Below are 55,789 nucleotides of genomic sequence, written 5' to 3'. Positions count from 1 at the left end.
CGGCGATCTGGCAGGAGGATCGTCTGCGAAGACGGGCGAGGCATGGCTCGTCGTGCTGGTCGCCTGCGCGGTGTTCCTCACGACGCTTGCGGTCGTCGCGAGCGTGACCCTCGCGGCGGCGGGCGCGGTCGCCCACGATCTCGTCACCAACGTCGTGCGCCGCGGGCGTAGCACCGAGGGCCGGGAGGTGGCCGCGGCCCGAATCGCGTCCGCCCTGGTCGGGGTGCTGAGCATCTGCGGTGCGGTGTGGGTCCAGGGCTGGAACATGGGCTTCCTGTCCACGCTCTCCCTGGCCGTGGCGGCCTCCTGCCTGCTCCCGGCGCTGGTGTATGCGTTGTTCTGGAGCGGCTTCACCCGCCGGGGGCTGCTGTGGACGCTGTACGGCGGCTTGGGCTCCGCGATCGGACTCCAGGTGTGCAGCCCCGTCTTCTCCGGCAACCCGATGGCGCTGGTGCCCGATTGGCACATCGACTGGTTCCCGCTCCAGACAGTCGCCCTGGTGTCGCTGCCTGTCGCGTTCCTGCTCGGCTGGCTCGGCAGCGTGACGGGACAGCGTCATACGGCCCCGGTGGCGGAGGCGCCGGTCAAGCCTGACGTACTGACGTACTGACCCAGGAGAGCGGCGGTTGGCGGAGCGCCCTCACACGCTCCACCGGCCGTCGGCCCCACGACGTCTGCATAATCCGCCCCTCAGACGGTGCGTCAACTCGTCACGGGGTGAGCCGTACGCGGATGCCCAGCGTCCGGTTCGCTCCTCGGAGCCAGCTGTCGAAGATCATGAGGCGGCCGACGATGCCGTACTTGCGGGCGATGAGTGAGCGGTAGCGGGCGCCGGTCGCCGGGTCGGTGATCTCGGCGGTGGCCGGGACCGGGTCGCCCGTGGGTTGCCGCGCAGGTCGCAGGGGCCGACGAGGATGTCGCCGCGGGCCCGGATCCGCTTGACCTTCCAGGAGTCGGCCGGGGTCCGCACGCCCAGAGTGTCTCCGTCGCGTACCACCCACACCGGGGTGGCGACCGGGGTGCCGTTCCTGCGGTAGCTGGTGATCAGCATGAACTTGCCGGCACCGAGCTGCTCCAGCAGCGTGTCGTCCATGGCGCGTTTCTGCTCCCTGCCGCTGAGTTCGAGGTTGCTGGCCATTGGAGTGGCGTACTGCGATGTCAGTTCGCGCATGGGGAGGTCGTCTTCCGAGGAGGGGGTGGGGCGGCAGCACGCGTGAGGTTGCGGGGTGCCGCCGGGGGTCGGGATGGCTCAGCTCAGCGGGACGTCGAGGACGGCCTTGCGGTGGCTGAACGTCTCGATGGAGTAGCGGCCGTGGTAGTTGCCCATGCCGCTTTCCCCGACGCCGCCGAAGGGCAGCGTCGGCACGGCGAGGTGGTGCATCGGCAGGCCGAAGTTGAGGCCGCCGGAGGAGGTCTCGGCAGCGAGGCGGCGCTTGGTGGTGTTGTTCTCGGTGAAGGCGTACAGGGCGAGCGGCTTGTCGCGGTCGTTGATGAACGCGATGGCCTCGTCCAGGTCCGCGACGGGAAGGATCGGGAGGATGGGGCCGAAGATCTCCTCCTGCATCACGGGCTCGTCGGGCCGGACGTCGGCCAGTACGGTCGGTGCGATGTAGGTGTCCGCGCGGTCGGTGTGTCCGCCGGTGACCGTGCGGCCGGAGCCCAGCAGCGGGGACAGTCGGTCGAAGTGCCGCTCGTTGATGATCCGTCCGTAGGCGTTGGAGGTCTGCGGGTCCTCACCGAACAGCCCCTTGATCGCGACGACCAGGGCGGCCTGCAGTTCGGTCGCGGTATCCGGGTCGGTCAGGACGTAGTCGGGGGCGACGCAGGTTTGACCGGCGTTGGCGAACTTCGTCTGCGCCAGGCGCTGCGCGACCGTGGCGATGTCGGCGTCCCGGTCCACGAACACCGGTGACTTGCCGCCGAGTTCGAGGGTGACGGGGGTGAGGTTCTTGGCGGCGGCGGTCATCACGATGCGGCCGACCGTGCCGTTGCCGGTGTAGAAGATGTGGTCGAAGTGCTGCTCCAGCAGCGCGGTGGTCTCCGGTGCGCCGCCCTCAACGACCGCGGTGGCGTCGGTGTCGAGATACGCGGGCAGCAGCTCGGTCAGCAGCGCCGAGGTGCGGGCTGCGTATTCGGCGGGCTTGATGACGACCGCGTTTCCGGCGGCCAGTGCGCCCGCGACGGGCACCAGCAGCAGGTTGACCGGGTAGTTCCACGCCGAGATGACCAGGGCGACACCCAGGGGGTCGAACACGGTGCGGGCGGTGCTGCCGGGGAAGCCGGGCACCGTCACGGGGGCGGGCTGCGGGGCGGTCCACTCCTCCAGGTGCTCCAGGTAGTCGTCGATCTCGACGATCGTGGTGCCGATCTCCATGGCGTCGACCTCGGCGCGGTTCTTGCGCAGGTCGGCGTAGAGGGCGTCCGCTATCGCCGCGCGGTTGTCGGTGAGCAGGTCGCGCAGGCGGGTCAGCTGCTGTCGGCGCCAGGCCAGTGGCTTGGTGCGACCGGTGCGGAAGGTGGCGCGCAGTCGGTCGACCAGCGCGGTGGCTTCGGCGGCGCTGAAGGTGTCGTCAAGGGTGAAGGCTGCCTTGGTGTCAGTCACAGTCATGTCCTGTTCGGATCGGTGGGAAAGCCGGTCGGCATCGAAGGGCAGGAATGTCGTGGCCGGGCCGGTGGTGCGGTCAGGCCGTGACAGCCGTGCGTTCGGGCGTGGCCTCGTCTTCGCTCGACGGGGCGAGCGTGAGTTCGCCGTCGCTCGACGCAGCGGGCGTTCCGATGGCGGACGACGGGGAACTGCGGCGGATCGCAAGGCCGACCATGGCCACGCCGATAACCAGCACGAAGGCCATACCGGCGAGGGCGAAGCTCAGCGTGTACTGGCTCTCGGCGGGCAGTGCGGGGACCCCGGCGGGCAGGTTGTCGAGCGTCTTCGAGGCGAGCAGCGAGGTGACGACCGCGCTGCCGATCGCACTGCCGGTGGAGCGGGAGATGGAGTTGATGCCGTTGGCGATGCCGGTCTGGTGGTGGGGAACGCCGGCCACGATCAGGGCGGGCATCGCGGCGTAGCCGAAACTGATGGCGACGCCGACGACCATGCCGGCCAGGATCACCGACGCGGTGGTGTCGTGGGCGAGGGTCAGCCAGGCGAACCCGACGACGCCGAAGACGGCACCGACGGCCAGGGTGAGACGCGCACCGATGCGGCGCACCAGCACGCCTCCGAACTGCGCGGCGACCAGCGAGATGAGAGCAGAGGGCAGCAGGTATACGACGGAGGCGCGCAGGACGGAGGCGCCGAAGCCGTAGCCGGCGATCTCAGAAGGCGTCTGGACGAGGTAGGAGACGCCAATGAACTGCGCGAACATGGCGAATCCGACGAGCAGTCCGGCGACGTTGGTGAACAGCACCGGCCGGTGGACGAACATCTTCATGTCGACCAGGGGGTCGCGGACCCTGCGTTCGACGACGACCCACAGGGCCGCCGTGACGACGGCGCCGGCGAACAGGGCGAGCGTGCGGGTCGAGGTCCAGCCCCAGGTGTGCCCCTGCGAAATGGGCAGCAGGATCAGCACGAGCAGCACGGCGAGGCCTGCGGCGCCGAGCCAGTCGGTGCGCCCGCCCGTCCGGGTGCGCGGCGCGGGGACGACGACCGCAACCGCGATCAGGGCGGCGATGGCGAGCGCGGCGGCCAGCCAGAAGACCTGGTGATAGTCGGGGTTGGCACCGGTGGTCAGCAGGCCGGCGCTTACCAGGGCGAGGCCGCTGCCGAAGCCGAGCGTCCCGCTGACCAGGGCCATGGCGCCGGGCAGCCGCGCGGGTGCGACCTCCTGGCGCAGCACGGACAGCGCGAGCGGGAAGATCGCGGTGGCGGCGCCCTGCATCACACGGGCCACTATGAGCCACAGCATCGAACTCGTGGTCGCGGCGAGCACGGATCCGGCGACCATCACCACCAGCACGCCGAGCAGCGTCGGCTTCGTCCCGCGCTGGTCGCCCAGGCGGCCCAGCAGCGGCGTGAAGACTGCGGCCGACAGCAGCGTGGCGGTGGTGACCCAGCTGACCTGGGCCGTGGTGGCGTCGAGGTCGTTCTGGATGATGCCGAGGATCGGGATGACCAGGGTCTGCATCATCGACACGACCATGGCAGCGAGGCCCAGCACGAGGACGAGCCTGAGGCTGCCGGTACGGCGATCCGGCGCGGCGGCAAGGGAGGACTTCACGGTCTTCTTTCCGGTGGAAGGCTGTGGTGCCCGAAGGGCGGAAGGCGGAAGCATCGATGGTCGAGGAGTCAAACCATTGAGGTACTCGATGCTTGAGGACATCAAACAATAGGACGCCGGTAGATGTCAAAGGTTGAGGTGTTCAAGCTTTTCGCGGTACTCTCGACGCATGCCACCCATCCCGTCCAAGGCCCAGCTCATGGAGCTGCTCGCCCATTCGGTCAGTACGCACTACGCCGACTTCACGGCCGCGGCCGCCGACATGGGCCTGACCTCCAGCCAGGCAAAGACCCTCACAGTGCTGCGACGCGCGCCCGCCTCGATGCGCTCGCTCGCGACCACCCTCGCCTGTGACGCGTCGAACATGACCGGGATCATCGACCGGCTCGAAAAGCGTGACCTGGTCCACCGCGAGGTCAGCGCCACCGACCGCCGTGTGAAGAACGTCGCCCTCACCGAGACGGGTCAGAAGGCGATCGACACGATCCGTGAGCGGATGGAGCAGACGCAGACCGGCCTGGACAAACTGTCCGACGAAGAGCGCGCCGAGCTCTTCCGCCTGCTGACGGTCGTATTCCCGCGCTGATGTGCGCGTGCGCCGTCCCGTCGAAGAGCCGGGCGGTGGCTGAACAGTCGAGACCTGTGCGCCGGATGGCTCGCGTTCGTGGGGTGGCGGAGGCGATGACGGTTCTTATCCGGCGTCTGAAGCGTCACTGCGGTTATCGGCGGGTCGGCCTCGACGTCGCTGATCGGCGAAGAAAAGGTGATGGCGGCGCGGCGGTGGTGGCGCCGGCCGCGTCGGCGGACCGATAGCGGTGGAATCGCGTTGCCGGCATGTTCTGACTGATCGCCGTGCTGGCCGTCGTCCGGTGTCCCTGGCGAAGGTCGTCTGGCATGTCGTTGGGGGCCCGTCTTCCGGGTTCTGCTGCGCCGACTGCCTGTGCCTCCCTTCATGATCCGTGGCCGGGCAGGTGCGCCGGGAGAGCGTGGGAGGGTCCGGGATGCAGCAGCTGGAGCGGATCGCGGCTCGCCGGATATGAACTGGACACGCTCGCGGCGGAGTTGGCCAAGCGGCTGCAGGAGGTGCAGGGCGAGCGGGACCGGGCCGCGGCGGAGGACGTCTCGGCCGTCGCCCCGACGACCGGCCGGGAGGGGCTGATCCGGAAGAAGCGAGCACGCAGGCTTGGGCTCTTCCGGGCGGACGTTGAGGTGGATTCCGTCGACCCGCGCATAGGCGCAGTCGACCTCCGCGAGTTCGCGGTCAAGCACGGGCCATGGTCGGCCTGCCGCTGCCGGGTCAGCCGGGTGACCGTGGGTGAAGGCGGCCCGGCTGGACTGTCAAGAGGCTGCTTCAGCAGTGGATGTGCAGTTGCGTCGGTGGACGGGTGAGGGATGCCTCAATCGAGCCGAGTGCTGGCGCGAAGGTGCCGGAGGGGCTAACGTCGAGCAGAAGTAGAGTGACCGGTCATCCTACCTAGTGAAGGGCGGGCGGGTCGCCCGGCGGGAACGCCGCCAGTCGGACGGCTGCCACGGCGATCCCGGTGCACGTCGAACAGGGATGAAAAGCTCCATGAAACCAATCCGCTCCTGGGCTGGGGCCGCCCCCGCCGGTGAGTCCCTCGCCGGCCTGACTCCGTTCGCCAGGGACCAGTTGGCCAGTTCCGAGCCGGTGCGCGACGCCTTGGGCGACCGATCTCGCGCGGCCCCGGTCGGGGTGAGCCTCTTGTGCGCGGCTATCGAGTTGTCCAGGTAGCCGGCTGCCATCGGTCGATTGTCTCCTCAGGAGGGTGCCCGGCCGCCAGGTACGGCCCCTCACAGCAGCGCTGGTAGAAGGTCCCGCGTCTGCCACTGCCGCCCAATGCGGCACCAACGGGACCTCACCGCGCATTGCCCCTACACCGACACGATCGACCATCCGCACTACCCGACAAGGGCATCGACATGACCACCAGCACCGCGCGCCGCACAGCCAGGCAGTGCCGTCTCTGCAGGCCCTCGCAGGAGCCGAACGACTACTCCCTGTTCCTGCGGCAATGGGTGCGCTCACCGGCCCGCATGGGGGCCATCGCGCCCAGCTCGCGGCACCTGGCCGAGGCGGTCTGCGCCCCGGTACCCGAACGCGGTGAGCCCGTTGTGGTGGAACTGGGTGCCGGAACCGGGCCGTTCACCGCCGAGATCCAGCGCCGGCTCGGCGGACGCGGCCGCCACCTGGCCGTCGAGATCGATCCACTCCTCGCCCAGCGCGTGCGCCATCGCCACCCGGGTGCGGAGGTGATCCAGCGCGACGCCGTGCATCTACGCCAGCTGCTGGATGAGCGTGGCATCGAGAGCGCCGACGTGGTGGTCAGCGGCCTGCCGTGGGCCCTCTTTCCGACTCCCACCCAGCACCAGCTCATGGACGCGACAGCCGCGGTGCTCGCCCCGGCGGGGGCTTTCACCGCGTTCACCTACCTCCACGCCGTTCCTCTCAGCCCCGCCCGCCGGTTCCGCGACCTGTTGGCCGACCGCTTCGAGGAAGTCGTCCCCAGCCGCACCATATGGCGCAACACACCCCCGGCTTTCGTCCTTCACGCACGTAGACCCCGCACGTGACCCCCTTGAACAAGGGCGAGCGCGAAGCCACTTGAGATCGCGATGGCGATCTCCCAGTCAGCCTCGGTGAAGGTCTAGCGGCTCATCGCCGGCTCCTCGGCGCCCATTCGGTGGGATGGGTGGTGCCGTCGTTCAGCGTCCAGCGGGCGGATGTAGAGACCACGGATCGTGGAGCGGACGGGACCGCTGAGAGTGAGCAGGTGCGACGCGGCCGGAACCGCAGCAGGTTCGCCATCGCGGCGTTCAGCGGCCGGACACGTAGCCCGGCCGCGGTCGTGAACGATCGAGTTCATGCAAAGCCGGGTGAGGACCGGCTCGGCTGTCGCTGACGCCGAGCACCCGCAGACCACTTTCGCGGTGCCCGTGCACGAGGGCCCGGTCGCTGGTGAGACGGTCGCGACCGGGCTGCTGATCGCCGTGGTCGTCCGCCGCCCGAACCCAGGCCCACCGAACTGAAGCACGACGTCGGCGCACTGCTGCGGACCAACTTGCTCGCCGGCGTCTTCGGGGCCGCGCCGTCCGACCACGCTCCTCGGCCCGCCTTCCGGCGCGCACGACAACCCAGCCTCGTGCTGTCGGGCGCGACGCCGCGTCGGTCCTGGACCTCGGCCACGATGGCTGTTTCTGCCCGGTCGTGGCGGGAGCGCAGAGTGGTCCTGTGCACGGACGCGCGCTTGAAGAGGAGTTCCGCGCGCTTGAGTTCGCCCTTCAGACAGGCGAACTCGCCTCCGGCGCCCCCCGGTTACCGCATCAGCCGGAGGACCCGCCGATAACACCGCCTACCTGGTCCACAACGCCTGGTCCAACCCGACGCATTGTGCCTCCTGCCGGTCTGCCGCCCGGGATCGCTACCTCAGACTGCGGCCGGCACTCGTCTGGACCTGAGTGCGGTGGAGTGCGCCCAGACGATGACGACCGGGAGGGCGAACTCCAGGAGGGCGGAGGCGAGGAAGACTCCCGCCGGGCTGGGCAAGCCATCCCGGGCGAAGGAGACCAGCCGCCCGATGCCACCGAGGAAGATCGGGACGGCCAGGAAGTAGACGAGTACGCCCTGCCAGCGGATCGTTGCCGCCACCCAGGCGAACAGGGGAGCCCAGCCTACGTAGACGCCCGCCAGGAAGCGGTGCGTGTTGTCCGCGTCGGCCGTGTCCGCCGGGCCTTCCTGCGTCAGTTGCTGCAGGCCGTCTCCGAGCGCGATGGCAGCGGCCAGCAGCAGGCAGACACGGACGATGGTGTGGGCTGCTGTCACAGGGGCGCCGGCTGCCATCATGGCTCCTTGCTTGTCTCGGAGTTGGGCTCGGTGTCGGTGTTCAGGCCTGCTCGGTGGGGCGTACGAGCAGTTCGGCGATGGCCATGTGCCGGGGGCGGGCGGCGATGTAGGCGACGGCGTCGGCGATGTCCTCGCTCTGCAGCCGCTCGATGTCGCCGAGGCCGGCGTTGAGCAGTTGCTGGACAACCTCCGAGTTGTGGGTGCGCAGTTCGGTGTCGACGCTGCCCGGCTCGACGACGGACACGCGGACGTGCTGCTTGGCCAGTTCCTGGCGCAGCGCCTCGCTGAAGCCGGTGACGCCGAACTTGGTGGCGGTGTACACGGCCATCATGGCGTAGGCGTTGCGGCCGTTCAGTGAGCTGATGTTGATGATGTCGGCGACCTGGCGCGGCCCGGTGGCGGCGGCCTTGACCAGGTGAGGGACGGCCGCGTGGGTGGTGTGCAGCAGGCCCATGAGGTTGATGTCGACCATGCGCTGCCAGTCGTTCAGGTCGGCGCCGGGGGTGGGTCCGAGCAGCATGAGGCCGGCGTTGTTGACCAGGGTGTCCAGACGGCCCAGGCCCTCGACGGTCCGCTCCACGGCTTCCGCGGCGGCCTGGGATGTGGTGATGTCGGCGGGCACGACGAGGGCCTTACCGCCCGCCTCGGAGATCTCCGCGGCGAGGTCGGTGAGCCGGTCCTCACGCCGGCCGACCACGGCTACCGAAGCGCCCTCGCGGGCAAGCTCAAGGGCGGTGGCGTGGCCGATGCCGCTGGATGCTCCGGTGACCAGGGCGACGGTTCCTTCAAGACGACGAGTCATCATTCAAGCCTTTCGATACGCGGCACGGCCACCTTGCTGCGAGCCGTGCTGGATAAGGGGGGATTCGGGCCCTGCTGATGGGGCCGTAGGGGGTATGGGCCGCTCAAGGCCGGGCCGAGGGCACAATGGGGAAGTGAGCATCACTGGGAAGAAGACCACCGACGCCGGACAACAGGGGACCAAGACCGTGGCAGACCTCCCGCCTCGCGAACGCCTCGTACAGGCCGCGTCGCGGCTCTTTTATTACGAGGGCGTACGCGCGGTCGGAGTGGAACGCCTGATCTCCGAGGCCGGGGTGACGAAGGTGACCTTCTACCGGCACTTCGCCTCCAAGGACGACCTGGTCGTGGCCTATCTGCTGACCAAGGACGTCTACTACAAGGAGGTGGCCGAACCGCTGGCCGCCGGGCACCCGCCCGCGGAGGCGATCGACCTGATCTTCGAGGCGATCGCCGAGCACGCCCGCGAGCGCGGCTTCCGAGGATCGCCGTTCATGAACGCGGCTGCCGAGTACCCGGACGCCGACCATCCGGTCCGCGGCCTGGTGACGTCCCACCGTGAATGGATCCGCACCCTCTTCCAGGACCTGCTCACCCGGCTTGGCCACACCGACCCGGAGTCGGCCGCCGGCGCACTGCTGATGCTGTACGACGGTGCGATGGCAGCTGGCTACCTGGACGACTCGACGGCCGCCCAGAAGACCCTCCTGGACGCGGTACGGCTGATCCGGTCGGGAGGCTGACACCGTCGAGGCCGCGCGAAACACCGGCGCTCTGTTTGACCCCAGGCAAGCCGGGGCGCGGATTGGCTTCATCGGGCTCTTCATCTCTGTTTCGAGGTGCACCGGAACCCACTGGCAGTTGCTTGCCTGGTTGGCAGTCCCGCCCGGAAGGCCGAGGTGCCATCCGAAGTAGGGTTACCGGTCATTCTACCTCTTGACGATAACCCCGCTGGCGTCCGTGCGCCAGCGGGGTGGGCCCGTCTGTGGGATCCCTCACGGACCGCTGCCGCCCCGCAGTGGCGGAGCCCGGTCTGTTCGGGTTCATACGGATTTTCTACCGACACCCTCAGTCGCATGAGCAGGGGAAACGTCATGCATTCCGGACCGACTGTGCCCCGTATCGACTGGTGCATTTCCGCAGGCGGAGCTGGTTTGTGCCCTAAAGGTGGACAACTGCCATACCGGGATCCCCTCGGAGCATGCCCGTTCTCCGGCCCGCGTCCCGGCCGTACGGTCAGTGCGGCAGTCATTGCGGTCAGATTGAGAAGTGGTCGGCGGCCGGGCTGCAGGCCGATGTCGTCCGTCAGTTGGTAGGCGTTCACGCGCAGGTAGTCGCGCGCGGACGGCTCGGTGAGCCGCGGGTCCTCTCCAAGTTGCTGTCGTCGGCGAAGGGAGCGGTCGCGGCTCGTAAGCGGTCTGGTCGTTCTCGGGATCGCCGAAGCCCTGGTTACGCCCCAAGGCTCCAGGACCGTCGAGAACCCGGGAACGCGTCGGCGTCGCTACTCGCCGATTCCCGGCTGACTAGACCACGTTGGCCTTACCCCGCCGGCGCGCTGATCTCCCTCTTCAGGATCTTGCCGCTCGGGCCGGTCGGCAGCGTGTCCACGAGCCACACCTCGCGCGGGTACTTGTACGCCGCCACCCGCTCCTTGACGAACTGCTGGAGCTCGTCGCACGTGGCCTGCGCTTTCGGGCGCAACACCACCGCGGCCGCGATCTCCTCGCCCAGATGCGCGTGGGCCACCCCCACCACCGCAGCCAGCGCGACGGCCGGGTGCTCGTGGAGCACCTCCTCGATCTCGCGCGGGTAGACGTTGTAGCCGCCGCGGATGATCATGTCCTTCTTGCGGTCGACGATGTACAGGTAGCCGTCCTCGTCCTGGCGCGCGAGGTCGCCGCTGCGCAGCCAGCCGTCCGGGATGGTGGCCCCCGTTTCCTCCGGCCGGTTCCAGTACCCCTTCATCACGTTCGGCCCCCGCACGGCCAGTTCACCGATCTCACCGGGAGTCACGTCCTGGCCCTTGTCGTCGAGGAGCCGCACCTCCACGTCCTTGATCGGGGTGCCGATGGAACCGGCCTTGCGCGGCCGGTCGGGGTGGTTGAACGTGACCACCGGACTGGTCTCGGACATGCCGAAGCCCTCCAGCACCACGCAGCCGAAGCGACGCTCGAAGCCGTGCAGGATCTCCACCGGCAGCGAGGCTCCGCCGGAGACGCACATCCGCAGCGTGGACACGTCGGCCTCCGACGGGTGCTGGAGCAGCGCCGCGTACATGGTCGGAACACCCTCGAAGATCGTCGCCCCGTCGCGGGTGATGGCGTCCAGCACGGTCTGCGGGTCGAATCGGGGGATCAGGGTGAGCGAGGCGCCGGCGCGGACGGTGACGCTCATCGTGCAAATCTGACCGAAGATGTGGAACAGCGGCAGACAGCCCACGACCACGTCCTGCGCCGTCACCCGCTGAACCTCGACCGCGTTGACTTCGGTGTTGTGCCGCAGCCCGGCGTGGGTGAGCGTGGCGCCCTTGGGGCGGCCGGTGGTGCCGGAGGTGTACAGCAGCACAGCCACGTCCTCGCCGTCCCGCTTGCTCACCTCCGGCAGCGGCTCGTGACCGGCCAGCAGGCCCGCGAAGGCGGCGGGCTCGACGCTCAGGTGCCGTACTCCGGCGGCGGCCGCGCCCTGCGCTCCCTCGCCCGGCGCCTGGTGCCACTCGAAGAGCATCAGGGCTCCCGAGTCACGCAGGTGATATTCGGTCTCCCGAGTCTTCAGCAGAGGATTCATCGGTACGACGACCGCTCCGGCGCGCAGCACGCCGTAGTACAGGACGACGAACTCGGGAACATTGGGCAGCATCAAAGCGACCCGGTCTCCCGGCCGTATGCCCTCGGCCCGTAGCAGCGCGGCGGCGCGGGCGCTGCGCTCGTTGAGCTCCGCGTAGCTGGTGACCTGGCCCCCCAGCCGCAGCGCGGGCCGTTCCGGCTGCCGCCGTGCCGTCTCCACCAGGAACTCCGCCAGATTGGCCATGACCGCCTCCACGAATGTCACCGTCGAAATCCGCTGTTCACGTTGACGACATCGTGCAGATGTCCGTGGCGACGGCCTATGTGCGGCAGGACAGCGTCTGCCCACCCGGATTGTCCCCATGAACAAAACAGTGGCGTTACGCTGCGGGAATGAACCTCTCAGGGGTGATCGCGGCGCTTCATGCGAGGCTGCCGGAACTCGGTGAGCGGATGGCGCAGCGCATCCGCTCGGATGTCGACGCCTACAAGGACGAGTCGCTGATCCCCTTCGAGTCGCTGCGCCGCTCGTGCACCGCCAACGCGGACCTGCTCCTGGACCAGCTCGTCCGCGCGGGCGCACAGGACCCGGGCCCGGCCCGGGAGACCGGCCGCCTCCGCGCCGAGCAGGGCGTGCCGCTGGCGGACACCCTGCACGCGTACCGGATCGGCTTCGAGCTCCTGTGGACGGACATCCTCGCCGAGGCACGCAACCGTCCCGAGGTCACCGACGCCCAGTTGGTCTCCCAGTCGGCGGAGATCTGGGCTCTGTTCGGCCGCTACGCGGAGGCGGTGGCGGCGGCCTACCGGGAGACGACCGCCGAGCTGACCTCCCGGCGTCAGGCGCGCCGCTCGGCATTGGTGGAAGCGCTGTTCACCGGCGTGATCGCCGATCGCACGCTGTGGGAGGCCGCCCGCGAGCTGGGGCTGCCCGACCGCGGGCCCTACGTGGTCGCCGTGGCGGCGGCCGACGCGCCCGGTGAGGAGCCGCTGGCGGGAACGGAAGCGGCGCTGCGTCAGGCCCAGGTCCCCTTCGCCTGGCGGCTGCTGCCCGACCAGCAGATCGGTCTGGCCGCCCTGCCCACGGCGACGGCGGAGAGCGCCTGTCTGAGCATCCTGCGCCGTGCGGGCGCCCGCGTAGGCGTCAGCCCGTGCTTTCACTCGTTGCGGGACACTCCCCGGGCTCTGCGCTTCGCCCGTCTGGCCCTGGCCGGCCTCCAGGGCACCGGCCCCGGCGTCGCACGGTTCGACGACAACCCGCTCGCCATGGTCGTCGCCGCCGCCCCGGCCGAGGCGGCGCACCTCGTGGAGGTTGTCCTCCAGCCACTGCTCGACCTCCCGGCCGCGGAGCGTGCCCGTCTCCTGGACACCCTGGAGCACTGGTACGCCGCCGCAGGCTCTGCCACGGACGCGGCGCGGAGCCTCTTCGTCCACCCCAACACCGTCCGCTACCGGCTGCGCCGCGTCGAGGAGCTGACGGGACGCTCCCTGTCCGATCCGCGAGCGGCGGCGGACATCGGCGCCGCGCTGCTGGCGGTCCGCCGGGCTGGCGCGTCATTGGGGGACGTCATCCAGTGAGTCATTCAGTAATTCGACTGCGTACTTGCCGGCCGCCATCCCGCCCAGGGCAGCAACTAACGACCTCGTGCACGGATGGCCGTGGCTCGGCGCAGCTCTCGCCGGAAGTGATCGCTGAACTCGTTGCTGAGGTGGGGCCGTTGTGGAACGACCGAGTGTTCCCAGGAAGGTTGCCTCACGTGTGCAGTGTGCACGATTGCATCGACGCGGCAGGCGGTGTCCTGACGGACGACCGTAACGGCCCCGCCCAATCGACCGCTTCGGCGTGGGGCGGGTATGGGCACCGGTTTCATCGACTCGGCCCGGTCTCAGCTCATCCAATCGAGCCGTCGGCATAGGTGACCTCAGGGTTGGGAGGTGCCTTAGAGCCGGTCAGCGCGGCGCAGGTGCGTGCGAGGGTCAGGACCGATGTCTCCTCGGTTGTTACACAGGCCAGCAGCCGGGTGGCCGCCATGCCCGTGGGCGACGAGGCGCTGTCCGCCCAGCGCTTGCTGGTCTCAACCCGTTCTTTGGTCATCGTGACCGTGCAGGTACGTGACCTGGCGCCTTCGTCGCATCCGTACCAGTAGGGAGTTTTGCGTGGCTCGTAATGCGGGTTGTTCTGCTCGGCCAGATCACCCATCGGATTGGGGTTGGGGCCGCTGACGGCGGCTTTTAGGGTGATGCTGTCGCCCTCGCGCATCGTGAACCGGCACTCCCGGTCGGTGGTCGCATTGGTCGTCGCGGCGCAGCGCACCGGCGTGCCCGTCACGTTGACCGCCCAGCCGGTGAAGAGCCCTACAACGAAGGGGTGTTCGGGGCGCGCTGATGTCTCCGGCGCACCGGGGCTGCTGGGCACCGTCACCTTTCGGGCTTCGTGCTCCTTCGGCGGCATCAGCTTTTGGAGCTCGGGGGTGAGTGTGTCGGCTGTGTCCGCAAAGCGTGGCGCGGGCGCGTTCACGGCGGTCGCTAGCCGGCCGAGGTCGGCCCGTTCGCCGGCGGGTACCTTGTAGCCGACGAACCTGAATTCCAGCTCCACCCCGGCGGCCTTTGCCTTGCCATGGGCGTCCTTGAGCAGTGCTCGTTGATCGGACGTGCAGGCGTCCCTGCCGCTGCTCGTGACCACGATGATGCGGTTGCTCTTCTCCCCGCGGAACGGATAGCGACCTTCGAAGTCGTCAATCGCCGCGGCGATTCCGCTGCCCAGCGTCGCCTGTCCGCCGGGCGTCACCCGGCGGACGGAGTCAGCGATCTTGCGTCCCTGGCTGGTTCCGCTCCCGACGACCTGCGACGTGTTCTCAGGCTTGCCGCAGTCACCTCCGAACCTGCGCAGGGACAGGGCGTCGTCTTCCCCCGCGTTCTGGGCCGCCGAGCCGACGGCACGGGCCACGGCGGCGAAGTCGGCCCCACGGCGTGTCGATGCGGCCGGCACGGGGACGGACGCGTCCACGAGGAACGCGGTGCGGTGGTCCGGTACGGAGCGGTACACGTAGAACGCGGCGGCACCCAGGAGCAGTACGATCACTGTGATCAGGGCAGTGATCACCCTGCGCCGCCGGGACCTCCGGGGTGCCGTGGCCGGCTCTGGGGGCGTCCCGACACTGCCGGAAGCGTCTGCATTCCTGGTCCTGTCGGCCGCGTTGTCCTCGGCCGGTTGCTGGCCCGTCATGTGGCAACCGGGGACTCGGCACGCAGCTTGGCGAGTGTCTTGTTCAAGGCTTCGGCCTCCGTGTTGTAGGCGTCGGCGGCCCTGCGGTAGGCCGTCCGCGGTTCAGGGCCGCCGGCGGTTCGGGACCGTTCGGCGTCCAACAGTTCGTCGGCGGCCTCGATGACGCGTCGCTGCCGGTCACGAAGCTGTGTGGCGCGGGCGTTGATGTCGCGTTCGGTCGGGTTCTTGTTGCGGCCCGACAGGTCTTCGAGGACCGCCCTGACCCGGGGGTCCGCCCCGCGTGCCGTGCGCAGGTGGCCCTCGGCGGCTTCGAATCGGCCTTCGTCGATCGCCCGCACGGCCGCGTCGACTTGTTCGACGGCGGGATTGAGCGCGTCGACGACCTTCCGGGCCCCGCGCAGGACCGGCTCGTCGTTGGCATACCAGTCCACGGCGGCCTCCAGCTCGGGAAGCGTGTCGACGAGCAGCGGATCCGGGGCTCCGGCACCCGCGGCGATCCGGCGCAGCCCGTCACGCTCTGCCTTCGGTACCTGATAGCCGACCACCCGGAACTCGAGGCGTAGCCCTGCCGCGCGGATCCGGTCCCGGATCTCGTTCTCCACGAAGGCGATGTCGTCGTCGCAGGCGTCCGCGCCGTGACGGGTGATCACGATGACGCGGTTCATCTGGGTGGCGGAGAGGTCGAACGGCCGGGAGAAGTCCTGCACCGCCTCCACAATGCCGCGTACCAGGGTGGGTTCCCCGGCGGCGCGGATGCCCTCGGTGGCCTGTGCGAGTTCGCGCCGGTCATCAGTCGTGAAGTCGACCAGGCGCCGAGTGTTGTCGCTGGCCCCGCATGCACCGCCGAAGGTGCGCAGGGCGAGCGCGTCACCGTCCCCGGAGTTGCCCACCGTCGTCCGTACGGAGGCGGCGATGTCGGATGTTCCGCGGGGGTCCGTGCCCTTCGCTGTGTCAACGAGGAACTGGGTGCGGTAGGTGGGGGCGATCTGCGGGATGATCCACCGGGAGACGATCCACCCCCCGCCGGCGATGACGGCCAGGCAGAGCAGCAGGAGCAGGAGCACCTTGATGCTGCGCGGCAGCTCGACGAGGTACTTGATGAAGATGTTGCGTTGACGGCCGGAGCCGACCATGACGCCTTGGGCACCTCGCAGATCGAGGGGCCTCTGGTCTTCCGGATCCGGCCTGAGGCTCCGGTCGCCGGTGATCCGGCCGCTCATGGTGCCGTCACCCGGAGAAGTGATTGGTCTGCCGAGCGCGGTCGCCCACCACGAGGCCCTGGGCGTGGCGGGCGTCGACGGCGTAGGTCCGCTGGTCGCTCCGTGTCCCGGGGTGGGTCAGCACGAGAACCGCCCGCGCGGCGTCGGCCAGGTCGGCGTCGCGGTCGGCGTGCGTCGTGGCGAGCGTGCGCACAAGGTCATCATGGTGGCCGACCGGGTCGGTGAGGTATGCGTCCAGCACGCCCACACGGGCCTGCTGCTCCTCCATCTCACCCTGCCCACCCGAGAGTTTCCGGCGCACCGCATCGCAGAGCGCCTGGTAGGAGTCCTGGACGGCGCTGGATGCCGCACCTGAGATGCCCGCGACCCCACCCGCCACGAGTGCGGTGGTGATCAAAGTGACAGGGTCCATGAGCCGGCTCTTCTCCCCCCGTGAAAGTCGAGCACGCAGCATGACGTGCCGGATACTCACGGTAGGGAACGCGGTCCCGTCGTGTGCAGCTTTCGTAAGGTTTGCGGGCATGCCCAACTGCATTGTGTTATAGGCGTGTTGAGAGTTCTCACGCGGGATTTGAGGGAGGCGGGTCATCCTGCTGTCCGCGAATGGCCTCCGGCCCGGGCGCACGGCTCGCAGCCGACGTCGGTGCGATCCGTGTGGTCGCGCACACCGGGGCGAGCGACTGCCCGGAGGCTTACGCGCCCAGGAGCCACTCGCGCGGATCATCGCCGAACTCGACGCCGCCGCGCTGCGACTGCGAGAGGGGGCATCCGCCCCGGCGAATGCCCTTCTCGCCGCGTTCTGCACGCGCCGCGGCTCGGCGACCGAGACAGCCTCTCCAGGCTCGTCCGACCCGCCGGACGTACTCGTCGATGGCCTTCGCCAGGTGGGGCAGGCGGAGCTTGCCAGGCTGAGGGTGCGGGGGTGTGTCCGAGCTTGTGCTGGTCCAGGTGGTGCTGGATGAGTCGCTCGTGGTGGGGTGCCGGGCGGTCTCCGCGCTGATGCTGAGGATCTGCCCGAGTGCCTCCCACGGGATGCGCCGACAGCGAGACCGATGGACAGTTCCTGATTGCGGCCGGGCATGGCGACACCGCCGGAATACGGGTGACCGGACCCGCACCCCGGAGCCCTCCTACATGGCTCCGGCAGTCGTATGGTTCCGGGTGATTTATGGTGACTCAAGGAGTATGCCCCTACCGGAGGTGCAAAGATGCGCGCCGCGGCAGCGATCGTCTCTCTGGCTGTCAGCGTGACGCTCATCGTCGCGACAGCGGCTTGTGACCAGGGCGGGTCGGAGTCGCCGAAGGCTCAGTACGGCGACTGCCCTGTCACAGGAAACTACGGGGAGTTTCACCTCTCACCCGAGACGGCGGGCGCCCTTACGGTCAAAACGACGCTGCCCGCGCCGGGCTGGTGGAACGGCAGCACGCCGGAGTCCGTCAAGAGCGGCTACGAGTACTGCATGGCCGCCAATATTGCCTACCGGTCCGGACTCGACCGCGTGAAGGTGAAGAACGCACCGTTCCCGGAGGTGGTGTCAGGACGGACCAAGGACTTCGACCTGGCCCTGGCGCAGATCACGATCACCCCGGAGCGGAGCGAGGTCGCCGAGTTCTCCCCGCCCTACCTCTCCTCGACCCTGGGCGTGCTGATCAGAGACGGTGAGAAGATCAACGAAGACAACATCAGTGACGTGCGGATCGGAGTGGCCGAGGGCACCACGGGCGAGGAATTCGTCGAGAACCGCCTCAAGCCGACCAAGCCCGTCACCGCTTTCGCCAACGACCCGGAGATGGTCGCGGCGCTGGAGGAGGGCCGGGTCGACGCGGTCGTCCACGACACGACCATTTTGCTGGCGTATCCCCAAAAGCAGGAGAACAGGGTGCGCCTGGTGGGCCAGTACCGGACCGACCAGGGCTACGGCGCTCTGTACCCGGCGGGGTCACCCGACAAGGACGAACTGGACCGGATCATCAGGCAGCTGATCGACGACGGAACGCTCACCAAGCTGTCGGCCGTCTATCTCGGGGGTGCCTTCGGCCAGGACCCGGCCAAGATCCCGTACCTCACGGTCGACGACGGCTCCTGAACCCTCCGGGCGTGCGCACACCCCGAGCGGGCGACGGCCCGGTTTCCGGCCCACTTCACAGATCCGCCGTCAGGAAACCGCCCAGATCCCCGGCGGCCCCGGCATCGAGTGCCTGCTCAGCCCAGATGATTTTCCCTCGGTCGGTGTACCGGGTGCCCCAGCGGCGGGACAGCTGCGCGACGAGGAAGAGACCACGGCCGCCCTCGTCGGTGAAGGCTGCGCGGCGCAGGTGCGGGGAGGTACTGCTGCCGTCGCCGACCTCGCAGATCAGGCTGTCGCGGTCGTGCAGCAGACGCAGGCCGATGGGGCTCTTGCCGTACCGGATGGCGTTCGTCACCAGCTCGCTGAGGATCAGCTCGGTCGTGAAGGCGGCCTCGCCCAGCCCCCAGGCTTCCAGCCTGCGGGTGGCCTCGGCGCGGATCCGCGGTACGGCGGCTGGATTCTCGGGCACCTCCCACTCCGCGACCTGCTCCGGGTCGAGCAGCCGGGTGCGTGCGACGAGCAGAGCGACATCGTCCCTCGACCTGGTGAGCAGCATCGCGTCGAGCACCGCCCGGCAGGTGTCGTCCGGGGTGGCGCCGTCCGTAGCCTCGAGCGCCTCCCTCAGCATGCCGAGCCCGATGTCGATGTCCCGGCCGCGGGCTTCGACCAGGCCGTCGGTGTAGAGGACCAGTCGGCTGTTGGCGGCCAGCTGGAGTTCGGCCGTCTCGACCGGCAGACCTCCTCCCACGCCCAGTGGTGGGGCGACGGGGATGTCGGGGAAGGTCACGGAGCCGTCGGGCGAGACCAGTGCCGGGCCGGGATGACCGGCCCGGCCGAGGACACACTGTCCGGAGACCGGATCGTAGACCGCATACAGGCAGGTGGCGCCGGTGACGGCCACGGTCTTGCCCTGGGCCGCCGCGTCCTCGTCGATCCGGGTGATCAGCTCGTCCAGGCGCACGAGAAGCTCGTCCGGCGCCAGATCCAGGGCGGCGAAATTGTGCACCGCGGTCCTCAGGCGACCCATCGTCGCGGCGGCGTGCAGACCGTGTCCGACAACGTCACCGACCACCAGAGCCACCCGGGCCCCCGGCAGCGGGATGACGTCGTACCAATCGCCGCCCACCCCCGCCTGCGCGGGCAGGTACCGGTGACCGACCTCCAAGGCGGACAGCTCGGGAAGTGAGCCGGGCAGCAGGCTGCGCTGGAGGGTGACGGCCGTGGTGTGCTCCCGGGTGTAGCGGCGCGCGTTGTCGATGCACACGGCCGCCCGGGCGGCGAGTTCCTCGGCGGGGGACAGGTCGTCCGACTCGAAGGCGTCCTGCTCCGAACGCCAGAACTCCACGACGCCGAGCAATTGGCCTCGGGCCTGGAGCGGGACCGAAATCATGGAGTGGATTCCGTAGGTGATGGCCGTCTGGGCCCGCTCCGGGTCCTGGGCCCGCCATCCTTCGGCCACGGTGAGGTGCGCCACGAGGATCGGCCGGCCTGTCGTCATACTGATGGCCACGGGGTTCTCGGGTACGTAGCGCATAAGCGTCCCGACGGGGTCAAAGGGCGCCTCCTCCCGGATGGCCGAGGCCGCGATGCGGCGCATTTCCAACGGTGCCCCCGCCGGCTCATCCCCGAGCAGCACGGCTTCCACCAGCTCGACGGTGGCGAAGTCGGCGAAGCGAGGGACCGCCACCTCGGTCAGCTCCTCGGCGGTGCGCTTGATGTCGAGGGTGGTCCCGATTCGGGTGCTGGCCTCGTAGAGCAGCTGCAGGCGCCCGCCGGCCACGTCCGCCCGGCCCGCGAGGGCGCGCAGTTCCGTGGTGTCCCGCAGGGTGGCCACGCTGCCCCCGTTCGGGCCCACCGGCCGCACGTTGACCGCGAGGAGGATGTCTCCGGCAAGGAAGACCCTGTCCGTGGCCATCCGGCCCGACCGCAGCAGTTCGGCCAGGGCCGGGGTCAGTCCGAGTCCGGTGACCGGGCTGCCCTCGGCTTCCGGCGGCAGTGTGAGCAGACGGCGTGCCTCGTCGTTGACCAGCAGCAGCGTTCCATCACGGTCCAGGATGATCACGCCCTCACGGACCGCATGCAGCACCGCCTCGTGGTGCTCGTACATGCGGGTCATCTCCTCCGGCCCCAGGCCGCGAGTCTGGCGCCGCAAACGCCCGCTGACCAGGGCAGAACCACCTGCGGCCAGCAGCAGGGCGACACCGCCGGCGGCGAAGATCACCGGCAGTTGGTGCTGCACCACACTGGTCACCGTGTTCACCGTGACCCCAACAGTGACGAGGCCGACCGCGGTCCCCTCCTCGTCGAAGACGGCCACCGTCGAGTCGACCGCCTTCCCCAGGCTGCTGTCGAACGTGGTCTGGTGGGGCTCACCTTCCAGCGCCTCGCCGTAGGAGGTGGAGACGTGCTTGCCGATCTGGTCCGGGTCCGGGTGGGTCCATCGGAAGCCGTACGGGCTGAGCGCTACGACGTAGTCGACGCCGGTTTTCTTGCGTACGGTCTTGGCACGTGGCTGAAGTGCCGCCGTCGGGTCATCGCTCTGCATCGCCTCCGCTGTGCCCGGGGCGTTCGCGAACGACTCGGCCGCCACCAGTGACCGATCGGCGGCCTCCTGGATCGCGCGGTTACGGTCCTGGATCACGAGCGCCACCACGGCCGTGGCGATGAGCAGCAGGACGACCACCAGCTGCAGCAGGAAGACCTGACCGGCGAAGCTGCGCGGCTTCAGCAACGACAGCCCGCGTCGGCCGGCCGAATCGTGACGGGCCTCCGGGCCGGATTCAGGCGGCCCGGCCTTCGGCGGCATTCGTTCGCCCCGTCGGCCCGCTGGGGCGTATTGCCCACGTTTGCCCATTTCATCAGTATCGGTGACCGTCCGGACGGGCGCGGCTCAGGACGGCCTCGCCGGGCTGGTGCCGCGGCAGGCGGAAAGCGGCCCGTACCTGGACATGCGGCGGACTCTGCACGACACCCGGTCCCGCACCCGGCGGCTCACCTGATTCGAACCGAACCGGCGCACGTATTCAAGCTCCCCGTCGCGGCCAGTGCTGCCCCTTCGGCAGGGTTGTATCTGTCCTGGGCTGCATTGCGTTCGAGCCGGTCAGTTCCGGAGCCCCCGCCCTCGCTGGACCTTCTTACTGATCAGCTGGCGGTGGTTGTCCGACGGCAATGGGAGGTCGAGGCCGGCGTGCGGGGACTGCACGATCCCCGTCCGCTCAAAGTGATATGGACACCGGCGCCCGAGCACCTGGTCGGGGAGTGGGCCCTTCGGACGCAGGTGGCGGAAGAACAACCCGCCGGGACGATTTCCGATCCAGCAGGGTGGGCAGCTGAGCGGCAGAGCTCGCGGGCAGCGGTGGTCAGATCATCCCGGTCCGCCGTCATCCTCACCTCACCACCGGCCCCCGCCGCACCGGCTAACGGCACGTACCGCATCAAGGCCGACAACGGTCAGTGCCTGGCCCGTGTCGGCGGACCGCCCCTCCTCATGGAATGCGGCCGGGCTGTTACTCCCGGAGTGCGGGACTCGGCCAGGCCCAGTAGCAGCCGTACGAGCACGGCATGGAACATACTCTGGCCTGCCCAAACGAAGCCCTCTGCCAGGCCTTTAGAGCGTGCATCGAAAGTGCCGGGTGAGGATGACTGAGAGCCCATTTGTGATCCAGAATGCTTGGATGGTCACGCTGGAGACTCCCCGTTTGATCCTGCGTCGCTGGCGCGAGGAAGACGTTGCGCCCATGGCTGCCGTCAATGCCGACCCCGAGGTCATGCGTTGGATCCGTGACGGCAGAGTCCGCGACGAACAGCAGACCCGCGGCGGGATCCAGGCATGGGAGAGCGAGTGGGAGTCACAGGGCTTCGGCCTATTCGCCGTGGAGATCCGGTCCACTGGCGAGCTTGCCGGGTTCACCGGCCTTTCGGTGCCCGACTTCTTGCCGGAGGTACTGCCGGCGGTTGAGGTCGGCTGGCGGCTGGGACGTTCCCACTGGGGGCAGGGCTTGGCCACCGAGGCCGCTGCGGCCGCTGTACGGTTCGGATTCGAAGAGCGAGGGCTGGAGCGAATCGTCAGCATCACTCAAGTGGGCAACGACGCCTCCGAAAGGATCATGACCAAACTGGGAATGCATCCGGTCCGTGAGACCGTCAATCCCACCTGCGGTCGGCGAGTACGGGTGTTCGAGTTGTCGTCCGACCAGGACGTCACAACCACTCATTGACGGCAGCAACGAGGACGGTAGCCCCGTAGCGGACCGCGAGTTTGTCGTACTGGTGGCCACGGCTCGATGCCTCTTGAGACGACTGATGTCGCACTCGATCGCGTGGCGGGCCTTGTAGTCCTCTGGGTCGAACTTCTGTGGCCGGCCACCGCTGGACCCGCGCTTCTTGCGGTTGGGGACCTGGTCGGCCTTGTTCGGAATGGTGCAGCGGACACCGCGACGCCGCAGTTAGGCGCGGTTCTTGCGGGACGCGTCCGCCGGCACCCGTCGCGGGCGCACGCGGGTCTGTCGCCCCATTCGGGGCACCCGGAAGAAGTTGTCGGCGTACGGTCTAGGCTCCCCAATCGCGTACAGGTGAACGTCCTCAGGTGTCGGTACGTGTTCATGAGCGGACCTCGTGAGGTCACAAGATCGGCCCTATGGGTAGCCGGGTTGGCTCAGGAATCCGACTCATCACTGCCCGACTCGCCGCACGCCCCCCACGTACTCCCGTCCGTGACGAACCCTGCCGCGCGGGCCAGCTCCGGCGCTCGGAACCCGGTGGTCCACACAACGGCGTCAGCGGCGAACGACGTGCCCTCGCGGGTGTCCAAGCCGTCCTTTCGCACCGCCGCAACGACGGTCTGCGGATGCACCGAGACGCGCAGCCGGTCGCGGGCGCGCCGCAGGTGGGTCCGGACTCGCGGCGCGAGCCCGGACCCAACGTCATCGGCACCGGTGAACAGCCGGGCTCGCAGCTCGGGGTAACTCTCGGCCAGTTCCGAGGCGGTCTCCAGCCCGGTCAGCCATCCGCCGATCACCGAAGCAGTGCCGCCGGAGGCAATCGCGGCAACCCGGTGCCGCAACCGCGTCGCCTGTTGAGGTTCGGCGACAGCGTCGGCGTGCTCGACTGCCCCGGGAACCTCGTCGAGCCGCGCCCGGCTGCCCACCGCGTACACCAGGGTGTCGTAGCCGATCGCTCGGGGCGTGACGTCAGTACACGGTCCGGCGAGTGGTATCGATCGCGGTTACGCGTCCGACGATCAGTTGGACCGGTGTACCGCTGAGCTGTTGATGCAACGGCAGCTCCGCCAATCGCTGCCCGGCGGCAAGCTGATGGAGCCGGAGCCGTTCCACGAACCGGTCTGAGGCATTGACCAGCGTGACGGTGACATCGCTGCGGCGCAGCTTGCGGGCGAGGAGCTTGGGCGCCAGCAGACCGGCGTAACCGGCACCTACGACAACGAGGCGATGACTCATGGCGTGACTTCCCCTGTGACTACGGGCGGCGTACGGCCCCTTCGGATCGGCCGCCGCGCATCGGAGTCAGGCCGCGGACCTGGCTACGGCAACCGCCCAGGCGATGTACAGGACGTTCACCGCCAGCCGAGCCACCGCCCCGACCGGCCGCTCCAGCAGCCGGGGCCGGTCCGGCCGCGCGCTTCGCAGCGCGTCCACGTGGGACACCTGGTAACAGGTGATCAGGACAGCGGCGATCCAGCCTCCGGCCGGTCTGCTGCACGGAACCAGTACCAGCGCACCCACCACGACCTCCGCCGTCCCACTGATGGCTACGAGGAGACGCTCCCGGCGGAGCCATGCGGGTACCAGCGTGCGGAAGTAGCCGGGGGCCAGAAAGTGCATCAGCCCCGTGACGGCCAGGAACACCGCCAATCCGACGGCAGCGATAGTGTGCATGACCAGATGATCCGTTCACCTCGCGCCTGGGCGCTTGAACAAAACGATCGCCGCATCGTCTTCGCCTCCGGCACCGAGTTGACGATGTTTGCCGAGTCCTGCCCGTTCCGCGTCGCCCAACACCGGCTGCCTGCGTGGAAAGCTGTGCTGCCGAGCGGCGGCCACGCTGAACTCCTCCAGCCGGGAAAGCCCATGGTGGCGGCGCCGGGGCTGATCGTTCCGCCCCAGCTGGCCCACACCTGTGCGGCGACGTCGCCCTACATCGCCCTGTTCATTGACTCCTGGCTGCTGCCTTCCTGCCCGGGGCCGATACGGCTCGATGCAGGCGAGGTCCGCCGTTTACTCGCCGCGCTCGGCACCGCCGATTCCAACGGCCCCGGCACCTGCGTGGACCTGGCCGCCGGATACGCCGAGCTGCAGGCACTCGCCGGGTGCCCGACCCCGCTCGATCCGAGAGTCGCCCACGCTGTCCACCTGTGTACGGTGCGCGATACGGACATGCCCATCACCTCCATCGCCATCGAGGTCGGCCTGTCGGCAGCGCGGTTGCGCGCCCTGGTCCGGCAGGACGTGGGCATCGCGCTTACCCGCTTGCGCCGATGGGGCCGGCTCCGTACCGCGATCGCCGATCTGGCGGGTTCCAGTGCAGCCCTGGCCGCAGCCACCGCAGGCTTCGCAGACCAGGCCCACCTCACGCGTACTGCGCGGGACTTCCTCGGGCGTACGCCCGTCTCTCTGCGACGCGCTAAAGGGTAGGTCGCCCTTGATGTCCCGTCACGCTCCCTACTCTGAGGACTCCGACGGCCCCGGTGTCTCAGCGGAAGAAGTCGGCGTTCTCCGCAGCCCATTGCTGGAACGGTCTGGCCGGGGAGCCGGTGACCCGTGAAACCGTGTCGCGTACCATCAGCAGCTCGTCATTGGCGTCTCCGCCCGTGACGTCGAGCACCGCATCCGCGGTCTCGTCTCCGAAGACTGCGGCCATCTGAGCGCGAGCCTCCTGCCGGCTGATCTCCGTGAAGGGCACATCCCGCCCGAGTGCTGCCGCGAGGGCCGCGACCTGCTGCCGGGCGGTCACCGGCTCTGGACCGGTCAAGGCATACGTCCGCCCCCGGTGGCCGGGCTCGGTCAGAGCTACCCGCGCCACCGACGCGATGTCCGCGGGGTGGATCGTGGGCAGCCCGGTGTCCGCGTACGGCGCACGGACCGTCTCACGGTCGCGGATCGAGGCCGCCCACATCAGAGCGTTCGAGGCGAACTGCGTCGGCCGCAGGATCGTCCAGGCCAAGCCGCTGTCCTGGAGCAGCCGCTCGACCGCCAGGTTCTCGCCGGCGGGGCCCAGATGCGGATGGGTCTGGACCGTGATGGACGACACCAGCACCACGTGCTCCACATTCGCCAGCCGGGCGGCCTCGAGGATGTCGGCGTCCGAACCCAGACGCGACACGAGAAACAGCGAGCGCACCCCCTCCAGTGCAGGCTTCAATGACTCCGTCTCCATGAAATCACCCTCAACGGCCTCGACCCCTTCGGGGAACGTGGCCCGTGCGGCGTCGCGTGTGAATCCTCTCAGCGGCCCCGCACCGCATCGGTGTAACTGCCTCAGCAGTGCACTTCCTATGTTTCCGGTGGCTCCGGTCACGAGGATCACGAGCGTGTTCTCCTGTCGTCACATGATCAGCTTGAGGACACGCTAGAAACTCAATCGCACTTCAGGTCAAGGAGACCCCTGGCTCTTCCTGCCGTCAGGAGCGAGCACGGACACCCCGGCGCTTCGTGCAGTGATTGCTCTCCAACTGCCACTGCCACTGCCTTTGCCGTCCGCCCGAGCGGCATCGGAACTCACCGACATTCAGAAGCGCGCAGACCCTTCAACGGCGTCCTTAGGCGGTGTCCTACATGGCAATTGGTCGATGGGCTGTCCATGGGGCGGGGTACGCGGAGTTGGATTGTTCCGGATGGCTTGTGGGAGATCGCCAGGCCGTTGATTGCAGGGTGGCGGGAAGCAGAACACCCCTGATGAGACGCTGTTCTCGGCGATCATCTACGTGCTGGCCCTGGCAGGCTGCTGGTCCCGGACCCGCCAAGGACGCAGGGGCTGCCGACCACCTCCGTCCCTCTTCGCCGAGCAGGCGGCCCATCATCCGTATGCTCCCGATCATGAGATTCTTCCGGTCGCGCGGCCGAAGCGGCGCCCAACGAATGACGGGAACGCCTGTGGCTGAGGCCAAAGCCCTTTACGAATCCGGGCGCTACGCCGAGGCGGAAGCCGAAGCCCGCGCCGTAGCCCGATCGCGGCCACGAGACGACGAGTACGCAGCCGTGGCGCTGAACATCGCCGCGATCGCGACGGGCGCCCAAGGCCGCCACGCCGAAGCACTCGCCACCTACGACGAAGCGCTGCCCGCCTTCAGGAGGATATTTGGAACCGATCACTGGCTGACCCTGAAGCTGCGCTCGGACCGCGCCCAGCAGATGACCTCGCTCGGTCAGCACACCGAGTGCGAGGCAGAATGTGCGGCCGTCGTCGAGGCCGCGGGCCGCGGTACCGGCCCGGAAATGTCACTCCTGGCAGCGGCCGCCCGCAATGGGCTGGTCTTCGCCCTCAATGCGCAGGGGCGCCACCACGAGGCCGAGGCACTCGCCCGCGAGGCCCTGGCCGCCTATCGCGAACGTGACCGGACGTCCCTCGTCCTGCGACTCGGCCTGGCTCGCAGCCTCAACGGCCAAGCCCGCCACGAAGATGCCCTCACCGAGGCGAAGGGCGCCGACAAGCTGTACCGTGCTCTGCCCGAATATCAGCGCCATCCTGATACGGGCGCCGTCGAACTGGCCTTTGCCAATGCTCTGTTGGGGTTGCGCCGCGCTCCCGATGCCCGTCGCCAGGCTGCCGCCGCTCACCATGCCTGCCTGGCCTCCTTCGGCCCGGACCACCGCCGCGCCGTCGAAGCCCGAACACTGCTCGAACATATCGACGGCAGTCGACCGTAAGCACAGCACACCCTCTCGGGGCGAGTCGCAGGCCGCTCCCTGGGGCGTCTCATCCAGCTGTCGCAACGCGCCGGAACAAGAGGTCATCTCACTCGGTGACGAGGCCACGCACACGATCGCGGCAGGCACCTCCAGGTCACCGTGCCGCCGGTGCTCCGATTCGTCGTGCTGTCTTCTCCGTCGCCCGGGGGTGCCCCTATGTCCTTGGCCAAGGGAAACGGGGGTGCGTTGGGTCGGCGGTTCGGGCAGCATGGCGGGGTGAGCGCCCTGCTGTGGGATGACGTGAAGTGCTTCTTCGACCTGGACTTGATGGGGTCGCTGCCCGACGTGCGTGTCCCGAATGCCTCGATGGAGGACTGGCAAGCGGTTCTCGATCTTGTCGCGGAGAAGGGCTGGAAGTGCCAGTACTCCGAGGGAGAGACGGTGCTTCCAGTGCCTCGGGCGGAGGCCGTGCTGTCCCGCCCGGCGGATGCCGAGTGCCCGGACCTGCGGGTCTGGCCGACCGCCGAGGTGTTGGCGATCTTCCGTTTCCACGCCGACGACGAAGTCGACTTCGACGTGGACCTGAGGGAGTTGCAGGGCCAGGTCCGACTTGATGTGCTCTGCGACTTCCTTCGGGAGATCGGGCGGCGTTTGGGTAAACCGGTGCTGATGGACCCGGAAGGCGAATACGGCCATCCAGTGCTCGGCTTCGACGTCGAGGCTGATCGAGTCGTTCTCCTCGCAGACCCTCAGGTCAGGTGACTGAGGCCGACGGCTGCGGTTCGTAGGAGGTCCCGTCGCGGAGCATCGCGAACAGCACGTCGGCCCGGCGCCTGGCGAGGCAGAGCAGGGCCTGGGTGCGGTGCTTGGCCTGGGCGGTCTTCTTGTCGTAGCAGGCCCGGGACGCGGGGTCGCCCAGGGCGGCGAACGCGGAGAGGAAGAAGGCGCGTTTGAGCTGCTTATTTCCCCGTCTGGAGGGCTGTTCACCGCGGATCGATGAGCCCGAGCTCCGGGTCGCTGGGGCGAGACCCGCGTAGGCGGCGAGGCGGCCGGCGGTCGGGAAGGTGCTGCCATCTCCGACCTCGATCAGAATCCTGGCTCCGGTCCTGACGCCGACTCCCGGCATGGACGTCAGGACCTTCGAAAGAGGGTGAGCCTCCAGCAGTTCCTCGATCCGCCCGGCCAGCAGCTTCCGCTGGTCAAGCACGGCTGTGAGCGAGGCGGCAAGGCTCGGGACGATCAGCGCGGCCGCGTCGGTGCCCAGTGCGACAGGACAATGCAGGTCGCGCCTATACCTCGTTTGCGTTGAAACACCCACGCCTGGAAGGCCAATCGGCCGCGCCGGGAACATCCGGTCCGGCCGGCACGGTTGCATCGACCGAGGGACCGGCGCCGCACGGGCGGGGAACACGGAGACCAGAGGGCCGTCCGCCCCACCAGGATCCGGGCCCCAGGAGCGGTACGCCCGCCGCGCATGCGGACCAAGACGTATTTTTGCAGGAGGACTGTTTCATGACTGACCGACCCTTGACGCTCATGGCGGTACACGCCCACCCCGACGACGAGGCCACCGGAACCGGAGGGGTCCTCGCGCGGTACGCGGCGGAAGGCATACGCACGGTTCTCGTGACATGCACCGACGGCGGTTGCGGTGACGGACCGGGCGGTGTCAAGCCGGGCGATCCCGGGCACGATCCGGCGGCCGTCGCCCTGATGCGCCGTCAAGAACTCGAGGCGAGCCGTGACGTCCTGAAGGTCAGCGATCTGGAGATGCTGGACTATGCCGACTCCGGGATGATGGGCTGGCCGAGCAACGACGCCCCCGGATCCTTCTGGCAGACCCCCGTGGCGGAAGGCGCGGCCCGACTCGCGGAACTCATGCGGCACTACCGACCAGATGTGGTCGTCACCTACGACGAGAACGGCTTCTACGGTCACCCCGATCACATCCAGGCCCACCGCATCACGATGGCGGCGCTGGAGATGACCGCGCTGACACCGAAGGTGTACTGGACCACGATGCCCCGCTCGGGGATGCAGCGGTTCGGGGAGATCATGCGCGAGTTTCATCCGGACATGCCGGAGCCGGATCCCGCCGAGGCCGCCGCAATGGCCGAGATCGGCCTCCCCGACGATGAGATCACCACGTGGGTGGACACCACCGCGTTCAGCGGCCAGAAGTTCGACGCGCTGGCCGCGCACGCCAGCCAGGGCGAGAACATCTTCTTCCTCAAGATGGGCAAGGAGAGGTTCGGCGAGCTGATGGGCATGGAGACCTTCGTGCGTGTCCAGGACGCCACCGGCGCGGCCGTACCCGAGAACGATCTCTTCGCCGGACTGCGCTGATCCGCCCATCCGGAGCGATGTCGCCCGGCTGCAGCGTTGTCCCAGCGGTGCGGCTGCCGTGTGTGCTGGGTTGAGTGTCTACCCGTGTCAGGTTCCTTGCCGCAGGTCCAGGAAGCAGTGCAGCCGTACACCGGGCTCACCGGGCTGCCGGTTCGTGCGGTCCGCCGGCGCGATGGCCCACTGTCTGGCGAGCAGCTCCTGGACGGCGAGGGTGGTCGCGTCGTCGGACCTCCACCACGGCCAGCCCCGGCTCCGCTACATGAGCTTTGTTGATCGGCTTCATGCACGGCCTGACGCGTCGCCGCCCGCAGAAGTTCTTCCACTTCGGCGGCTTCACCCGACCGAGTAGGGCACCATCCGTTCGTCAGGATGAGGCGGGGGCGCGGTCGGGCTGACGGCTGCTGACGTATCGCACCCCTGGGCCCCACTTCTCCAGGGCGCGGCTCATGCACCACTGGCACAGCGGCTGGCCACCGCGGCCGTACTTGTGCGTCTTGCGGTGGCATGTGGAGCACGGCCCGACCTGGTCACCGGGGCAGACGAGCGCGGAAGGGTCCGGCTCGGTGACCGCGGGCGGGGGAGTTGTCATCGCATTTTCCTGTTCTGGGTGACACGTACCCATCACCTCGACCGCAGGATAGCCCGCCCTTTGGCACGACTGTTCGAGCCGAGCCCCGGAGCGCACGGGTGGCGGCCTCTACGTGTGGTGGTAGCGGTAGTAGATCTGCTGGGCGATCACTGCGAGCCGGAACAGGCAGGAGCAGGGCGTCGTGTGGGGGCTGCCGGGTTCGGTGGTGCAGACGCCGATGCGTTGGCCAGGGGCCTTGAAATGCGCCGTGCCTTGAGTAGCGCCTGCTCATGTCGCGCGGGAGGTGGTGGTGGGCTGGCCGGTGCGGAGGGATTCGTATGCGGCGAGGACGATGCGCAGGGTGCGCAGTCCTGCGTGTCCGTCGGGGTGGACGCGTTGGCCGGTGCGGGCGGCGGTGAGGAAGGTGTTGAGCATGGCGGCGTTGAGGTCGATTCCGGTGGCTTCCCAACGGGGTGTGGCCTGGGGGGTGTTGTAGCCGGTGAGGAGGGGCGGGAAGGCGTCGAACTCGGCCAGGGCGCGTTCGGTGACGCAGATGAGGCTCAGGCCGCCCCAGGTGGGGTGGGTGGCAGGGTGGCTCCAGCTGCAGTCGATGGTGGCGATCAAGCCACGCGGATAGGTCAGAGTGACCAGGCCGGCGGTCTCGACGCCTTCCGCTGCCCCGTCGTGGGCGGGGGAGAGGTGGCCGTTGGCGACCGCGTAGACGTGGGTGGGCTGTTCGCCGTCGAGGAGGACGTCGAGGAGGTCGGCGATGTGGACGGTGTGATCCATGACCGCGCCGCCTCCGGCCAGTGCGGGATCGGAGAACCACGAGCGCTCCAGGGCGGGCGGGGAGGAGTTGTTGACGCCGTGGACGCTCAGGAGCCGACCGAGTGAGCCGTCTGTGAGGCTGTGTCGCAGGGAGGCGAAGGCGGGGTGGAAGCGTACGGGGTAGGCGGTCATGAGGTTGACGCCGGCCTTGTCACAGGCGTCGATCATGGCGCGTGCGTCGGGCTCGGTGGTGGCCAGGGGCTTTTCGCACAGGACGTGGGCGCCTGCCGCTGCTGCCTGTTCGACGAGGTGCCGGTGCCGGGTGTTTTCACTGGTGACGATGACGGCGCGAGGCTGTTCGGCGAGGACTGCTTCATAGCTGGAGCGGTAGGAGATGCCCAGCTCGTCGGCGAGTGCCTTGCCGCGTGTGGGGTCTGCGGGGTCGGAGTCGGGGTCGGCGGCGATGAGTTCGATGTCGGAGCGCTCGCGCAGCAGTTCCAGGTACGTCGCTGCGTGGACATGGGCGAAGGACAGGACGGCGACCTTCATCGGTGGTTTTCCTTCGCGCGCGTGGGCGGGTGGGTGTCGTTGAGCGAGACGGCCTGTCCGGTGGCGGCGGATTGCCGCGCTGCTGCGGCGATGCGGACGGCCGCGACGCCGTCGTGGGCGCTGACCCGGGGCGCCGGGCCGCCCTGGAACGCGGTTGAGAACTCGCGTATCTGGGTGGCGAACGGGTCCTCACCGAAGTCACCGGTCGGTACACCGTCGCCCTGGGCGGCGGGGTGGCCGCTCACCCGCAGAGACGGGTGGGCGAGGGAGTCGTGGGTGAGGGTGCCGTCGGAGCCGGCGACATGGAAGGTGTAGCGGAACGGGGTGGCAGGCGGGCCCCATACGCCCAGGACCTGGGAGATCACGCCGGTTTCGTGGGTGAGGGTGGCGCTTCCGGAGGCCACGGGGCCGTCGGGGGCGGTGGGGTTGCCACGCTGGGTGGCGTGGATGCTGACAACCTCGCCGAAGAGCCACCGGGCGATGTCGATGTCATGGAGCATCTGGTCGGTGACGATGCCGCCGGACAGTGCGGGGTCGGCGAACCAGTCGCTCCATGTGGGATAGCGGCCGGTGCGGGTGAAGCGGGCCACAGCGATGTGTCCCAGCGCTCCGGAGGTGACGGCGTCATGGAGGCGGACGTAGGCGGGGAAGAACCGCACCACGTGGCCGGGGTAGAGCAGGCGTCCTGCCTTGCGGGCCGAATCGGCCATGTGATGGGCGTGATGCGGCGTCAGAGCGAGCGGCTTCTCGCACAGGACGTGTGCTCCGGCCTCGAACGCGGCCAGGGCGATGTCGTGGTGGGTGGTGGTGGGCGTGCAGATGTCGGCGACTTCCGCCCAGTGGAGGGCCTCCTCCATGGAGGAGGCCTCGATGAGGCCGAACTCCTCGGCGAGGAGGGCGGCTTGGCCGTCGGTGGAGAAGATGCGGATACGTGCCCCGAGGGCGATCCAGGCCGGCACGTGGGTGCGGGCGATGAACCCGGCACCGATCACGGCCACATCAAGTCTGCTCATGCTCGGTTCTCCTCGTCGTCGCTGCCTGCCGCCGTAGTGCGTGCCTGGAGGGCGCCACGGACGCCGCGCACGCGGGCGGGGGTGAGGTCGGAAACGGTCCAGCGCGCTCCGGCGCCGGTGAGGCCGGCCGCGGCGGTCGTGGTGGTGACACCGACGATGTCTCGTACACCGGCGGCGACCAGGGCACGCACACCTGACGGCGAGTCCTCGAACGCCAGGCAGTGCTCGGGACGGGCGCGCAGGGCCGCGCAGGCCTTCAGGTAGCCCTCGGGCGAGGGCTTGCCCGCAGTGGTGTCCTCTGAGGTGATGACCACGTCGACCAAGTGCTGTACGCCGAGGACTTTGCCCAGGAGGTGGTGTGCCCACGGGGCACTGGCACTGGTGATGACGGCCACCGGGTACTTCACGCGCAGCTGCTGGATGAGTGCGGCGGCGCCGGGCACCACCTTGACGCTGCCGGCGTGTTCCAGGGTGAAGGCGGTCATGGTGGAGAGCACGGCTGCGGCGTCGGTGCCCGTCCAGGGCCCGGGAACGGCGGCGATGACGTCAGCGGGCCGTCGCCCCATGTAGTGCTGCTCGTAGTCGGTGTCGGTCACTGTGACGGCCCAGGTGTCGAAGAACGCCTGCCAGGCGAGGCGGTGGACCTCTTCACTCAGGACGAGGGTTCCGTCCAGGTCCAGCAAGACTGCCTCGCACCGGCCCCGGGAGCTGGAAGCGCGTTCGCCCCGCTGCCTCGGCAGGCCGCGGCGGGCGGCCGTCACGACGCCGCCCAGCTGAACATCAGGGCCCCGGCCCGCACCGGTCCGGTAGCCGCCGGCGCCTGCGCAGATCCGGGCGGGCTGTCGAGGACGACGACGGGACAGATCGCGGACAGACCGCGCGCGCGAACCGCGCCGGGGTCGAATGTGACCACATTCCGGCCGACGTCGACCTGTTCCCCTTCGGTGACACGAGTGCGGAATCCTTCTCCGTTCAGCCGGACGGTGTCGATGCCCAGGTGTACCAGGACGGCCGCCCCGCCGGCGGTCCGGATGACGAACGCATGCGGGCGCACCGTGGCGATCTGTCCGGCGACAGGGGCCGCGACGTCGACGGGCCCCGCGTTGTCGGCGGGCTCCACCGCCAATCCCGACCCCAACATCTGGGCGGCGAAGACCGGGTCCGGGACCTTGCCGAGCGTCGCGAGGGCCCCGGAGAGCGGGGCATAGACCGCAAGCCTCACAGCAGCTCCTTGATGTCCTCGGCCAAAGCGTCCGCCTCCGGACCCACGACGACCTGTACGACACCGGCCGAGACGAGTACGCCTAGAGCCCCTGCCCTCTTGAGAGCGCCGATGTCGACGGTGTCCGCGTCGTGCACCTCGGTGCGGAGTCTGGTGATGCAGGCCTCGATCTCGGCGATGTTCCCGGCTCCGCCGAGCCCCTCGACGATCAACCGCGCTTTGGACATGAGTGCTCCTTGATGGATGAGCGTGCTGAATGGCGCTTCACGCCGAATCGAGTGCGACAACTGGTAATAACCAGTAACGACCAGAGGGTAGCGGCTGGGGGTTCGATGGGCAAGTAAGACATGGGCATGTCAATTCATTGGCGGAGTGCGGGCGGGCTGTGGCGGTCGGGAGGCCCGCCCCCGGCGGGCTGCAGGTGATGGGGCCTCGGAGGCCGCGAGAGGTGTGCCTTCGCCGATGCCCGGCGGTGAGGCCACTGCCGGAGGCGCAGGACCGGCTCGACCCTCTGTACTGGAGGGGCGTGAGGTCGGCCGTGGGGGACCTGTCGAGGGGCTGTGGTCCTCCATTGCGCCCGGACCGTGAGCGCTCGCCCCCCGGGCGGGGCGGGAAAGGTCAGCGGTCGGAGAGGGTCATGTGCAGCTGGTAGCGGTCCGCGCGGAACCATGAGTATGCGTGCTCGACGGGCTGCTCACCGCTGTAGGCAATGCGGTCGAAGGTCATGACGGGAGTGCCCTTGCGGATGCCCAGGAGCGCGGCGGTCTCCGGCGAAGCCGGTCCGGCTCCGACTGTCTGCTCCGCGCGGCTGACCGGCCATCCAAAGCGGGAGTCGAGGGTGTCGTAGACCGACGCCGTGAAGTCGATCGAGTCCAGTTCGGGCAGGAGTTGTGCGTCGTACCAGGCGTCCTCGACGGAGATGGGAGTCCCGTCGGCCAGTCGGAGGCGGCGGACATGCCATGCCTGCTGCTCCTCGGTCATCCGCAAGGCCGCGGCGGCGGCCGGCGTGGCGGGTTCCTTGTCGATCGAGAGGACAACGGTGCCCGGCTCCAGGCCGAGTCGGCGCATGTCTTCGTGGAAGGAGGCGAGGCCGAGTTCTGAGCGGTGGGTCCGTTCGGCCACGAAGGTGCCGCGCCCGTGCACCCGCACGGCCAGTCCCTCCGAAACGAGTTGGCTCAGGGCTTCGCGCACCGTCACCCGGCTGACGCCGTGATCGAGGCACAGCTGCCGCTCGCTCGGCAGGGCGTCGCCGGGAGAGAGCTGGTTGGTGCACATGTCGACCAGGATCGCGCGCAGCTGGGCGTGCTTGGGAACCATGCTTTTGCCGGCGATCTGCTGTGCAGCCACTGTGACTCCTGTCGATTCCGGGAGGCTCCGCCGCCCTCCCTGGCTGGTTACTACCAGTATGCAGCATGCGTCGCTCCCCGAAGGCGCCGCAGTTCCACCTGTGCCGACTTGAGGCCGGCTCACGGCTTCTCGGCGGCAGCCTGGAGTTCTGTTGCGTCTGGGCATTGACACGTTCAGAGCGCAGGGTCATTCTGTCTGGCAACTGGTCATTACCAGACGCTACCAGCTGGGCTCGGCTCATCCAGCAGCTCCGCGCCGCTGCGTTCCTGCCCGGCTCTCCGTGCTTCCCTCCCTCCGCTCACCTTCGAGGTTCGTCATGAGCACCGTCACGTCCACATCCGCAGGCCGCCGTCCGGGCCTCGCAGGCCTGCAGAAACTCGGCCGCAGCCTGATGTTGCCCATCGCCACGCTGCCCGCCGCGGGTCTGCTTCTTCGACTGGGGCAGGACGATGTCCTGGGCCGGTTCTCCGCTCTGCAGGACACCGCACACGTGATCTCCGCCGCCGGTGGAGCCCTGTTCACGCACCTGCCGCTGATCTTCGCCGTCGGCATCGCCATCGGGTTCGCAAAGAAGGCGGACGGCTCCACAGCGCTGGCCGCAGTGGTCGGATACCTCGTCCTCGACGGCGTCTTCACCGCAATGTCGCCGGTCGTCCTGGAAGGAAGGAAAGACCTCGCGGGCGAACAGGCCGTCGTCAACTTCGGCGTCCTCGGCGGCATCATCATCGGTCTGCTCGCCGCGATGCTGTGGCAACGCTTCTACCGCACCGCACTCCCGCCCTACCTCGGCTTCTTCAGCGGCCGACGGCTCGTGCCCATCCTGACCGCCTTCACCGCACTGGTGGTCGGAGTCCTGATGAGCCTGGTCTATCCCCTGTTCAATAGCGGCCTCACCTCGGTCGGCGAGGCCGTCGATGACAACAGCATCGTCGGCGGCGGTATCTACGGAATGGCGAACAAGCTGCTCATTCCGCTCGGCCTGCACCACATTCTCAACTCTGTCGTGTGGTTCATCATCGGCGACTACCAGGGCGCCCACGGAGATCTGAACCGGTTCTTCGCCGGCGACCCCGAGGCGGGCATCTTCATGACCGGATTCTTCCCGATCATGATGTTCGCCCTTCCCGCCGCCGCCCTGGCCATCTGGCGCGAGGCCCGCCCCGAACACCGCAAGGCCGTCGGCGGGATCATGCTCTCCGCCGGCCTCACCAGCTTCCTGACCGGCATCACCGAGCCGATCGAGTTCGCCTTCCTCTTCGTCGCCTGGCCCCTGTACCTGGCCCACGCGGTGCTGACGGGAACGTCTCTCGCCCTGGTCAACGCACTCGACATCCACCACGGGTTCACCTTCTCCTCCGGGCTCATCGACTACGTCCTCAACTGGGGCAAGGCCACCCACCCGCTGCTGCTCATCCCGATCGGCCTGGGCTACGCCCTCCTCTACTACGTGCTGTTCCGCTTCGTCATCCGCCGCTGGAACCTGCGCACTCCCGGACGTGAGGAGGACAGCCCGGAGACAGGCCAGGAACGCCAGCCCCAGCCCGCCGCCTGACAGGGCTCGTACAAACACCCTCCCTTTGAAAGGAAACCGTTCAATGGCGCAGCGCGTCGTCTCCATCGGCTCCCGCAGTGGCCTGCACGCAAGGCCCGCCGCCACCTTCGTGCAGGCCGCCTCCCAGGCGCCTGTGCCGGTCACGATCGCTATCGACGGCAAGAGCCCGGTGGCCGCCGACAGCGTGCTGGGCGTCATGACGCTCGGCGCCCGCTACGGCGACCAGGTCACGCTGACCGCGGAAGGCGATCAGGCCGAGGCCGTCCTGGACGAACTGGCAGGCATGCTGGGCAAGGAGCTCGACGCGTGAGCGCTGCTTTCGTCACGATGACCGGCTACGGCGTCAGCCCCGGCCTGGCGTGTGCACCCCTGGTCCGCATGACACCGCCGGTCGTCACCGACCCCGACGAAGAACCGGGGGCTGACCCCGGCCACGAAGTACAGCGGATCCGTCAAGCGCTCACCGACGTCGCCGCGCAGCTCACCGCCATCGCGACCGGCGGCACCGCGGGCGCGATCCTGGAAGCGGTTGCTGCCATGGCCGGCGACCCCGCTCTCGTCCGCGCCGCCGCCGACCACATCGGCAAGGGCATGGCCACCGCCCACAGTCTCTCCCTCGCGATCGACGAGTACTGCGCCCAACTCGAGGAAACCGGCGGCTACATGGCCGAACGCGCGGCCGATCTGCGCGACATCCGCAACCGGGCCGTCGCACTTCTGCTCGACGTGCCCTTGCCCGGCATACCCCGGCCCGGACACCCGTTCATCCTCGCCGCCGAGGACCTGTCCCCGGCCGACACCGCGCAACTGGCCGAAGGCGACGTGGTGGGCCTGCTCACCGAACGGGGCGGCCCGACCGGCCACACCGCCATCCTCGCCCGCAGTCTCGGCCTGCCCGCCGTGGTCGGATGCCCCCAGGCCGCGACCCTGCCGCACGGCACACTCGTCCTCCTGGACGGATGGGCCGGCGCCGTCGAGCCGCACCCCTCGGCCCAGCGTCGGCAGCAGGCCGTGGAAGCCGCGCTCGTGCGCACACAACCGCGGGCCACGGGGCCGGGTCACACGGCCGACCAGCACGCCGTGACGCTCCTGTCCAACATCGGCACCCTGGCGGACGCCGCCCGAGCGGCGCAGGCCGACAACGAGGGCGTGGGGCTGTTCCGCACCGAATTCCTTTTCCTGAGCCGCCGTGAACCCCCCACGCTTGAGGAACAGATCCAGGCGTACTCGCAGGTCTTCACTGCCTTCGAAGATCGCCCAGTGACCGTGCGCACCCTGGACGCAGGCTCCGACAAACCCCTGCCTTTCCTGCATCTGCCCCGCGAGGACAACCCCGCTCTCGGGATCCGGGGACTGCGCACGGCCACGTTGCGCCCCGGCATTGTGGAAACCCAGCTCCAGGCACTCGTCACCGCCCAGCGCCGTACCGGGGCACGGATGAGGGTCATGGCGCCGATGGTCTCCACCGCCCAGGAAGCCGCCGAGTTCGCGGCCCTCGCCCGCAGCTGCGGCGTGCAGACCGTGGGGATCATGATCGAAGTCCCCTCCGCTGCTCTCGGCGCCGACCGCGTGCTCCAGCACGTCGATTTCGTCAGCATCGGAACCAACGACCTGTCCCAGTACACCCTGGCCGCCGACCGGACGTCCCACACCTTGGGCCACCTCCTGGACCCATGGCAGCATGCCCTGCTCACACTGGTCGCCCATGTATGCCGCGCCGCCGCGGTGCTGAGCCGGCCTGTCGGTGTGTGCGGCGAGGCAGCCGCGGACCCGCTGCTGGCGCTGGTCCTGGCCGGCCTCGGAGTGAGCAGCCTGTCCATGGCCGCCCCGGCCGTCGCCGCCGTCCGCGACGCGCTGGCCCAGTTCACGCTGGTGCAGTGCCGCAGCCTCGCGGATGCCGTACTCGACGCGCCCGGGCCCGCTGCGGCACGCGATACCGCCCGGCAGATGAGCGACGCGTTCCGCACGACCGCCCGTGACCGGGAGGGGCTGTGAGATGGAGGTCGTGATCCGCCCCGACGCCGACGATGCCGGCCGGACAGTCGCCGGCATCGTCGAGCAGTCACTGGCCGACGGTGTGACAACGCTCGGACTGGCCACCGGCTCCTCGCTTCTGAGGGTCTACCGCGACCTGGCCCGTCGCCATCGTCACGAGGGCCTCAGCTTCAGTGGCGTCGAGGCTTTCCTGCTCGACGACTACATCGGGCTCCCGGCCCTGAGTCCGCAGACCCTCGCTCAAGTGATACGACGTGAACTGACCGATCACATCGACCTCGATCCCGCACGGCTCCACCTGCCGTGCGGCACAGCACCCGATCCCGCTGCAGAGGCGCGCCGCTTCGAGCAGTACCTGACCGAGGCGGGGCCTGTCGGCCTGCAACTGCTCGGGATCGGGGTCAACGGCCACCTCGGCGCCAACGAGCCGGGCTCCTCACTGGGCTCACGCACCCGGCTCAAGACCCTCTCGGAGGACACCCGCCGGGACCATGCTCGTTTCTTCGGCGGCATCGACGGCGTCCCCCGCCATGTCATCACCCAGGGGCTCGCCACGATCGGTGAGGCAGACCACCTGGTGCTGATCGCCACTGGTCCCCACAAGGCCCGCGCGGTGGCCGCTGCCGTGGAAGGCCCCCTCACCGCGGCCTGCCCCGCCTCGATCCTCCAATTGCACCCCCACGCCACCGTCGTCGTGGACGAACTCGCCGCAGCCCAGCTCCAACAGCAGGCCTACTACCGCTGCATCGCCCGTCACAAGCCCGTCGGCCAAAGGTACTGATGACACGCCCCGCGCACGTTGTAGCCGTCGACCTCGGCGGCACCACGATCAAGGCAGCCCGCTACGGGCCCCAGGGGCTTGCCGAGGAGACCCTGCGTATCCCCACTCCTTCCTCCAAAGGGCAGGATGCCGTCGTCGCCGCAGTCGTGCAGGCAGCCACGGCACTGGTCGGGCCGGGCGTCCGCGCCGTCGGCCTGTGCGCCCCCGGACTGATCGACACCGAGACCGGAGTGATCCACTACGCGGCCAACCTCGGCCTGCGCGACGCGGCCCTCGCCGCGGCCGTGGCCGACGCGGTGGGCTTGCCGGTCACTCTCCAGCACGATGTGAGGGCTGCCTGCCTGGCCGAGCGACAGCTCGGGCTGGGCACCGACGTGAGCGACCTGCTCGTGGTCGTGCTGGGCACCGGCCTGGCCGCGGGAATCATCAGCGACGGCCGCCCCATACGAGGCGGGACCGGCATCGCCGGTGAGTTCGGCCACATCCCCGTGCACGCCGATGGCGAACGGTGCTCCTGCAGCCAGCGCGGATGCGTCGAGGCCTACGCCGGAGGACAGGCGATGATCCGCCGCTACCGCCGCACCGGCAAGAGTGCGGAAACCGCCGCGGACATCATCGCGCGCCTGGGCACTGATGCCGATGCCGACCGCATCTGGTCCGAGGCGACAGACGCCCTCGGCCGGGCACTGGTCACCTCAACCCTCCTGCTCGATCACCAACGCATCGTCCTGGCAGGCGGCGTGACCGCGGCCGGACCACGCCTCACGGTCCCCGTCCGTCGCAGCCTGCAACGGGGACTCGCCTGGCGCACAGCGCCGACGGTGGAGATCTCCCCGCTCGGCGCGGGCGCGGGACTCCTCGGGGCGGCCCTGTACGCCGTGACAGCCACGGGTCCGGCTCCGGCCCCGGTGAGTTGAGCCTCGGGGCGCCCACCCAGGCATACGCACAGCGTGACCACGACATGCGGTAGCAGATCCGCCCCGCTGCCGCGCCATACGAGTGGACGGAAGGTCAGGTGACCACATGTGGCCCCGAACGCGACGCCAACGGCCGCCCCGCCGACTGTGCCGGGCGCTGGACGACAGCCAACTCGCCCGGACCATGACACACCTTGAGGCCCAGATCGCCGCTCAGGGCAACAACCTGGCCGAAGTCAACGACGGCGGCGCCCTGACCTACCCCATCGAACAGGCGCTGCGCGACCCAGGCCACGACTGGGACCGTCGTATGCACCGCCTGCTCACGCTCAGGACCCTGCCCGAAGCCCCGGTCCTGGCCCGCCAGTGGCGAAAACGGGATCACACCAACGCCGATGCCCTGCTTCTGCAAGTATTCGCTGACATCCACCGGGCCCGCGCCACCGGTGCGGCGCTCGACATCGACGGCACCGTAAGCCTGTGCCGGCGCGCGGCGGAGCTCACGCCTTCGGACCCCGCACCGTGGGTTGCCCTGCTCAGCTGCCAGCGGCTGCAGCGAGCACCCGGGCGGGCGGTGCAGCCGGTGTGGGACGCCATCAAGGCACGCGATCGCTGGAATCGCGAAGCACACTGGCAGATGCTGCACTACGTCTCACCAGAGGAATGCGGCTCCAACGCCCTGACCGTGCAATTCCTCGACTCCGTCGCCATCGACGCGCCGGTGGGGTGCCCCGTCACGGCTCTCGGCCTCACCTCCTGTCTCGACCGGTACCGCAGGGTCCTGGCGGCAGGCGGAATCCCGGCGTTGACCGTGCACCGGCACTGGAGCCAGCCGCAGGAGCTGGCCCTCGTCGATCAAGCCCTCGAGACCTGGCCGAAGCCGGGCTTCCTTACACACGCAGCAGCATTCGCCGACCTCAATCTCTTGGCCTACGTCCTGATGCAGGCCACGCGTCCGTGCGAGGCATGGCCGGTCTTCGAAGCGATCTCGGCGGTCGCCACCAGCTGGCCCTGGGAACTTGACGGCGACCCCCTGCAGCAATTCCAGAAAGAGCATCGTCGGGCCTTCCGGGCAAGGAACCGACATACCAATCGCTGATCCACGGGGTGTACACCCGCATCAGCTGCCCGGAATTCATTGACAAACCCACCCCGGCAGGTCAATCTGGTCATATCTGGTTATTACCAGTAGTTCTTGCCCCTGCCGACCAGCACAATCGCTCGGCGTGCGCAGAAGACGCGAGGTTTGCCATGTCCGCTCAGGTACTCCCCGAACCAGCCGGTCCGATGCGCCTGCTCGAGGCAGTTTTCAACGCTGTGGCCGCGCAACCCAAGCCCCATCACAACAGGCCGTATGCCGTCCCTGACGCAGCGGACGGCTACGTCACCCCGCTGAGTGCCAGCGCCGAAGACGTGAGCCGAATACGCCGTGTCGCGCATGACTTCCTCGTGGGCCTGCACTCGCAGCCGGCAACACGGGAGGACGCCCTGCTGGTCATCTCCGAACTTGTCACCAACGCCGTCACCCATGCTCTCCCTCCTGCCACCCTGCGGCTCCGCTGCACGCCCGCCGGCACCCTGCGTATCGAAGTGACGGACGGTGGACCTCGGCCCCACGAGCCGGCGCAGATCGACCCGATGGAGGAGTACGGCCGCGGAATGCAGATCGTTGGTGCCCTCGCCACTCAGCACGGCACTGCCACACACGACGATGGCGCTACTCGATGGGCCGAACTGAACCTCTGAGAACTTCAGCGGGTCGCCGTCTGCCCGCAGCCTGATCCCGTCGCAGCACCGGAGCCTTGCGTTGGAGGGACGCGTTCGCCCTCCGGTCAGCGCAAGGCCGACGTAGCCGACCATCGCCAGACCCATGGAGGACCGGGGGCGGGACCTGTTCCTGCGCGAGCCCGGCGGCGCGGCGGATGATCCTCCGCTCGGCAGGCCCTGTTGCGAGCACGCTGGTCTGCCACGCGTAGGCGTTCGCGGGGCGGTACAGCTCATGCAGCGCGGTCAGATGGTGCCTGTAGCGCCGGTCCGGGTCAGCGTCTCCCAGTGACCTCCAACTTGACCCGTGTTGCACCCCTCTGCCAGAGGTTTCATGCTGGATGGGCGGCTCGTTTCGCCATTTCTCCGATCAACCCGCCGACCCGCAAGAGGTGCCTCTCGCGGATCTGGCCGACGGGAAGGGGACGCCTGGTGAAGGTTTGCCTGGTGGCGCCGCCGATGATGGATGTTGTCGACGGTGCTCTTCAGACCATCTCCATGGACGCCGAGCGGGAATGTCCGCCGTACGGCATCTACATGCTGACCGCGGCACTGCGCGCGGCGGGCCACGAGGTCGTCCTGGTGGACCTCATCGCGGAACAGAGCGTGGACCTGACGCCCCATCACCGGGCGTTACGGGACTGCCAGCTCGTCGGGGTGGGCGCCACCTCGCTGTCGTGGCCGAGCGCCCGGGTCGTGCTGCACCAGATCGAGAAGCTGCTGCCGAACGTCCCGATCGTCCTCGGTGGCATTCACCCGACGATGTTCGACCGGTACGTGCTCGACACCACCCCGGCGACCTACGTCGTGCGCGGCGAGGGCGAACGTGCGCTCCTGCGGCTCTGTGCCTGCCTGGCCACGGGAGCGTCCGTCGCGGACATCCCGGGCCTCACCTGGAGAACGCCGGACGGAAGCGTCGCACGCAACCCCGCCACAGCGAAGATAGACAGCGAGGAACTGGGCGTGTTCCCAGTGCCCGACTACGCTTCCCTGGCGCCGGGCGTGTACAAGGGCCTCGCGATCGAGTCGTCACGCGGGTGCGCGTTCGACTGCTCGTTCTGTTCGACGTCGTATCGCCGGTCGTGGCGGCCGATCCCGGCAGAGGAGTTCGTCGACCGGCTGACCAGCGTCATGCCCCATCTTCCCCTGACCAGGTACCACAGCACCTACATCATCGACGACGAGTTCTCAATGAATCCACGTCGCGCGGTGCGCATCACCGAGCTGCTGCACGACCGTGGCCTCGAACCCTGGCTGGTGTACGACTCACGGGCGAACGACCTGCTCTTCCCAGGCTATGTCGAAGGCATGGCGGACCTGACCTGTCAGTTCCTGGTCGGTGCGGAGTGCGGCTATGACGAGGGGCTGAAAAGGATCGGCAAGGGCACGACCACCGAGAAGCTCAGGCTGGCCGCGGCCAAGCTCGCCCGGTTCGGTATCAGCGACCGCGCCGACTTCTCCTTCATCCTCGGACTGCCGTGGGAGTCCATGGACGAGATACGCACGACAATCCGGTTCGCGGCGGGTCTGCACGCCGAGTTCGGGGTACGAATCCTCCTTCAGTGGTACCTGCAGATCCCGGGTTCCCGGCTGTGGGAGGCCGACCGGTCGGCCGGCCTGGTCAACGAGGTGATGTACGACGAGTTCGGGTTCTTCCGGAACCTGTACCTGTTCCGTACCGGAGTGCGCATCGCACCGGACGACTTCTACGACGTCGCGCACATGGTCGAGGGCCTCCAGCGCGCGACACGGGCCCGCTATCCCGAGCGCCGCATGGTCGAGTTCACGTTTCCGTCCGCCATCGCCGCCTATTTCCCGGCCGGTGTCCTGGATGGGAGCGACTCCGGTCTGGTGCGGCTGCGCGAGGTGAGCCGGCCCGGCAGGGCCCCGACCACCGTGCTCGAACCGACGACGGTCGACCTCGGAGTTCCCGTGGGAGTGCCGCGTCGGCATTTCATCGGATACCAGTAGCGTGAGGAGCGGCGACGTGACGAAGGAAGAGAGAGGCGCCGAAACTACCGGCTATCTCCGACTGATCGGGCGCTCCATCGAGGACGCGAGCTTCCGCGACCTGCTCCAGTCCGACCCCGATGGGGCGTTGAAGGACATCGGGTTCTGGGTGACCGACCCCGACGAGCGGGAACTGGTGGCCAAGCGCCTGTCCGAGAACGTCAGGCCGCCGATCGAACCCCCGGGCGGCGAGGGAGCGCACGTCGGCATCCTCGCGGCGGTCGGCGTGGCGATCGGCACAAACCTCTCCGTGCCGGAGATGGCCGACCCCGAGGTCTGCCGCCAGGCCATCAGAGCCCGGGTCGCCAAGGCGATGGAGGAACAGACGGACGAGGCATAGGGGGGAGACGGGTCCAGGCACTGGCTTCGCCGGCGAGAAGTGGGCCCACCCGCCCCCGGGCCAGCCCCTGGTTCCCTTCCGTCTCGGCGTAGCCGAAGTGCCGCCCGGGCCAGACGAGTTCCTTCAGTCCGTCCCTCAGGCTGACCGTAGTGACGAGGATGGCGACGCAGGCTTTGGCCCGCCGGCGGCGAAGCCAGTGCTTGTATTCCGCGGCAGCCTGCGAAATGCGTTCGTGCTGGCGCTGCTCACCATGATCGCGGTCAGCGCGATGATGCCGGTGATGCCCGCAGACACGACGGCCGCCATTCCCTCATCCATGACGGCATGGTGACCCCTCTCGGCCTCCTCGTAAGTGGTCACCAGGCGAGAGGCTTCGCGCAGGCTTCCGCCGGGTCGGGCTCTAGCTCTAAAACTGACGGACGTTATTGACAGGTGGGTCTCTCATATCTAGGAGACCTGCATGATGACCGAACGCGAGCTTTCAAGGCGTGCCAGGCACCGGTTGGCGGTGCTGCGCCACGTGGAAGAGGTGAGCGGGAGTGTGGCTGCCACTTGCCGCTACTACGGCATCAGCCGCCAGTGCTACTACATATGGCTGCGCCGCTACGAGGCCGAGGGTCTTGAGGGGCTGAAGGACCGCTCGAGCGCCCCGCACCGCACACCGCATGCCACCAAGGCAGATGTCGTGGAGAAGATCCTGTGGCTGCGGCAGCAGTACCACTTCGGGCCAGCCAAGATCGCTCATCGAAGGCCGGATCACCGGCATCCACATAGTCGTCGACCCGGCCAAACTCGCATCGATCCATCTGCCCGCCCCGGCCTGAGCCGGTGTCGTCAGGCTCTGCCCGTGCAGGTGCAACGTACGGCGGCTGCACGTGAAGCGTCCGGCCCTGGAGGGGGCCGGCCGCCGGAAGTTCAGACGGTGGGGCGGAGGGAGTCCTGGCCCTCGGTGTCGACGGGCAGGATGTGGCGCAGCACCGGTTTGCGAACGGGTGAAGGTCGCGACGAGGTCGTGCGCGGTACTCGCGGAGAACATGGCAGCCCACAGGCTCGGCCGGATCCCGCTGATCGTGGTCGACGTGGTCGGCTGCATACCCTTCGAACCCGAGGCCGCGAAGCTGTTCTTCCAGCTCATCTCGGGCCGCTACGAACGCGCCTCCGTGATCGTGGCCAGCAATAAACCCTTCGGACGCTGGGGCGAGTTGACGACACCGTCGCCGCCGCAGTGATCGACCGCCTCGTCCACCACGCCGAGGTCATCTCACTCAAGGGCGACAGCTACCGCATGCGCGGCCGCGACCTCGGCCGGGTTCCCGCCGCCAACACCGGGGAGTGACCAACATCAACTGACGGACCGGGGGGCAGAGTTCACTGACCACCAACGGGTTCATTGCGAGAGACCGGCTACACAGGCCAGGAGACAGGGGAGGTTGGGTGAAGAGTCCGAAGGCCAGGTAGGTGCCGTCGCAGCTGGGTATCCGAAGGCTTGCGTGATGTGCACCCGCCGATGGGAGTTGACGCGGCCCATGGGTACGGCCAGTCCGCGCTCGAGGAACAGCGTGTCGATCGAGTTCCAGGGGGATGAGGCCGTGCTCGCTAGCGCCCCTGGACAGGGTGGCGACCTGCGAATGTCGTGTGTGAGGGGCGAAGGTGCATGGGTGTGATCACTTGATCTGGGGGCGCGGCTTCGTGCGGGTGCTCTCGTCTGGACCGATGGCGGCGGCGGGAGAGCAGACAGCAGGGGGAACCTGCGGCTAGAGTCGGTAGGGCACGGCCAGCTGGACTGGCTGCGACGGGAATGGGTCCGACGTCCCTTTCGGGCGTGGTCGCCACGGAAGTTGGCGCTGCGTCAATCGCGACAACTTCACACGCGGCCTGCACGTCGGCAGGGCCTCAGTTGATCATCCGTAATGAGGATGGTCGACCTGAGACACCTGCCACTCTGCATGCGGTTGCACTCAGCTCGGCCGTCCTCCGTCCACGGGAGGGACCCGAGCGTGGAGCAGCAGATTGTCCTGGCAGTCCTGGGCGTTGCTGGCGTTGTATCGGCCTTTTTGTTCGCCTTGAAGGGCTTGCTCGACCAGATTCCTGATGTGATCCGTTCATGGCGCCGTGTCGTTGATGAAGCCCGCCGCTCCCACTCTGATCACGGTCTGACGTCGGATGATCATCACCCGCCGTCCTCAAGCAGCGATGGAACACGATGACCGATTCGTTGGTCCGGGGAGCGGTCAGGGCGACTCCTGGAGCCTGTGTCGGGTGAGATCCTCATGAGCTGAGTGAGGGGATGAGGCTGTCGGCTGTGCCGAGCTCGGGCGGCCCAGATCTCGGCGTCCAAGTCCGGGTGCTGCCGGGTCGCCGCCGGCAGCAACGCGTAGCGGACGTCCACGGCCTCTGTGAGGACCCGCAGTATGCGGACGACAGCGCCCAGGGACCCCGCTCGTCGGTGCGGAGCGCCGACAGCACGTCACTCCGCGGTGCTGGAGCCCTCGGACGGCTTCATCAGCCGGGAGTACGGTTCCCCACGCCGTCCGCCCCGGTGGCGCCGTATCGCTTAAGCCAGTCGGCTTTCGGCAGCAAGCGTTCGTCTTCCTCAGCCCGGTCGCGCAATCTATCCGAGCCCCCAAGGAAAGTCGGCGGACCATTCGAGCGGGGATGATCGAATTTGGGTAATCTCCCCGCTTCTGCATGGTGCTCACCGTGTAGCCGGGGCCGGTGGAGGTGGGCCGGATGCGCACGGACCGGGTGATGCGCAAGCCGGCCCCGGTGCCGTGGATCTCCCCGCCGCAGGGTGGGCGGTCGCCGAAGCACGGCTCCGCATCGTCGTCTTCGATGGGCAGGGACTCCTGGACTGGTGGCTGGTCAGTCGGCACGACAGGGTCCGGTGGGCGGCGGGAAAGCCTGTAAGCCCTCCAGCTTCCGCCTACCTCCTGCCGTTTCGCGCCTACACCCTCTGGGCGGAGCAGCGCGTTCACACCATAAATCCGCCTCTCGAAGTCATTGCGCTGAAGTGCGCATTTCGCGGGCTCACTGCGTAGCACCACAGGCCCCTCACGACTGACGGCATCGCCGACCAGGGGCCACGGACACGCGCGGGCGTCGGGTGAACGCCACCCTCGACGACGTGCAGCCGAATGAGGGCCCTGCACTGCGGCTGCCCGACCCTGTACGCCACAGACACCTACCTCGTCCAAGGTTGGAAGATCTTCGCGAACGACCTGCTGATGCAACTCGACATCTCCGAGGGACAGACAGCCGTGGAGGTGCCCACTGAGCTCTTTGAGCACCTCCCGTGGACGCAGCTCATGCGACGCGTCACGGGGGAAGGCGGGACGGTCCGGCGAGTCCGGGTGGGCACTGAGCCGCACAGCCCGTACATCCAGTGGGAGCACGCCACCACCGTCCTCAACGAGGAGGCAGGCGAGGAGATCCGCTGGCTGCCGCGACACCGCCTGCCGGAGGGCGTCACCTTCCCCTTGGCGGGAACGACTGGTGGCTGTACGACGACCGCCTCCTCGCTGTCGGGCACCTCGACTGCGAGGGCAGTGTGCTAACGCGGCAGTCTGCAACAGCCTTTAGCACCTGTCTCTTTGACGGTTGGTCATTCGAGCTCATCGACGCTGGACGAGACGGCATCGCCGCCTGACCCCGCGGGGTCGGTCCGGCATCGTGCGCAACACACCCAGCGCCCGCACCCGCATCAGCCGCCGCGAAGCCCTGCGCCGAGTCTGACAACAGACGGGGCGCAGGGCCAGGACCAGAATTCGCCAACGGCATCGCACGTTTGCGGACGGGCCCCATACGTCTGGGATGATCGTGTGGTTGAACGTCACGGGCATGGTCGAGTCCTGGGCTGCGTCAACGATGTCGGGGTGATGCGGGCGAGGGCACCGGTTTCCAGTGCCGTCCACAGGGCGTCGTCAGGGCCGAGGGTGATGCCGTGCGGCTCCGAGCCGGATGTGGGTTGGTCGTGCACCTCGATCACGCCATGGGCGGTGATGGAGCCGACGCGGTTGCCGCCCTATTCCGTGAACCACAGGGCGCCGTCGATGCCCGGGGTGATGGCATGGGCCCGCCGGCACTGCCGGGCCACCCTCACCGACGCATGACTCTGACCGCACTGGGGGCGTACTTGGTGGGCGAGGGTTCGCGGCGGGCCGGGGGAGGGGCCGAGGGGCCTCTTCCTACCTTCCTACCTGCCACCTCGAACCGTGAGGTAGGCGAGGACCGCCAGGACGCGCCGGTTGTGTTCCGCACTCGTGGTGAGCCCGAGCTTCGCCATGATCGAGGCGACATGGGTCTCCACGGTTCGCTCGGTCAGCCACAGCTTGCGCGCGATGCCCAGGTTGGTGTGGCCTTCGGCCATCAGAGCCAGCACTTCCAGCTCGCGCGGGGTGAGTGCGGCGAGGGGGTCGCGGTGGGTGCCGATCATGCGGGAGACGACCTCGGGGTCCAGGGCGGAGCCGCCTGTGGCGACGCGGAGCAGGGCGTCCAGGAAGTCGTCCACGTCGAAGACGCGGTCCTTGAGGAGGTAGCCGAAACGGCCCTGGGTGACCAGTTCCACGGCGTGGCGGGTCTCGATGTGCTGGGAGAGCAGCACGATGCCGAGTTCCGGGAAGGCTTCACGGATCCGTCGGGCGGCGCGGGCGCCGTCGTCGGTGAGGTCCGGTGGCATTCGGATGTCGATGACGGCCAGGTCGGGTTGGTTCTCGGTGACGGCGGCGACGAGCGCGGGCGCGTCGGCGGCGCGGGCGACGATGTCGTGGCCCGCGTCTGCGAGTAGCCGGGCCAGGCCCTCCCGGAACAGGGCGGAGTCCTCGCCGATCACGATACGCATGGCAGCACCGCCTCCACGGTCGTACCGCCGCCGGGGCTGCTGGTGATGTGGAGCAGTCCGCCCAGTGCGGCGACCCGGTCCTTGAGCCCCGAGAGCCCTGATCCCCTGTGGGGGTCGGCGCCACCGTGCCCGTCGTCCCGGATGGTTACGTACAGCGTTCTGTTGCCGTTCTCGCGGACGGTGACTGCAATGCTCGTGGCCTCGGCATGCTTGACGGCGTTGGTGACGGCCTCGCTGGCGACGTAGTACGCGGTGGTGGCGACGTCGTCCGGGAGCAGGCGTCCGTCGAGCCGCCAGTCGAGGCGCACCGGGGCCCGTACCGCCAGCGCCTCCAGGGCGGGACCCAGCCCGTCGTCGAGGGAGCTCGGCCGCAGGCCGTGTGCGAGTTCACGCAACTCCGCAACCGCCGTGCCCAGTTCGGCAACTGCCTGGTCGAGAAGCCCGTCGACGTCGACGCTGCCGTCGTCGAGATGGCGCTGCGCGAGCCGCAGCGCCATGCCGAGGCTGACCAGCCGCGATTGGGCGCCGTCGTGCAAGTCCCGCTCCAGTCGGCGCCGTTCGCGGTATCCGGTCTTCAGCAGTCGGCTGCGGCTGGCCTCCACCTCGGTGAGCGCCTGACGGAGTTCGAGCCGCAGGCGCACGGTTTCGACGAGGAGCGCGCTGGCGGTGGCGACTTCGCGCGGGCAAGGCCCGTCGATGATCCCGATGGCGCGCCCGGCGAGCCGTACCTCGGTGCCCTGCGCCACCGGCGTGCCGGCCGTGTCGTGGAATTCCGTGCCGCCTGGCAGCAGGAAGCCGACTCGCAGCCGGGATTCGTGCAGCGCGTCCCTCAGTATCTCCTCCAGCTGTTCGGGCCGTGCCCGCCCAGCGTGGACCTCACGCTCCAGTGCCGCCACGGCCGCCAGTGCCCGCTCACGTACGGGGTAGAAACGTCGGTCCACCGAACGGCGTACGCGGTTCTTCACCGGTACGAGGGCGACGGCGACCAGCGCGGTGACGGCGGCCGCCGTGACCGCGCTGCCCCGCCCCAGCGCAAGACCACCGGTGAAGGACGCGGCGCTGTACACCGCGAGCAGTCCGGCGGTCACCAGGCCCCAGGTCACGACGGCGCTGGTGGCCCGGTCCACGTCGTACAGGTCATGGCGCAGGATCGCGAGTGCGGTGAGCGCGGGCACGCCGAGACAGAGGGCGGCCAGCCCCACCCAGATCAGCGAGGTGAGTTCGCCGAACAGCAGGTAGTTGGCCCAGCACAGCAGCAGCGTGCCGGGCAGTGCGACGACTCCCAGGGAGAACCACTTCAGCTGTGCCCGCTCGACCGGACCCGCCGCGCGGTAGCGGTGACGCATCACCAGCGCCGATGAGACCAGCAGTGCCATGAACAGCCCGAGCAGTGGCAGGAGAATGAACCAGATGACGGACGCGGGCAGGGTGGGCAGGGGATGCCCGAACTCTTCGAACGGCGGGTCGTACGGGGTCGGGTCGAGGGCGGCTATGAGGATGAAGAGCGACGTGTCGATCAGTACCCCGTACAGCACCACCCGCGGGAAGCGGCCTGGGGGGAGTCGGCCGGCGGGGAAGAACAGCATCAGCAGCAGGACCGGTACGTACCAGAGTGTCCAAAGCCCTGCTGACAGCTGATGGACCGTCTCGGCGCCTGGCCGCGGCCGGGCGAGGCTCACCTGGGCGTAGATGTCGAGGAGGGCCTCCAACGGCGGCACGAAGCCGATGAGCGTGAGCAGGAACCCCACCAGGTTGGCGGGGCGACGGCGCGACACGAACAGCCCGAGGCCGGTGGAGAGAGTGCCGGCGACCACGGCCGAGAGCAGCGCGAAGAGGACGCCGCCCGAGACGCTTGAGGCGACGGCCGGAAGAGCGCAGCACGCCACGAGCACCACCGCGGTCAGCAGGGCGGTGGCCAGGGAGAGGCGACGGGGCCAGGGCATGGACCAACGCTAGTGGCGGAATGAGGCCCTCAGTATCCGTGCTGACACGCACAGTTGCTCCCGTGCCAGCTCCGATGCGGTGGCGGCGGCCGCGGGGGGACAGTTCTGGAACCGGCTCCCGTCCGGACGGGCGAACCGTCGGACGGCCCCTGACCCGGATCTTCGAGACCCACACCTGGGAGACCACCATGCGTACTGCCACCGCCCGCCGCTCTCTCGCGGCCGCGGCCGTCGCGCTCGCCGCCACGCTCACCGGCACCGTTCCTGCCGCCGCGGACTCGTCCGCGGCGGACGAGTGCAAACCCGTCAGCCGCAACGAGTACATCGCCGACCGCTGGCAGGACCTCGGAGCCACGAACGGCTGGCTCGGATGCCCGATCAACACCACGAAGAACATCACCGTCGGCGGAGTGTGGAAGGGCAAGCGCCAGAACTTCGAGAACGGCCAGATCACCTGGTCACCTAGCCAGGGAACCCAGATGGTCATCGCTGCCTGGGAATGGCGCGGCTACGCCTTCGCCGACTGGGGGACGAGCGCCCCCTACAGCTACGACCGTTTCCTCTTGCGCTACTACAGCTCCCACGAGCCCCGGGGCGAGCAGCGCGAGCTGCGCGGCGGCACCTCTGGGCGCGCGTGGGTGCAGAAGCGCACGACGGGCAGCTACCGCTTCATCGTCGAAGGCTGCGACGACGGCACCTTCGGGTCGACGTGCCGCCAGGGCTGGACGCTCTCGGCCAGCACCCGCTGAGCCAAGGTCACACCTTCACAAGGAAGAGGGACGAACATGACACACATACGGGGGACCGGCCGGGTCGGACGGGCCACACGCACCGGAGGAACGGGACACACCAGGCGTGTCCTGTTCGCCTTGGCGGCGATCCTCATCACTGCCACTCTCGGTCTGACGACCACCGCGTGCACGGGCGTGTTCGCCAAGGTCGCCGTCAAGGCGATCGCCCGTGGAGCGCCGGCCGCCGCGCCCTTCTTCAACAATGCCCTCAGGCTGGCCATGGACGTCCCGGTCAGCGAGGCGCTGGCCCTGAGCGGCGGTACCAAGAAGGGCGACGTACCAGGGCTTTACGGCGGATCACGGAAGAAGCAGAGCTGTTCAAAGAACACGCTCGTCGAGTTCCTCAAGCACCCGGCCAACCGTCAGAAGGCCGCGGAATGGGCCAAGACCCAGGGCCTTGGCGATGCCGACAAGATCGAAGGCTTCATCAAGAACCTGACGCCTGTCCTGCTGCGCAACGACACGCTGGTGAAGAACCACGACTACAAGAAGGGCAAAGCAGTCCCCTTCGACGCCCTGCTGGAAGCGGGCATCGCTGTCCTCGTCGACCTGAACGGAAAGCCGGTCGTCCAGTGCAGTTGCGGGAACCCGCTGGGCACGTTCGAGCACGACGCCGACGGCATCAAGGTCGAGTTCAAGGACAAGAGCAAGAAGTGGAAATCGTACGACCTCCAGAAGATCGTCAAGGTCGAGCCCACGGACACGAACGACGAGGTGAAGAGCTACGAACTGGTCGACGTCGACAAGAAGGACGCAGGAATCGCACGCCTTCCCGGAACCGATGGCCTGCGGGACGAATCACTGCCCGACGACCCCAGCAGCAATGACGACCCCAGCAGCAAGAGCGACCAAGCCGACGTTCCCGCAGTGACGGGCTTGCCGGCCCAGGAGGCCACGAAGATCCTCGAGGATCAGGGGTTCCAGGTACACACGAGTGACGGACCCTCTGGCAGCGCCGATCCCGACACAGTTCTCGGGCAGACCCCGGCCCCAGGCGAGCAAGTCCCCCAAGGCGCTGCAGTGACGCTCACCGTGGCGCCGAGCGTGACCCCGTCCGGGACGGAACCGCCCTCACCGACCCCCTCGCCGACGGATACCGCAGAGACAACCACGGTAATTGCCCTCGCAGAGGCACCAGTTCGCGAGTCCCCCTCCGTCACCAGCCCCCTGATCAGCTACGTGGCAGCGGGCGGCCAGTACCCGGCAGCGTGCTACGACTACGGCGAAACCATCAATGCCCACGGCTCCACGAGCGACATATGGGCCCGACTCAGTCTCAAATCCGGGGACTTCGGCTGGGTCACGGCCACCGCGCTCCAGGAAGACCCGGCCGCTGGGGGACTCAGCCAGTGCTGAGCCGATCCTGAAGCCGAACACAGTTGGGGACCGCCACAGCGGTCCCCAACTGTGCAGCCCGCAACTCGTCCCTGCTCTGTCATCACGGGAGGCCCCGCGCGGCTCATCGGCCGGACAGTTTCGTTTGGACCGGCCGAACACGGGAGAGTTCTGCGAGCTGGGCTGGGGCCGCTGGGACAAACGGAGCCTCTGCGGGGGCTTCGACCGACTCGGCCCGGCGGCGACAGCAGGACGTGGTCCTCCCACCAGGACAGGCCCATCACGATGGCCAGCAAGACGAAGGGGACAGAAGCTGGAACGATCAGTACGTACATGCATACCGTCTGTGGTGGATGCATGCGACGCGGCGAGCATCAGAGGGAGGATGCCCGCATGGGGCGCATCGAGGCTGCGCCGGGATGGCGTGCCGACGGCGGGTGCGGGAGCGGCCCGTTGGGGGCGGGGCGGGTTCCGGCACTGGTGCGAGGTGCGCTCACGAAGACTCCGCGGCGGCTGCTGACGAGGCCGAGAAGCAGGCCGCCGCAGCGGTGAGCGACGCCAAGGCGGAGGCCGCGGCCGCGATGTCGCCCCAGGTGCGACGCCGGGGGCAGACGTCCGGCGATCTACTGATCATTTCAGAATAATGAGGCGTGCAGGCCGGGCGTGCTGTCAGTAGTCGTGGCGTTGAAGTAACTGTGCGAACTCGCCGTTCTCGATCAGACCGGTGAGGACCTGGGTCATGTTGCTGAGCTGAGCCTGCATCGCGGACGATGAGCCCGTCCGAGCACCAGAAGTAGCGGCCTACGAGAGCTTCCCCGCTGGCGGCCCATCGCTTCATGAGGATCTCTACATGGGCAACGGTGATGATGCTCGCGCTCCACCAGGAGCCGTCCTTGAGGTCCACGAAGACTTCGACGTTGTCCACGGACTCCAAGTCCTCGCCGGCATTGGGTAGGAACGCGGCCTCGAATTGCTCTGTGTGGACGCGATAGCAGGGTCCGTCCCAGGTGTCCGGCGTTGTGCTGTGGCTCCTCGGGCGAGTGTGCCGGGTCGATTCGCCCTCCTCATCCGCTTTGTTCTGGCACGCTTCCCGCGTGAGCAGCGATCTTGTGCCCGATGAGCATGTGAACGTCGGTGAGAAATTGGCTCATTGACCTACTACGCGGCGGCCAGGTCCAGTCGGTCCTTGACGTTCTGTGGTGCTGTTCGCGGTGGGGAGCCATGTTTCGTCAGGCGCGGTCGCTGCAGAAACGAACCCAGCTGTGTGGGATCACGTCCGCCGAAGTCGCAACACTTCGTCGATCGTTGCCCCAGCAGCCGCAATCCTCCTGCGCGTGAGCGCCATGTTGCGCATCCTGGACACCCAAACCACCAGGCTGCGGAGGGACCACATGGCGCTCAGGTGCCTTGGTGTGACCAGCGACGGCGGCGACTACTGCCCCACCCTCTACGAAGTGGAAGGCACGGACGAGGTCCTCGTACAGGGCGATGTCGTCACCGAGCCCGAGTATCTCGCTCAACTGCGGGACGTGAAGCCCTCCGAGACCTTCGGGCGGGTACCGCGCGAGCTCCGCGCGCGCTTCGCCCCGCGCAGCGCGTTGTCTGAGCTGGTCCCGTTCCCCGACGCGGCCGCCGTACTGCCGAGCACTTTTGTCGCGTTCCACAGCCCGGCAGCACAGGGCATATCTGCGGTACGCCGGAATGGAGAACACCGCGCCCGTCCGCCGAGGCGTGCCCCAGCGAGTGTGGGTTCTGGATCATGGCTGGCGAGGCATCGCGTCCAGGCCCAGTTCTGTGCGGACAGCGTTGATGAATTCTCGTTCTGCCGTCCATAGACGTTCAAAGGCCTGGGAGGGGATGTCGGCCTCGGACAGTGTCGCGCGGGCCGCAGCGACTTCGCGGGCGCAGTTGACGAAAGAGACTCCAGCCCTAACGGTTTCAGGGCGCTGTGTGACCAGGCGCATTGCTGTGAAGCCGGCTTCCAAAGCTTCCTTGTAGGGTCTGCCGGTCTCGTTGAAGAACGGCATCAGCCGACCGGGTTCACGAGGATGAGGCACGGCGGTGACGGACGCGTCGGGATCGAGGACGTAGGCGACGTAGCGGCGGTTGGCCGCCAGAAACTGGTTGCACACGGACAGGCGGATATCGCGCCACTGGCGTTGGTGCTCTCGCTGCCACATGCGGTCCTGGTTGCGCAGCGAGAGCCAGCCGCCTAAAAGACGCCGATGAGAGCCACCAGCCCTGTGACCACGGATGCCGTCACGCGTCACCCCTTTGACATCGGTCCGTGCTCATGCTCCGCCGGACCTGGATCTCTGGCAACTGTTCCACATTTACGATGACACGCGCGTCTCCATGGAGCTGCTGTCGGGCCGCGCCCGCGTCACCCAGCCATTCGAGACTGCCCTGTATTTGAGCGCCTTCGAGAAGGTGCGCAGCATGGCTTGCACGGGATCGGGGCGCCGGTCGGGGCGGCGGGCAATGCCGTTTGCTGTCGTCGACGGTGTCACCATCGTGACGGTTTCCTGCGGGTGGGTCGCTTCCGTCGCTGTCGTCATGCCACCGTGTTCCTCTAGTAGTGCTTCGTTAGGTCTTCTGGTTGATGCTGATCAAGAGCATGTTGGGTCTTGTGGATGCACATGAAGTGAACCGATTACGGGCGGCGT

Annotated in this window: 52 protein-coding genes and 8 pseudogenes (1 of these 60 cut by a window edge); 30 read left to right on the top strand and 30 right to left on the bottom strand. The window is 68.5% G+C overall.

Going from position 1 to position 55,789, the window contains the following annotated elements; genetic code table 11:
- On the top strand, positions 1–610 hold the 3' portion of the coding sequence (locus ACZ7M7_RS42965; RefSeq protein ID WP_472127094.1) for a sodium/solute symporter. The gene continues 1,025 nt to the left of window position 1, outside the view; 610 of the gene's 1,635 nt are visible here — the last part of the coding sequence; its start codon lies off the left edge, out of view; its stop codon occupies positions 608–610.
- A 100-nt stretch (positions 611–710) separates the two neighbouring features.
- On the opposite strand, the pseudogene ACZ7M7_RS42960 reads toward ACZ7M7_RS42965, so the two are convergent.
- From ACZ7M7_RS42960 to ACZ7M7_RS42950, 3 genes and pseudogenes are all read right to left on the bottom strand, one after another.
- A pseudogene (locus ACZ7M7_RS42960) lies at positions 711–1,093 on the bottom strand (PPOX class F420-dependent oxidoreductase).
- 156 nt (positions 1,094–1,249) lie between these two features.
- Entirely contained in the window at positions 1,250–2,602 is a 1,353-nt protein-coding gene (locus ACZ7M7_RS42955; RefSeq protein ID WP_472127092.1) for an aldehyde dehydrogenase family protein, read from the bottom strand.
- Positions 2,603–2,681: 79 nt separating this feature from the next.
- Positions 2,682–4,220, bottom strand: coding sequence for an MFS transporter (locus ACZ7M7_RS42950; RefSeq protein ID WP_472127090.1), 1,539 nt, complete (start codon positions 4,218–4,220; stop codon positions 2,682–2,684).
- 169 nt (positions 4,221–4,389) lie between these two features.
- Between ACZ7M7_RS42950 and ACZ7M7_RS42945 the strand changes: the two genes are divergently transcribed.
- From ACZ7M7_RS42945 to ACZ7M7_RS42935, 3 genes are all read left to right on the top strand, one after another.
- A complete protein-coding gene (locus tag ACZ7M7_RS42945; protein ID WP_383631756.1) occupies positions 4,390–4,806 on the top strand; it encodes a MarR family winged helix-turn-helix transcriptional regulator in 417 nt (138 codons plus the stop codon).
- 1,355 nt (positions 4,807–6,161) lie between these two features.
- Positions 6,162–6,812 (top strand): class I SAM-dependent methyltransferase, encoded by a 651-nt coding sequence (locus ACZ7M7_RS42940; protein ID WP_472127088.1) that lies wholly within the window; start codon positions 6,162–6,164, stop codon positions 6,810–6,812.
- A gap of 291 nt (positions 6,813–7,103) precedes the next feature.
- A complete protein-coding gene (locus ACZ7M7_RS42935; RefSeq protein WP_472127087.1) occupies positions 7,104–7,268 on the top strand; it encodes a hypothetical protein in 165 nt (54 codons plus the stop codon).
- A gap of 397 nt (positions 7,269–7,665) precedes the next feature.
- Here the strand turns inward: ACZ7M7_RS42935 and ACZ7M7_RS42930 are convergent, their stop codons facing one another.
- Positions 7,666–8,082, bottom strand: a complete 417-nt coding sequence (locus ACZ7M7_RS42930) for a DUF4345 domain-containing protein (RefSeq protein ID WP_472127085.1) — start codon at positions 8,080–8,082, stop codon at positions 7,666–7,668.
- Between the two features lie 40 nt (positions 8,083–8,122).
- Complete coding sequence (locus tag ACZ7M7_RS42925) at positions 8,123–8,884, bottom strand: SDR family NAD(P)-dependent oxidoreductase (protein ID WP_472127083.1); 762 nt, start codon at positions 8,882–8,884, stop codon at positions 8,123–8,125.
- A 133-nt stretch (positions 8,885–9,017) separates the two neighbouring features.
- Between ACZ7M7_RS42925 and ACZ7M7_RS42920 the strand changes: the two genes are divergently transcribed.
- Positions 9,018–9,626, top strand: a complete 609-nt coding sequence (locus ACZ7M7_RS42920; RefSeq protein ID WP_472127081.1) for a TetR/AcrR family transcriptional regulator — start codon at positions 9,018–9,020, stop codon at positions 9,624–9,626.
- A 796-nt stretch (positions 9,627–10,422) separates the two neighbouring features.
- On the opposite strand, the gene ACZ7M7_RS42915 is transcribed toward ACZ7M7_RS42920, so the two are convergent.
- Positions 10,423–11,910, bottom strand: a complete 1,488-nt coding sequence (locus tag ACZ7M7_RS42915; protein ID WP_472127079.1) for a long-chain-fatty-acid--CoA ligase — start codon at positions 11,908–11,910, stop codon at positions 10,423–10,425.
- A 164-nt stretch (positions 11,911–12,074) separates the two neighbouring features.
- Here ACZ7M7_RS42915 and ACZ7M7_RS42910 point away from each other — a divergent pair, with 164 nt between their 5' ends.
- Complete coding sequence (locus ACZ7M7_RS42910) at positions 12,075–13,244, top strand: PucR family transcriptional regulator (protein WP_472127117.1); 1,170 nt, start codon at positions 12,075–12,077, stop codon at positions 13,242–13,244.
- 313 nt (positions 13,245–13,557) lie between these two features.
- On the opposite strand, the gene ACZ7M7_RS42905 is transcribed toward ACZ7M7_RS42910, so the two are convergent.
- From ACZ7M7_RS42905 to ACZ7M7_RS42895, 3 genes are all read right to left on the bottom strand, one after another.
- Positions 13,558–14,748 carry a vWA domain-containing protein gene (locus tag ACZ7M7_RS42905; RefSeq protein WP_472127077.1) on the bottom strand — a complete coding sequence of 397 codons (1,191 nt, stop codon included), beginning with the start codon at positions 14,746–14,748 and terminating at the stop codon, positions 13,558–13,560.
- A gap of 140 nt (positions 14,749–14,888) precedes the next feature.
- Positions 14,889–16,112, bottom strand: coding sequence for a hypothetical protein (locus ACZ7M7_RS42900; protein WP_472127075.1), 1,224 nt, complete (start codon positions 16,110–16,112; stop codon positions 14,889–14,891).
- A gap of 7 nt (positions 16,113–16,119) precedes the next feature.
- A complete protein-coding gene (locus ACZ7M7_RS42895; protein WP_472127073.1) occupies positions 16,120–16,524 on the bottom strand; it encodes a hypothetical protein in 405 nt (134 codons plus the stop codon).
- Between the two features lie 796 nt (positions 16,525–17,320).
- Between ACZ7M7_RS42895 and ACZ7M7_RS42890 the strand changes: the two genes are divergently transcribed.
- Positions 17,321–18,199, top strand: a complete 879-nt coding sequence (locus ACZ7M7_RS42890) for an ABC transporter substrate-binding protein (RefSeq protein ID WP_472127071.1) — start codon at positions 17,321–17,323, stop codon at positions 18,197–18,199.
- Between the two features lie 55 nt (positions 18,200–18,254).
- Here the strand turns inward: ACZ7M7_RS42890 and ACZ7M7_RS42885 are convergent, their stop codons facing one another.
- On the bottom strand, positions 18,255–20,987 hold the full coding sequence (locus tag ACZ7M7_RS42885) for a SpoIIE family protein phosphatase (RefSeq protein WP_472127070.1): 2,733 nt from the start codon (positions 20,985–20,987) through the stop codon (positions 18,255–18,257).
- Between the two features lie 61 nt (positions 20,988–21,048).
- Here ACZ7M7_RS42885 and ACZ7M7_RS42880 point away from each other — a divergent pair, with 61 nt between their 5' ends.
- Together ACZ7M7_RS42880 and ACZ7M7_RS42875 are read left to right on the top strand one after the other, a co-directional pair.
- The gene (locus ACZ7M7_RS42880) at positions 21,049–21,180 is read left to right on the top strand and encodes a hypothetical protein (RefSeq protein ID WP_472127068.1); all 132 of its coding nucleotides are present in this window, start codon (positions 21,049–21,051) and stop codon (positions 21,178–21,180) included.
- A 675-nt stretch (positions 21,181–21,855) separates the two neighbouring features.
- Entirely contained in the window at positions 21,856–22,398 is a 543-nt protein-coding gene (locus ACZ7M7_RS42875) for a GNAT family N-acetyltransferase (protein ID WP_472127066.1), read from the top strand.
- Here the strand turns inward: ACZ7M7_RS42875 and ACZ7M7_RS42870 are convergent.
- The 4 genes and pseudogenes from ACZ7M7_RS42870 to ACZ7M7_RS42855 all read right to left on the bottom strand — a co-directional run.
- A pseudogene (locus ACZ7M7_RS42870) lies at positions 22,382–22,707 on the bottom strand (transposase family protein); the annotation flags it as partial. The gene ACZ7M7_RS42875 and the pseudogene ACZ7M7_RS42870 sit on opposite strands and share 17 nt — an antisense overlap.
- A 128-nt stretch (positions 22,708–22,835) precedes the next feature.
- The gene (locus tag ACZ7M7_RS42865; RefSeq protein WP_472127116.1) at positions 22,836–23,354 is read right to left on the bottom strand and encodes an FAD-dependent oxidoreductase; all 519 of its coding nucleotides are present in this window, start codon (positions 23,352–23,354) and stop codon (positions 22,836–22,838) included.
- A gap of 16 nt (positions 23,355–23,370) precedes the next feature.
- Positions 23,371–23,637, bottom strand: coding sequence for a hypothetical protein (locus ACZ7M7_RS42860; protein WP_472127064.1), 267 nt, complete (start codon positions 23,635–23,637; stop codon positions 23,371–23,373).
- A 66-nt stretch (positions 23,638–23,703) separates the two neighbouring features.
- Complete coding sequence (locus ACZ7M7_RS42855; protein ID WP_472127062.1) at positions 23,704–24,075, bottom strand: MauE/DoxX family redox-associated membrane protein; 372 nt, start codon at positions 24,073–24,075, stop codon at positions 23,704–23,706.
- Between the two features lie 6 nt (positions 24,076–24,081).
- Between ACZ7M7_RS42855 and ACZ7M7_RS42850 the strand changes: the two genes are divergently transcribed.
- Positions 24,082–24,831 (top strand): helix-turn-helix domain-containing protein, encoded by a 750-nt coding sequence (locus ACZ7M7_RS42850; protein ID WP_472127060.1) that lies wholly within the window; start codon positions 24,082–24,084, stop codon positions 24,829–24,831.
- A gap of 58 nt (positions 24,832–24,889) precedes the next feature.
- Here the strand turns inward: ACZ7M7_RS42850 and ACZ7M7_RS42845 are convergent, their stop codons facing one another.
- Complete coding sequence (locus ACZ7M7_RS42845) at positions 24,890–25,723, bottom strand: NAD(P)H-binding protein (protein WP_472127058.1); 834 nt, start codon at positions 25,721–25,723, stop codon at positions 24,890–24,892.
- Between the two features lie 273 nt (positions 25,724–25,996).
- On the opposite strand from ACZ7M7_RS42845, the pseudogene ACZ7M7_RS42840 reads away from it, so the two are divergent.
- The 3 genes and pseudogenes from ACZ7M7_RS42840 to ACZ7M7_RS42830 form a co-directional block, all read left to right on the top strand.
- Positions 25,997–26,144, top strand: a pseudogene (locus ACZ7M7_RS42840) (IS5/IS1182 family transposase); the annotation flags it as partial.
- An 88-nt stretch (positions 26,145–26,232) separates the two neighbouring features.
- Positions 26,233–27,063, top strand: coding sequence for a tetratricopeptide repeat protein (locus tag ACZ7M7_RS42835; RefSeq protein ID WP_472127056.1), 831 nt, complete (start codon positions 26,233–26,235; stop codon positions 27,061–27,063).
- A gap of 258 nt (positions 27,064–27,321) precedes the next feature.
- Positions 27,322–27,807 carry a hypothetical protein gene (locus ACZ7M7_RS42830; protein WP_472127054.1) on the top strand — a complete coding sequence of 162 codons (486 nt, stop codon included), beginning with the start codon at positions 27,322–27,324 and terminating at the stop codon, positions 27,805–27,807.
- Here ACZ7M7_RS42830 and ACZ7M7_RS42825 read toward each other — a convergent pair.
- Positions 27,800–28,315: pseudogene (locus ACZ7M7_RS42825) on the bottom strand (transposase); the annotation flags it as partial. The gene ACZ7M7_RS42830 and the pseudogene ACZ7M7_RS42825 sit on opposite strands and share 8 nt — an antisense overlap.
- A 242-nt stretch (positions 28,316–28,557) precedes the next feature.
- On the opposite strand from ACZ7M7_RS42825, the gene ACZ7M7_RS42820 reads away from it, so the two are divergent.
- Positions 28,558–29,391, top strand: a complete 834-nt coding sequence (locus ACZ7M7_RS42820) for a PIG-L family deacetylase (protein WP_472127053.1) — start codon at positions 28,558–28,560, stop codon at positions 29,389–29,391.
- Positions 29,392–29,478: 87 nt separating this feature from the next.
- On the opposite strand, the pseudogene ACZ7M7_RS42815 reads toward ACZ7M7_RS42820, so the two are convergent.
- From ACZ7M7_RS42815 to ACZ7M7_RS42780, 8 genes and pseudogenes are all read right to left on the bottom strand, one after another.
- Positions 29,479–29,614 (bottom strand): annotated as a pseudogene (locus ACZ7M7_RS42815) (DUF6207 family protein); the annotation flags it as partial.
- Positions 29,615–29,755: 141 nt separating this feature from the next.
- The gene (locus ACZ7M7_RS42810; protein ID WP_472127052.1) at positions 29,756–29,980 is read right to left on the bottom strand and encodes a hypothetical protein; all 225 of its coding nucleotides are present in this window, start codon (positions 29,978–29,980) and stop codon (positions 29,756–29,758) included.
- A 267-nt stretch (positions 29,981–30,247) separates the two neighbouring features.
- The gene (locus ACZ7M7_RS42805) at positions 30,248–31,276 is read right to left on the bottom strand and encodes a Gfo/Idh/MocA family protein (RefSeq protein ID WP_472127050.1); all 1,029 of its coding nucleotides are present in this window, start codon (positions 31,274–31,276) and stop codon (positions 30,248–30,250) included.
- On the bottom strand, positions 31,273–32,289 hold the full coding sequence (locus tag ACZ7M7_RS42800) for a Gfo/Idh/MocA family protein (protein ID WP_472127048.1): 1,017 nt from the start codon (positions 32,287–32,289) through the stop codon (positions 31,273–31,275). Before ACZ7M7_RS42800 ends, ACZ7M7_RS42805 begins: the two co-directional genes overlap by 4 nt.
- Entirely contained in the window at positions 32,286–32,972 is a 687-nt protein-coding gene (locus tag ACZ7M7_RS42795) for an HAD family hydrolase (RefSeq protein ID WP_472127047.1), read from the bottom strand. The genes ACZ7M7_RS42800 and ACZ7M7_RS42795 overlap by 4 nt, the downstream gene beginning before the upstream one ends.
- A 74-nt stretch (positions 32,973–33,046) precedes the next feature.
- Complete coding sequence (locus ACZ7M7_RS42790; protein WP_472127045.1) at positions 33,047–33,511, bottom strand: PTS sugar transporter subunit IIA; 465 nt, start codon at positions 33,509–33,511, stop codon at positions 33,047–33,049.
- Positions 33,508–33,738 (bottom strand): PTS sugar transporter subunit IIB, encoded by a 231-nt coding sequence (locus tag ACZ7M7_RS42785; protein ID WP_383631862.1) that lies wholly within the window; start codon positions 33,736–33,738, stop codon positions 33,508–33,510. The genes ACZ7M7_RS42790 and ACZ7M7_RS42785 overlap by 4 nt, the downstream gene beginning before the upstream one ends.
- 391 nt (positions 33,739–34,129) lie before the next feature.
- Positions 34,130–34,858 carry a GntR family transcriptional regulator gene (locus ACZ7M7_RS42780; RefSeq protein WP_472127043.1) on the bottom strand — a complete coding sequence of 243 codons (729 nt, stop codon included), beginning with the start codon at positions 34,856–34,858 and terminating at the stop codon, positions 34,130–34,132.
- A gap of 316 nt (positions 34,859–35,174) precedes the next feature.
- On the opposite strand from ACZ7M7_RS42780, the gene ACZ7M7_RS42775 reads away from it, so the two are divergent.
- From ACZ7M7_RS42775 to ACZ7M7_RS42710, 14 genes and pseudogenes are all read left to right on the top strand, one after another.
- Entirely contained in the window at positions 35,175–36,410 is a 1,236-nt protein-coding gene (locus ACZ7M7_RS42775) for a PTS transporter subunit EIIC (protein WP_472127042.1), read from the top strand.
- Positions 36,411–36,453: 43 nt separating this feature from the next.
- The gene (locus ACZ7M7_RS42770; protein WP_472127040.1) at positions 36,454–36,720 is read left to right on the top strand and encodes an HPr family phosphocarrier protein; all 267 of its coding nucleotides are present in this window, start codon (positions 36,454–36,456) and stop codon (positions 36,718–36,720) included.
- Entirely contained in the window at positions 36,717–38,405 is a 1,689-nt protein-coding gene (gene ptsP / locus ACZ7M7_RS42765; RefSeq protein WP_472127038.1) for a phosphoenolpyruvate--protein phosphotransferase, read from the top strand. The genes ACZ7M7_RS42770 and ptsP overlap by 4 nt, the downstream gene beginning before the upstream one ends.
- A 1-nt stretch (position 38,406) precedes the next feature.
- Entirely contained in the window at positions 38,407–39,186 is a 780-nt protein-coding gene (locus ACZ7M7_RS42760) for a glucosamine-6-phosphate deaminase (protein WP_472127036.1), read from the top strand.
- A complete protein-coding gene (locus tag ACZ7M7_RS42755; RefSeq protein WP_472127034.1) occupies positions 39,186–40,103 on the top strand; it encodes an ROK family protein in 918 nt (305 codons plus the stop codon). Before ACZ7M7_RS42760 ends, ACZ7M7_RS42755 begins: the two co-directional genes overlap by 1 nt.
- A 184-nt stretch (positions 40,104–40,287) precedes the next feature.
- The gene (locus tag ACZ7M7_RS42750) at positions 40,288–41,202 is read left to right on the top strand and encodes a hypothetical protein (RefSeq protein WP_472127032.1); all 915 of its coding nucleotides are present in this window, start codon (positions 40,288–40,290) and stop codon (positions 41,200–41,202) included.
- 8 nt (positions 41,203–41,210) lie between these two features.
- On the top strand, positions 41,211–41,849 hold the full coding sequence (locus tag ACZ7M7_RS42745) for an ATP-binding protein (RefSeq protein WP_472127030.1): 639 nt from the start codon (positions 41,211–41,213) through the stop codon (positions 41,847–41,849).
- 477 nt (positions 41,850–42,326) lie between these two features.
- Positions 42,327–43,838 (top strand): B12-binding domain-containing radical SAM protein, encoded by a 1,512-nt coding sequence (locus ACZ7M7_RS42740; protein ID WP_472127028.1) that lies wholly within the window; start codon positions 42,327–42,329, stop codon positions 43,836–43,838.
- A gap of 16 nt (positions 43,839–43,854) precedes the next feature.
- Entirely contained in the window at positions 43,855–44,217 is a 363-nt protein-coding gene (locus ACZ7M7_RS42735) for a hypothetical protein (protein WP_472127025.1), read from the top strand.
- A gap of 460 nt (positions 44,218–44,677) precedes the next feature.
- Positions 44,678–44,905 (top strand): annotated as a pseudogene (locus ACZ7M7_RS42730) (helix-turn-helix domain-containing protein); the annotation flags it as partial.
- Between the two features lie 346 nt (positions 44,906–45,251).
- On the top strand, positions 45,252–45,446 hold the full coding sequence (locus ACZ7M7_RS42725; RefSeq protein WP_472127023.1) for an ATP-binding protein: 195 nt from the start codon (positions 45,252–45,254) through the stop codon (positions 45,444–45,446).
- A complete protein-coding gene (locus tag ACZ7M7_RS42720) occupies positions 45,443–45,553 on the top strand; it encodes an ATP-binding protein (RefSeq protein WP_306660172.1) in 111 nt (36 codons plus the stop codon). Before ACZ7M7_RS42725 ends, ACZ7M7_RS42720 begins: the two co-directional genes overlap by 4 nt.
- A gap of 661 nt (positions 45,554–46,214) precedes the next feature.
- Complete coding sequence (locus tag ACZ7M7_RS42715; RefSeq protein WP_472127020.1) at positions 46,215–46,424, top strand: hypothetical protein; 210 nt, start codon at positions 46,215–46,217, stop codon at positions 46,422–46,424.
- Positions 46,425–47,351: 927 nt separating this feature from the next.
- A complete protein-coding gene (locus ACZ7M7_RS42710) occupies positions 47,352–47,771 on the top strand; it encodes a DUF6879 family protein (RefSeq protein ID WP_472127017.1) in 420 nt (139 codons plus the stop codon).
- A gap of 275 nt (positions 47,772–48,046) precedes the next feature.
- On the opposite strand, the pseudogene ACZ7M7_RS42705 reads toward ACZ7M7_RS42710, so the two are convergent.
- The 3 genes and pseudogenes from ACZ7M7_RS42705 to ACZ7M7_RS42695 all read right to left on the bottom strand — a co-directional run.
- Positions 48,047–48,226, bottom strand: a pseudogene (locus tag ACZ7M7_RS42705) (virginiamycin B lyase family protein); the annotation flags it as partial.
- A gap of 183 nt (positions 48,227–48,409) precedes the next feature.
- The gene (locus ACZ7M7_RS42700) at positions 48,410–49,054 is read right to left on the bottom strand and encodes a response regulator transcription factor (protein WP_383631888.1); all 645 of its coding nucleotides are present in this window, start codon (positions 49,052–49,054) and stop codon (positions 48,410–48,412) included.
- The gene (locus ACZ7M7_RS42695) at positions 49,042–50,997 is read right to left on the bottom strand and encodes a sensor histidine kinase (protein WP_472127014.1); all 1,956 of its coding nucleotides are present in this window, start codon (positions 50,995–50,997) and stop codon (positions 49,042–49,044) included. The genes ACZ7M7_RS42700 and ACZ7M7_RS42695 overlap by 13 nt, the downstream gene beginning before the upstream one ends.
- A gap of 188 nt (positions 50,998–51,185) precedes the next feature.
- On the opposite strand from ACZ7M7_RS42695, the gene ACZ7M7_RS42690 reads away from it, so the two are divergent.
- Positions 51,186–51,746, top strand: a complete 561-nt coding sequence (locus tag ACZ7M7_RS42690) for an LGFP repeat-containing protein (protein ID WP_472127011.1) — start codon at positions 51,186–51,188, stop codon at positions 51,744–51,746.
- 120 nt (positions 51,747–51,866) lie between these two features.
- Complete coding sequence (locus ACZ7M7_RS42685; protein WP_472127008.1) at positions 51,867–53,144, top strand: DUF6777 domain-containing protein; 1,278 nt, start codon at positions 51,867–51,869, stop codon at positions 53,142–53,144.
- A gap of 648 nt (positions 53,145–53,792) precedes the next feature.
- Here ACZ7M7_RS42685 and ACZ7M7_RS42680 read toward each other — a convergent pair.
- The 3 genes and pseudogenes from ACZ7M7_RS42680 to ACZ7M7_RS42670 all read right to left on the bottom strand — a co-directional run bounded on the left by ACZ7M7_RS42680 (position 53,793) and on the right by ACZ7M7_RS42670 (position 55,681).
- Positions 53,793–54,225: pseudogene (locus ACZ7M7_RS42680) on the bottom strand (hypothetical protein).
- Between the two features lie 655 nt (positions 54,226–54,880).
- Positions 54,881–55,393, bottom strand: coding sequence for a hypothetical protein (locus ACZ7M7_RS42675; protein WP_472127005.1), 513 nt, complete (start codon positions 55,391–55,393; stop codon positions 54,881–54,883).
- Between the two features lie 63 nt (positions 55,394–55,456).
- Positions 55,457–55,681: a hypothetical protein gene (locus tag ACZ7M7_RS42670; protein ID WP_472127002.1), complete on the bottom strand. Its 225-nt coding sequence runs from the start codon at positions 55,679–55,681 to the stop codon at positions 55,457–55,459.
- Positions 55,682–55,789 lie beyond the last annotated feature (108 nt).

It is taken from the genome of Streptomyces sp. NPDC111606 (assembly GCF_055656945.1).
The sequence above is the reverse complement of the archived record's forward strand: the minus strand, read 5'-3'. Positions and strand labels throughout refer to the sequence as shown.

What these genes read in the sequence shown, in the direction of transcription:
- ACZ7M7_RS42775 (WP_472127042.1), top strand. Translation starts at nt 35,175, where the DNA reads ATGAGCACCGTCACGTCCACATCCGCAGGCCGCCGTCCGGGCCTCGCA.
- ACZ7M7_RS42710 (WP_472127017.1), top strand. Translation starts at nt 47,352, where the DNA reads ATGAGGGCCCTGCACTGCGGCTGCCCGACCCTGTACGCCACAGACACC.
- ACZ7M7_RS42885 (WP_472127070.1), bottom strand. Translation starts at nt 20,987, where the DNA reads ATGCCGCCGAAGGCCGGGCCGCCTGAATCCGGCCCGGAGGCCCGTCAC.
- ACZ7M7_RS42670 (WP_472127002.1), bottom strand. Translation starts at nt 55,681, where the DNA reads ATGACGACAGCGACGGAAGCGACCCACCCGCAGGAAACCGTCACGATG.
- ACZ7M7_RS42875 (WP_472127066.1), top strand. Translation starts at nt 21,856, where the DNA reads ATGGTCACGCTGGAGACTCCCCGTTTGATCCTGCGTCGCTGGCGCGAG.
- ACZ7M7_RS42750 (WP_472127032.1), top strand. Translation starts at nt 40,288, where the DNA reads ATGACACACCTTGAGGCCCAGATCGCCGCTCAGGGCAACAACCTGGCC.
- ACZ7M7_RS42810 (WP_472127052.1), bottom strand. Translation starts at nt 29,980, where the DNA reads ATGACAACTCCCCCGCCCGCGGTCACCGAGCCGGACCCTTCCGCGCTC.
- ACZ7M7_RS42900 (WP_472127075.1), bottom strand. Translation starts at nt 16,112, where the DNA reads ATGAGCGGCCGGATCACCGGCGACCGGAGCCTCAGGCCGGATCCGGAA.
- ACZ7M7_RS42895 (WP_472127073.1), bottom strand. Translation starts at nt 16,524, where the DNA reads ATGGACCCTGTCACTTTGATCACCACCGCACTCGTGGCGGGTGGGGTC.
- ACZ7M7_RS42800 (WP_472127048.1), bottom strand. Translation starts at nt 32,289, where the DNA reads ATGAGCAGACTTGATGTGGCCGTGATCGGTGCCGGGTTCATCGCCCGC.
- ACZ7M7_RS42860 (WP_472127064.1), bottom strand. Translation starts at nt 23,637, where the DNA reads ATGAGTCATCGCCTCGTTGTCGTAGGTGCCGGTTACGCCGGTCTGCTG.
- ACZ7M7_RS42940 (WP_472127088.1), top strand. Translation starts at nt 6,162, where the DNA reads ATGACCACCAGCACCGCGCGCCGCACAGCCAGGCAGTGCCGTCTCTGC.
- ACZ7M7_RS42855 (WP_472127062.1), bottom strand. Translation starts at nt 24,075, where the DNA reads ATGCACACTATCGCTGCCGTCGGATTGGCGGTGTTCCTGGCCGTCACG.
- ACZ7M7_RS42805 (WP_472127050.1), bottom strand. Translation starts at nt 31,276, where the DNA reads ATGAAGGTCGCCGTCCTGTCCTTCGCCCATGTCCACGCAGCGACGTAC.
- ACZ7M7_RS42925 (WP_472127083.1), bottom strand. Translation starts at nt 8,884, where the DNA reads ATGACTCGTCGTCTTGAAGGAACCGTCGCCCTGGTCACCGGAGCATCC.
- ACZ7M7_RS42740 (WP_472127028.1), top strand. Translation starts at nt 42,327, where the DNA reads ATGATGGATGTTGTCGACGGTGCTCTTCAGACCATCTCCATGGACGCC.
- ACZ7M7_RS42850 (WP_472127060.1), top strand. Translation starts at nt 24,082, where the DNA reads ATGATCCGTTCACCTCGCGCCTGGGCGCTTGAACAAAACGATCGCCGC.
- ACZ7M7_RS42945 (WP_383631756.1), top strand. Translation starts at nt 4,390, where the DNA reads ATGCCACCCATCCCGTCCAAGGCCCAGCTCATGGAGCTGCTCGCCCAT.
- ACZ7M7_RS42695 (WP_472127014.1), bottom strand. Translation starts at nt 50,997, where the DNA reads ATGCCCTGGCCCCGTCGCCTCTCCCTGGCCACCGCCCTGCTGACCGCG.
- ACZ7M7_RS42835 (WP_472127056.1), top strand. Translation starts at nt 26,233, where the DNA reads ATGAGATTCTTCCGGTCGCGCGGCCGAAGCGGCGCCCAACGAATGACG.
- ACZ7M7_RS42890 (WP_472127071.1), top strand. Translation starts at nt 17,321, where the DNA reads ATGCGCGCCGCGGCAGCGATCGTCTCTCTGGCTGTCAGCGTGACGCTC.
- ACZ7M7_RS42755 (WP_472127034.1), top strand. Translation starts at nt 39,186, where the DNA reads ATGACACGCCCCGCGCACGTTGTAGCCGTCGACCTCGGCGGCACCACG.
- ACZ7M7_RS42935 (WP_472127087.1), top strand. Translation starts at nt 7,104, where the DNA reads ATGCAAAGCCGGGTGAGGACCGGCTCGGCTGTCGCTGACGCCGAGCAC.
- ACZ7M7_RS42785 (WP_383631862.1), bottom strand. Translation starts at nt 33,738, where the DNA reads ATGTCCAAAGCGCGGTTGATCGTCGAGGGGCTCGGCGGAGCCGGGAAC.
- ACZ7M7_RS42700 (WP_383631888.1), bottom strand. Translation starts at nt 49,054, where the DNA reads ATGCGTATCGTGATCGGCGAGGACTCCGCCCTGTTCCGGGAGGGCCTG.
- ACZ7M7_RS42770 (WP_472127040.1), top strand. Translation starts at nt 36,454, where the DNA reads ATGGCGCAGCGCGTCGTCTCCATCGGCTCCCGCAGTGGCCTGCACGCA.
- ACZ7M7_RS42725 (WP_472127023.1), top strand. Translation starts at nt 45,252, where the DNA reads ATGGCAGCCCACAGGCTCGGCCGGATCCCGCTGATCGTGGTCGACGTG.
- ACZ7M7_RS42760 (WP_472127036.1), top strand. Translation starts at nt 38,407, where the DNA reads ATGGAGGTCGTGATCCGCCCCGACGCCGACGATGCCGGCCGGACAGTC.
- ACZ7M7_RS42820 (WP_472127053.1), top strand. Translation starts at nt 28,558, where the DNA reads ATGACTGACCGACCCTTGACGCTCATGGCGGTACACGCCCACCCCGAC.
- ACZ7M7_RS42930 (WP_472127085.1), bottom strand. Translation starts at nt 8,082, where the DNA reads ATGATGGCAGCCGGCGCCCCTGTGACAGCAGCCCACACCATCGTCCGT.
- ACZ7M7_RS42915 (WP_472127079.1), bottom strand. Translation starts at nt 11,910, where the DNA reads ATGGCCAATCTGGCGGAGTTCCTGGTGGAGACGGCACGGCGGCAGCCG.
- ACZ7M7_RS42690 (WP_472127011.1), top strand. Translation starts at nt 51,186, where the DNA reads ATGCGTACTGCCACCGCCCGCCGCTCTCTCGCGGCCGCGGCCGTCGCG.